Origin of the sequence: Ruminococcus sp. SR1/5 (assembly GCF_000209835.1) — a bacterium.
GTDB lineage: Bacteria > Bacillota > Clostridia > Lachnospirales > Lachnospiraceae > Blautia_A > Blautia_A fusiformis.
Genome location: NC_021014.1, coordinates 2649684 through 2704427, shown reverse-complemented (window position 1 = coordinate 2704427; position 54744 = coordinate 2649684). Strand labels below are relative to the sequence as shown.

The window sequence follows — 54744 nt, the reverse complement described above, 5'->3', positions numbered from 1 at the left end:
ATGTCAAGACTTGGTAAGGTTCTTCGCGTTGCTTCGAATTAAACCACATGCTCCACCGCTTGTGCGGGTCCCCGTCAATTCCTTTGAGTTTCATTCTTGCGAACGTACTCCCCAGGTGGAATGCTTAATGCGTTTGCGGCGGCACCGAAGAGCTTTGCTCCCCGACACCTAGCATTCATCGTTTACCGCGTGGACTACCAGGGTATCTAATCCTGTTTGCTCCCCACGCTTTCGAGCCTCAACGTCAGTTACCGTCCAGTAAGCCGCCTTCGCCACTGGTGTTCCTCCTAATATCTACGCATTTCACCGCTACACTAGGAATTCCGCTTACCTCTCCGGCACTCAAGACGGGCAGTTTCCAATGCAGTCCCGGGGTTGAGCCCCAGCCTTTCACATCAGACTTGTCCATCCGTCTACGCTCCCTTTACACCCAGTAAATCCGGATAACGCTTGCCCCCTACGTATTACCGCGGCTGCTGGCACGTAGTTAGCCGGGGCTTCTTAGTCAGGTACCGTCATTTTCTTCCCTGCTGATAGAAGTTTACATACCGAGATACTTCTTCCTTCACGCGGCGTCGCTGCATCAGGGTTTCCCCCATTGTGCAATATTCCCCACTGCTGCCTCCCGTAGGAGTCTGGGCCGTGTCTCAGTCCCAATGTGGCCGTTCACCCTCTCAGGCCGGCTATGGATCGTCGCCTTGGTGGGCCGTTACCTCACCAACTAGCTAATCCAACGCGGGTCCATCTTATACCACCGGAGTTTTTCACAAGACCAGAATCTATATATTTCTTCCTTTGCCTGCTCTCCCGAAACAGCCGCTCTTGACTTTAAATACACTTTGGATCATACACATGACTGCAGAGATCCGCACAATACAAATAAGGCATTTCATCTGATTCAGGCATTTTCCCCTGGTGAAGTTTCCTATGAAGAAGCCCATCAAATTGGCAAAGAACTTGCGGATCGCTTACTGGAGGGAAAATACTCCTATGTTCTGACAACACACACTGATAAAGGTCATGTACATAACCATTTAATTTTCTGTTCTGCAGATAACATCACTTTTTCTCATTACCATGACTGTAAAAAGAATTACTGGAAAATACGAAATCTCAGCGACACTTTATGCCAGGAACATAACCTGTCCACAATTATGCCAGATGGTAAAAAAGGAATGAAATACAATGAATGGGCTGCAAATAAATCTGAATCCAGTAAAAAAGCGCAGCTGCGAAAAGATATCAACCAGACAATCCGAATTGTTTCCACTTACTCAGAATTTCTTGCATTTATGGAAGCTAAAGGATATGAAATAAAAAACGCAGAATTTGGCGAAAGCAGCAGAAAATACATTACCTTTCGTTCTCCCGATATGTCCCGTCCAGTGCGTGGAAGTGCTAAATCTTTAGGAAAAATTTTACTAAAGAACGTATCAAAGAACGCATTGAAAATAAACGTCAGAAAGCTATTTTTCCTTCTGTTCATAACAAATTAATAGATACCAATGCTCCCAATATAGCAGGAAACATTGGACTTCCTTAAAATGGCCCAGTGGCTCAGTTGGTTAGAGCGCCGCCCTGTCACGGCGGAGGTCGAGAGTTCGAGTCTCTTCTGGGTCGTTACAGCTTAGCTGTAATGAATTAAATATGGGATCTTAGCTCAGCTGGGAGAGCATCTGCCTTACAAGCAGAGGGTCATAGGTTCGAGCCCTATAGGTCCCATAGATTATGGATGGATTCCCGAGTGGCCAAAGGGGGCAGACTGTAAATCTGTTGGCACCGCCTTCGAAGGTTCGAATCCTTCTCCATCCACTTAAATGCCGATGTGGCTCAATTGGCAGAGCAGCTGATTTGTAATCAGCAGGTTATCGGTTCGAGTCCGATCATCGGCTTTTAACATTTAATAACGCGGGGTGGAGCAGTCTGGAAGCTCGTCGGGCTCATAACCCGAAGGTCATAGGTTCAAATCCTGTCCCCGCTACTTATGCCCAGATAGCTCAGTTGGTAGAGCAGAGGACTGAAAATCCTCGTGTCGCTGGTTCGATTCCGGCTCTGGGCATGTTTTAATGTAAAACATACAAACGGCTGGTTAGAAAAAGCCTGAGTATTAATTAATTTAATATGGGGTATTAGCTCAGTCGGTAGAGCACTTGACTTTTAATCAAGTTGTCCGGGGTTCGAATCCCCGATGCCTCACTTTTTAAATGGATCAGATAAATTCCCATTTATTGCTCAAGGCAGTAGGTGGGAATTTTGTTTTATATCTGTGCGAGTATAGTATAAAGGAAGACGGTTACGTTGTGATTCAGCGTAACCGTCTTTTTTATATCATAGAAAATTACGTACTGACGAACGAATCAGCAGAGCCATCGAGTAGGATTTCAATGGTAGGAGTATGTCAATGCGATAAAAAATTATTATGGACATTTTCGACAAAAAATGTTCACTTTGCGACAAATTTGACAAAGTTCAAGAGATAAAAATGTTATATAATTAGAGCATAGCTGTACAGTATTAAGACTTTATCATAAGAATGAGCAGGAAATCTGTTATGATCAGGATTACCAGGAAGACAATACAGATGGTCATAGAATAGATATTCTGGATCTGGTTTGGATTCTGCGGATCACATTTAATCTGAACATGCTTTCCGGGGGCTTTGCCGAGGCGTAAAAACTCGATTCGGTCAGCTGTGTAGTCTTGTTCCTTGTAGGTGTAAGAGTACTTCACATAGTTATGATAATTGGAACTATGAGGCTTGTTAGGATTATTTGAGCGGCTGACAGATGATATAACAGCATCTACAGGTACGTAATCATGATATTTTATGGCGGAACAGATAGTTATTGTCAGAAAAAAAACAGTTCCGATTACGCAGCAGCCCAGAATAACCGGTAAAATTTGGCGTGCTTTTGGATTTACGGTGACACTCATGATTTTTCTCCTTTCTTGGTTGATAGTCTGATAATTTACGGGGGATTAATTATAAATGATTTCGAATGATCTCGAAAATTTATAATTGGTGAACATTATAGCATAGTACAGCAGAAGGGAAAAGTGCTTATGAAGAGAAAAAGTGCATCAAAAAAATTGCTGCCGCTGATGCTGATCCTGATGTTGATCTTAGGAATCAGCATGCCAGCAAATGCAGCTGCAAATCCCAGACTGAACAGTACAAAAAAGGTTTTGTACGTGGGAAAAACATCTCAGTTAAAGGTTGTAAATTGGAAGAAAGCCGTGAAATGGTCTTCTTCCAATAATAAAGTTGTAAAGGTTTCGTCAAAGGGAAAGATAACGGCTGTGAAGACCGGAACCGCAACAGTAAAGGCCAGAATTGCCAAAAAGACATTAACCTGTAAGGTTACAGTAAAAAGCCCGGGAATGTCAGTGAAAAAAGCCGTATTGTATGTAAAGGGAAAAAGTCTGCAGTTAAAAGTAAACGGTGTTTCGGGAAAGACGGTATGGAGTTCTGCCAATAAAAAATCGTTAAAGTCAGCTCTAAGGGAAAAATAACAGCAGTAAAAACCGGAACAACCGTGGTTAAAGCTAAAATAGGAAAAAAGTATATACCTGTAAGGTTACTGTAAAAAATCCTTATCTGTCTGCAAAGAGCTTAAAATTTGTATGGGGAACAGCGAATACATCCAGGAAACTTTCGATAAAGGGTGATGTGATCAAAACTGCCTCAAGTTCAAATACAAAGGTTGCCAAGGTAAAAAAAGATGGTACGGTTTCTGTAACAGGAACAGGAACATGTACAGTAACCTTTAAAGATTCCAAGAAGAGAACATATCGATGTAAGATAACAGTTGTGAAACCAACACTGAAAAATCAAAAAGCTACTCTGGAAGAAGGGGAAAGTATCCAGCTTGGTTTTAAGGAAAAGGGTGTTAAAGTAAGCTGGTCATCTGCTGATCAGAAAATTGCAACAGTAACAAAAACAGGTGTTGTCCAGGCAGTCGGAGAGGGAAATACATCGATCGTTGCCAAAGTAAAAGGAATAAAAATCTTTGCAAGGATTTTTGTTACGAAAAAATACGTGCAGGATTCCGGACATGAATACACCAGAGGTGAATGGGTAAAACTTCTTCTGGATAAAGTTGGCTGTAAGTATGAAGAGCAGTTTGACAGCAAAAATTATTATTATGCTGATACCAGAGAAAATGAAAATGGAATCGCAGCAGAAATTGCAAAAACTATGGGAATCATTCCCGATGAAACCGATGAGCAGGATGTTCCATATTTTTATCCTGACGAATATGCAACAAGAGAGTTTGCCGCATATACAGCAGTAATGCTTATGGGATATGAAACTACGGATGAAGAACCGACATGTACAGATGCGGCTCAGATCAGGTATAAAAATGTTGTAGCTATTGCACTGAAAAAGAATATGCTGTCTCTGAATGGAGATACCTTTGAACCGGAGAAGGCAATTAACGGAAATGATGCAGCTCAGATCTTAAAAGCTATCGACCAGATCACTGAGGACTCAGTAATCGATGAGAATTATGACAGCAAGGTTACCTATGCAACAAATGTAGTTGAAGTCAAAGATACTTCCAAAAATATATACAATGTTGTCCAGAACAGTGACGGAACTTATACGATCACAGTAAAAGATGGAAATGCTTATAAAAATCTGGAAACCGGAAAGGTTGTACTGTTTTCTGCAAAGGAAATGGGAACAGATACAGATATTGCATTAAAAGTCCAGAATATCACAAAGGACGGACAGGGCCGTCTGATCATTAAGGCCGGCAAACCGGATGATATTTCAGAGGTTTACAAATCAATTGATTTTGAAGGTGCAGGAATTGCAGATCCGGAAAATATGCAGGTAACTGCAGAGGGCGTTCAATATGAGTATATTCCGGAAAATTCAAGTGAGGTGCCGGCAGGAGGACTTACTCTCGGCGGAAGTATTCCGGTTCCAGGTAAATTGAAATTTGATCTTAATCATAAATTTAATGATAAGGTGAAGCTGTCCGGTTCTGTTGCTGTTACGATTCCGGATGTAAGCTGTAAGCTGGATGCTGGATTCAGCTGGGGAAAGATAGAGGTAAAGCATTTTATTGCGTCAGTTACAGGAAAAGCTGATTTCGAAGGCGGACTTTATATAAGTGGCGTGAATTCAGAGCAGCAGATCAAACATGCAAGTGGAACTATGGAAACAGTCAGCGATGTACTTGAACTGGGACGAGTTCCTATAAAGCTTGGTACAACTGGTCTTTCTGCAGATCTGGTGGTTTCTCTGTTTTATGATGTGTCCGGGCAGTTTGTTGTGAAATATTCCGTTGAAGCAACCGGCGGATATGAATTCAAAGATGGAAATGGAAGATTTATCCATGATTTCAGTCAGACTTTGACACCGGTCACAATAGAAGGATCTGCGAAATGCGGTCTTCAGTTTGGATTAAATCTGACTGCATTGGAGACATGGGATCTGGCAGGAATTGATATTAAGGTAGGACCTGCGGCAAAGGCAAGCGTATCCTATACAGTTCGTGATGCCGGAAATGTGCTTTGTTCTGATGTAAGAACCTATATTTACGCAGCGGGTGAGTTGAATCCGGATACGGTGGTCGGAAAGTTCCTGAAAACGGTATGGCATTATACGTTGTCCAAGGATTTTCTGTCTGATGATGACGATAATCCACTAAAATTGAAGGTTCATTTTGAAAATGGAACACTGGTAGATAAATGTACAGTCGGAGCCGGAAGCATTGAGGGAAGCGTTTTGGATTCAAACAGTAAAGCTCCTGTAAAAAATGCCAGCGTGGAAGCATATTCCGGAACAGTCAAGGTTGAAAAAACTTTCACGAAAGAAGATGGAACTTATTCATTTAATGATCTTGATGAAGGAACCTACAAAATTGTTGTCACAGCAACCGGTTACCAGAAATATGAGAGCAGTTCCATGGAAGTATCAGCGAACCAGATCACATACGCAGAATCTTTCCTGATGGTATCCAGAGCAGAAGCCGGAGATGGTGAGCTGAGTGGAAGATTTATTCATTCCATGACCGGCGGAAATATAGAAAATGTAACTTATGAATTACGTAAGGGCTGGGATAATGTGATCGGAGAGACTGTGAAAGAAGGCGTATCAGCAGATGGAACCTATACGTTGACCGTGCCAGCCGGAAACTATACGCTGAATGCAAGCAATGAAGATTTTGTTTCTGCCCATATCAATGTTGTAGTTCAGGCAAATGCATGCAGTGAACGTGATGTAACAATGTCACCGACCAATATCAGTGCAGGAGATGAGGGACTTCTTCAGATCGTGCTTACATGGGGAGAAACTCCGCGAGATCTGGATTCTCATCTGCTGGGACCTGCTGATGAAAACGGAGATGACTACTTCCATGTATACTATAGGGATAAAAATGCATATTCAGAGGATGGAGATGTAATAGCAAATCTGGATCTGGATGATACAAGCAGCTATGGACCGGAAACAACAACCATATACAAAGGCTTCACCGGAAGAAAATATAGCTTTTATGTATACGATTATACAAACGGTGAAGATGATGCGAGTACAGAATTATCTGCTTCGTCAGCCAAAGTAACCGTTTACCGGGGTGGAAAACAGATCTACCAGGCAAATGTACCGGTTAACAGGGAAGGATACCTGTGGCATGTATTTGACTATGATGTGCAGTCAAACAAGCTTATGCCAGTCAATACCTTTGTATATGATTATGAAGTGCCGGAAGCAAATGCAATGGAAGATAATTCAGGTATTATTTCAGAAGCAGAAGCCCTTGAGATCATCCGAAACAGTGAAAAGAAAGCTGAAGAAGAGAGTAGCGAGGAACTCAATATGAGTTCTGAAGAAGGAAAGACGGACGATAATACTGAGGAAGAGATATTTGATGATTCCAGTGAAGAGACGGAGATATCAGAAAGTGGTGATACGGCTGAAGTAATTGAGTTTCCGAAGGACTCTGAAACGGAAGAAGAAAATGACGGAACAGAAATAACAGAAGAGGATAGTGAGAGTGCGGAGGAGCTGCCGGTGGAAGATATTTATGAGGGATCAGAGGAGTTAGGTCTGGCAGGATAAAAATGTACTGTGATCGAACAGATCTCGCTGTTTGTGGCAGTACGCATATTCGGGCCCCATATGCCGGCACCGGAGGTAACGATGTTGTGCATAGTCCCCTTTTTCAGGTAGCCGCAGGAATTTTCCCAGACCAGGCCGGTGATGATGTTCAGAGGGAACAGCTGGCCGTCATGAGTATGGCCGCAGAGATCAAGGTCTGCGCCTGCGGCTGCCACTTCATCCAGCTGACCGGGCTGATGATCCATAAAAATAATCGGGAGTGTTTTGTCAAGGTAGGCTGTAAGCTGGTCAGGATCCTTACGGGTGTCGGACATTTTTCGGCAGCGTGAAGGATCCTTACGGCCTGTCAGATAAAACCGTTTATCTATGAGGACGGTTTCGTCATCGAGAAGCCGGATGTTGGCAGATTCCAGAAAATTCCGCATTCTGGGATCATCATAATCTTTTTTTGCATTGCGGAAGGTAAAACCGGCCAGAATCGGTTCGCTGAGATCATGGTTGCCCCAACAGGCATAAACGCCGTATCTGGATTTCAGCGAACGGAGAATGGCCGCTGTTTTTTTCGGGTTTTTGATCCCTTCATATTCGTTATCAAAAATATCGCCGGCAATACAGATCAGATCCGGATCTTCGGCGTTGATCTTTTTTACAAGAAGCCCGGCATGTTTTTCTCCGATACTGTAACCGAAATGAATGTCTGCGAGCAGGACGATCTTCAGGGAGTCCATTCCCTTCACCTGCTTGTCTATTTTCACATCATAAGTTTTTGTCTTAATATTCCACTGATTAAAAATCCCATAGAGACTGACACCAATGATCAGAAGGGTGCAGACAGCGCCTGTGACTACGAAGGCTTTCCGGGAATACATCCAGGCCGGATGAAGCGTATGCTTCAGGATCAGTCTGCAGAGATCTGTAGTTACGATTACGATCAGGATGTAAAGAAATGTTCCCTGAAAATAATTTGCCGTATTTTTCAGGAAGCGATGGAGCGCAGGGGGCTTCCGGATGAGAAAACAGGTCAGAAGAGAAGTGGACAGAAAAATATAAACACCTGCAAAGCATGCCCGGAACGCAAAGGTCTGGAAAAAATGAGTGCAGGCACCCATCCACAAAATCATCCAACGGACGATATAAATATTAATGAGAATATATAATGGTGCGAGAAAGATGGCAAGCATGGTGTGTGATACCTCCATTCGTGGCAAGCAATAAGCGGTGAGCAGGACTGATCGCTGCAGATACTTTTTGGATTGATACATAGCATTTCCATAAATTACTGCAGCATGTTCGGAATAACTTTTTTTGATGCATTGATTCATAGAACTGCTATAGTATACAGCAAATAATAATTTTTGGCAAAAGAACATATATTAGGAAAAAGAACGCTTATGGTGCTTTTTATGAAAAAATATGCGCTTCTTCGATATTGTCTGGTGTTTTTAGCAATTGTTCTTCCTTATTTTTCGGCGGCAACCATTAATGGACCGGAGAGGGTTCTGGCAGAGAGGGTGCCGGATATGGAAGAATATCTCCCGGTCATTGTTTTTTCGCAGATTTCCCCGGATATGAAAAAAGAAACCATAAAAGCGCAGACTGTGATCGCACGGTCGAATATTCAAAGGTGGCTGGGCGAGGGGAAAAATCTGGCAGAGATCCTGAGGGAAAACGGAAGTACAGAGGAAGTCTGGAGATATTTTTTGCAGAAAAAAGGCAGATCTATGAGCAGGCAGTAAAAGAGACGGATGGACAGGTACTTACATATGAAGGAAAAGTGAGGCTGACTCCCTGGCATAAGAGAAGCGCAGGGAAAACCCGCAGCGGGGAAGAAGCTTTTCATGATGAGGCGTATACATATCTGAAATCGGCAGATAGCAGTGCGGACAAAAAATCTCCGGATCGTATAAAAATCGTGGAAATTCCTGCGGGGCAGCTTTCCGGGGAGCTGAAGATCAAAAAACGGGACAGTGCCGGTTATGTGACAGAGCTTACGATTGGGGAAACACTCCTGGAGGGAGAAAGCTTTGCAGCGGGAATGGGACTGGAATCCGCGAATTTCAGTTTGAAGAAAAAGGATGATATTTATTATCTGCGAGTGCGTGGCAGCGGTCATGGTGTGGGATTTTCCCAGTTTGGTGGAAATGAGATGGCAAAAAACGGAAGCAGTGCGGAGGAAATCCTGGAAAAATATTTTCCGGAGATGGAGCTGAAAGCTGAGGATTAAAGAAAGTCAGGCATCCGAAGCAACGTCTGATAAAAAAATATTCAAAAAATGAATAGACAGCCATATTCTGGACACTCTATAGATATAGAAATGGTGACCGAAACGGCAGCTTTACTGCTTTTTCTGTTACTGAAAATGAACATATCAGACAGAGGTGGAAAGAATATGAAAAGTAAAATTGTGAGAGGTATTATCAACGGAGGTGTTCTGGCAGCAGTGGCGGCACTTGGGATTACTGTTTATCAGCTTGGAACAAAGCCCATCGCAGAAAATCCCCAGGAGGAAAATTCTGTACAGGTAGAAGAGACCGGGCTGGAAGAGGAGCTTTCGGACGGGGAAAACGCAGAGGATGCGGCAGCTGCCGGAGATGGCTGGCAGGATGTAGCACAGGATGAGATCTCTGATGGAGAAACCGGAGATGAAGCAGGTCTGTCAGGAGCTTCAGAAGCCGGAGCAGATGGAGTGACAGGAAGCATCCGTGAGACTGCAGGAAGTGGTACAGCCGAAAATGCAGCGGCAGATGCAGATAATGGAAGTGGTACGGATGATAGGAGCGTGTCTGCGGCGGCAGGTGCAGACAGAAGCCGCACAGATGGCACTGGAAATACAGCAGATAATGCCGGAAATACATCGGCAGAGGGAGCGGTGAATAACGGAGCTGGAGCTTCCACAGATACCGCAGAGACCTCAGCTGTCGGAATTGCGGCACAGGCTTTGGATTTTACGGAGGATTCTATTATGGAATGGCCGGTCAGAGGAACGGTTCTTGTGGATTACAATATGGATGAAACCGTATATTATCCGACTTTGGATCAGTATCGTGTGAGCTCTGCCATTGCTTTGCAGGCAGTGGAGGATGCGCCGGTGTATGCGGCGGCAGATGGTCAGGTGCTTTCTGTTGTACAGGATGCCTGTACGGGAACGACTGTGACTATGGAGCTGGGAAATGGTTATCAGGCAGTATATGGGCAGCTGAAGGACCTTACTGTGGCAGAAGGTGACACAGTAAAGGAGGGCGAAGTGATCGGAAATATCAGCGCACCTACCAAATATTATTCTGTAGAAGGCCCGAATCTTTATTTTGCAATGAAAAAGGATGGCGTGCCGGTAGATCCGTTTGAATATCTGGAATGACAGGGAAAACCGAAAAACAGATATGCCGGGGAGATTTTTAGAAACAGAGTATGGAGGATACGGGATGGGAGATATATGCATCCCGTATCCTCTGCGTTGTGAAGCGTATTAGTGAGAACGGAGTGAGCAGTAATAAAAATTTCCATTTACATAGGAAAAGAATCTTTTTTACCGGAAAGAAACCGTGTATAATCTATATTATAAATATGCATACAAGGACAGATATAACAGGACAAAAGAAGAGGTACATAAGTTATGAACATTAATGAAATAGCCAGGCTTGCCGGAGTTTCCAGAGCTACGGTATCCAGATATCTGAATAATGGATATGTCAGCAGTGAAAAAAAGGAAGTCATCCGCAGGGTGATCCAGGAGACAGGATATCAGCCATCCTCCCAGGCACAGACACTGCGGACCAAAAAACCAGTCTCATCGGTGTCATCCTTCCAAAGATCAATTCAGATACCATAAGCCGTGAGGTGACAGGGATCAGTGATATTCTTACACGGAGAGGATATCAGCTTATTCTGGCCAATACCAATAATGATGTGGAAGAAGAGCTGAAATACCTTTCTCTGTTTAAAGAACGTCAGGTGGACGGAGTGGTTTTTATTGCTACCATGTTTACCAGAAAGCATAAACAGATGCTGAAGGATTATAAGGTACCGATCGTGATCCTGGGACAGCATCTGGACGGATATCCATGTATTTATCAGGATGATCATAAAGCAGCTTTTCAGGTCACGGAGAAGCTGGCGGAGAAGGGGAAAAAGTTTGCCTATATCGGCGTTACAGATAAGGACGAGGCAGTTGGTGCCTGCAGGAAAAAGGGTTTTATGGATGCTATCCATAAAGCTAAGCTGGAGGTCGTGCCGGAGAGGATGAAGATCGGAAGCTTTACCATGGATTCCGGGTATGAGATGGCGAAGGAGCTTTTTGAGGAGGAGCCTTCCATAGATTCTCTTGTGTGTGCTACGGATACTATGGCGGTGGGAGCCATGACTTATTTGAAGGAGATCGGGCTTCGCATTCCCGAGGATGTTCAGATCGCAGGGATTGGGGATGGAGTTCCGGGTAAGATCGTGGAACCGAAGCTGACAACGGTACATTTTTATTATAAGACCAGCGGAATGGAGGCAGCAGCCATGCTGGCTGATCTTATTGAGAACGATACCGGGATCAGCAAGGAAATAAAAATGGGATGTGAGCTTGTGGAACGGGAATCTCACAGGTAACAGAGAATATCCTCGCAGACAGAGGAAGAAATTATAAGTTATTGTGGAACAGGAGCAGATCTTTTGGGAGAAAAAGACCTGCTTCTTTTTTGTGTGGTGCTGTGTTATGGCTGAGCAAACACAGAAAAATGCCAGATTTTTTCTGCGATACCTTGACTGGTTTGTCTGTTTTGCATCTGTTCTTATGGAATATGTACAATTTTGACCGAAGAAATTTGTGCGATGTTGCGGATTTACAAATAATAATGCAGTAGTTATAATACAAGTAAGATATGAGAACGATTCCACATAAGAACACAAGCAACGACATAAAACAAACCATTGAAAAGTGCTAAAATCATCAAAAAACTTAAAAAATGGAAAGATTACCGTTCCTTGTATGAATGGATGTGTGAAATCAATCTCATAAATAAATGAAAAACAATGGATCAGAGATAATAAATCCCGGAAAGCTGAAGAAAGAACAGACAGATCTGATCCGAAGAAAGGGAAAGCAGAAAGAGATGACTGTCCGGGAACAGTAGCAGAAAAGGAGGAAGGACATGGATTACAGAAAGACAGCACAGGAAATCTATGATCATGTAGGAAAGAAAGAAAACATCATTTCCGCGGCGCACTGTGCAACAAGGCTTCGTCTGGTCATTGCGGATAATGACAAGGCGGATAAGGAATATGTAGAGAACATCGACGGTGTGAAGGGCGTGTTTTTCGCACAGGGACAGATGCAGATCATCCTGGGAACAGGAGTTGTAAACAAGGTTTATGATGAATTTATCCAGATCGCCGGAATATCAGAGAGTAGTAAGGATGAGCTTAAGAAGGTGGCAGCATCCAAGGCTAATCCAATACAGAGACTGATCAAGACACTGGGAGATATTTTTGTCCCGATCATCCCAGCTATCGTAGCCAGCGGATTTTTGATGGGAATCATGGAAGCCCTGAACTTCATGGTAAACAACGGCTTCCTGAATATTAACACCAATGGTTCCATTTATGTATTTGCACAGCTTTTCAGTAACACAGCGTATACATTTCTGCCGATCCTCATCGCTTACAGCGGTGCGAAAGTATTCGGCGCCAACCCCTACCTGGGCGCGGTTATCGGTATGATCATGATTCATCCGAATCTGCAGAACGCTTGGACCGTCGCAACAGAAGGCGTACAGGCAACACAGAAAGTATGGTTTGGACTTTACTCCATTGACATGGTCGGATATCAGGGACATGTAATCCCGGTTATCATTGCAGTATGGGTACTGGCACAGATCGAGAAGAGACTTCATAAAGTTGTACCGGCAATGTTCGACCTTTTTGTAACACCACTTGTCAGTGTTTTTGTAACTGGTTATCTTACACTTTCCATTATCGGACCGATCTTCGTAGCTGTTGAGAACGGACTTCTGGATGGAATCCAGTGGCTCATCGCTCTGCCGTTTGGAATCGGAAGCTTTATCATGGGTGCTTTTTATGCACCGACAGTTGTTGCAGGTGTTCATCACATGTACACCATCATTGACCTTGGACAGATCGCCAAATTCGGCGTTACTTACTGGCTGCCACTTGCATCCGCAGCCAACGTTGCACAGGGTGGTGCAGCTCTTGCTGTAGGCCTGAAATCCAGAAATCAGAAGATCAAATCCATGGCTGTTCCTTCTGCCTTAAGCGCATGCATGGGAATCACAGAGCCGGCAATCTTCGGTGTAAATCTTCGCTTTGGAAAGCCGTTTATCATGGGCTGCCTGGGTGGTGCATGCGGAGCACTTTTTGCCTCCATCACCAGTCTTGGTGCTACAGGAACAGGCGTTACCGGTATCTTCGGAATCCTGCTGTGCCTGAATAATCCAGTTGGTTATATCCTGATGTTTGCCATCGCATTTGGTGTGGCTTTTGTGCTTACCTGGATGTTCGGATATAAGGATGAGGTACAGGAAACAGCTGAAAAAAATATTGAAGCAGAGAAAAAATCAGATGCTCCGGCAGAAATTGCCCAGGAGAAAACTTCAGAGACAGGTGCACAGACCCTCTACAGCCCGCTTGAGGGAACTGCGATCCCGCTTTCAGAAGTAAAGGATGCAACCTTTGCATCTGAAGTCCTTGGAAGGGGCATGGCAGTGATTCCGTCCAAAGGTGAAGTAAAAGCACCCTGTGACGCTACGGTTTCTACAATTTTTGACACAAAGCATGCCATCGGGCTTGCAACAGAAAGTGGTCTGGAGCTGCTGATCCATATCGGCGTTGACACCGTTGAACTTGGCGGTAAATTCTACACCGCTCATGTAAAGGACGGTGACGTGGTCAAAAAAGGCCAGACACTGATCACCTTTGATATGGATGCTATTAAGGCAGCCGGCTATGATGTGACCACACCGCTGATCGTAACCAATACCGATGATTATGAAGAAGTAAAAATGCTTGCAGAAGGAATAGTAAATAATGGTTCTGAAGTACTGGAGGTAAAATAAAATGAGTTCTCTGACCAAGGTCCTTGCAGAGGAAGTGCGAAAAATCGAGGAAACGGTAGCAGTTGCCAGGACGATGCAGACAAACCGTCTGACCCATCATCTGATGCCGCCTGTGGGATGGCTCAATGACCCGAACGGATTATGCTGGTACAAGGGAAGATATCATGTGTTTTTCCAGTATTCTCCGTTTGAGGCCAACGGTGGACTGAAATTCTGGGGGCATTACTCCAGTGAAGATATGATCAGCTGGAGATATGAAGGGGTTCCGCTTCTGCCGGACAGCATTTATGACTGTCATGGTGTTTACTCAGGCTCTGCCATTGCGGAGAAAGATAAGCTTCATCTTTTCTACACAGGAAACATCAAGATGGATGGAGATTATGATTATATCAATAACGGAAGACAGTCCAGCACTCTTCATGTGGAGAGTGCGGACGGCCTTCATTTCGGAACAAAGGAGGTTGCAGTTTCCTGTGAGGATTATCCGGAGAATTACACCTGCCACATCCGTGACCCGAAGGTCTGGAAGGAGGGGGAAGAGTACCGGATGATCCTTGGCGGCCGTCAGAAAAGCGACCAGGGCGCCGTACTTTTTTACAGATCCGAAGATCTGAAGAACTGGAAATTTGACAGTGAGCTTACTACGGAGAAGACATTCGGATACATGTGGGAGTGCCCGGATTTTTTCACTCTTGAGGGACAGGAGGTGCTTTCTGTATCTCCCCAGGGACTGACCAGAGAAGAGTTCCGTTTTCAGAACATCTATCAGTCCGGATACTTTATCCTGAAGGATGGAAAGCCGGAGGAAAAAGCTTTCCGGGAATGGGACCACGGCTTTGATTTCTATGCACCCCAGACATTTCAGGATGGAAAGGGCAGACGGATCCTGATCGGCTGGATGGGAATGCCGGATGCAGATGAGGAGTATGTGAATCCTACAGCAGAGAGCGAAGGCTGGCAGCATTGCCTGACTGTTCCAAGGGAAGTTACGTATAAAAACGGAATGCTTTATCAGTATCCAGCGGAAGAACTGAACGGGCTGAGAAGGGCTGGCGTTTCTGTCAGCGGTTCCAGTGCGGAGATTCCGGTGAATGGACCGTTTGATCTGGATGTTCAGGTAAAAGGTGAGCAGGGTAAAGTGAGCCTTGGGGAAAATCTCTTCCTGGAATATCAGGACGGAGATATGATCTTAACTCTCTCCGAGAAGGCCGGTGCCGGACGTAAAGTACGTAAAGCGCATGTTCCGTCCGGTAGGATCGAAAGCATCAGAGTTCTTGCGGATACTACAGCTGTGGAAATCTATGTGAATGGCGGAGAGGTTGTTTTCTCTTCCAGATATTATCCGGAAACGCAGGAGCAGGCTGTGAAGGTGGAGGCTGTGGAGTGTGATGGGAAGATTTATGTGCTGAAGAATTATGTGATGGAGTAGGCAGAGCTTATTAATCGTGAAATACAGCAAGATCAGAATACAAATACCTATAGAGCAGCTATGCAGTGAATTTCATATTCACAGAAATAAGAAATGACCGTATAATAAAGCAGGTGGGAAAATCCGCAGCCGGAATCCCAGCCTGCTTTATCTTTGTTATAAGTGAAATACATGAATTGTGCCGGCTGCTTGAGTATAGAAGGATGGCTGCTGAAGAAATGCTGGTGGCTGTCTTTACATAGAAGGAAGGATATCAGCTGCCGGGATATCGGTCTTACAGGATGACAACGATCTGCGAGGATACTACCGGAAATATACTGGTGTACTGGCATTACATTGCCGAAATTTTTTACAGAAGAGGAAACGGACATGAACTATACATACATCGTACAGTGTGCGGATGGCACGCTCTACACCGGCTGGACAAACTGCCTTGTCAGGCGGATGAAAGCCCATAATGAAGGCAAAGCAGGCGCCAAATATACCCGGGCCAAAAGGCCGGTGAAGCTGGTGTATTACGAAGGCTTTGCCACAAAGGAGGAGGCCATGAGCCGGGAGTACCGGATCAAGCAGCTGACCAGGGAGAAGAAGCTGGAGCTGATGAAGTTTTGAAACTGTCGGAAATCTTTTCAATTCCGGATGCAGACTCGTCACTGGAGCTGAAGGCAGTCATGCTGAATATCAATAAGAGTAGTTCAATAAGAGCGAAAAGTTCTGCACGATACCAATACCAGAGCTTTTCGCTCTTTTTTGTATACACGGCAGGCGGACAGCTGCAACGGAGGCAGAAAAAGACGCTTTATGATAATAAAAATCAAGTATTTGGAATTGTGCGAATATTGTGAACATGGTAGAATAAACACAAAAATCAAAGAACTCAGTCAGCTGAGAAGAGGAAAGGAAAGAGGATGAAAAAGACAAAAGATTTTTGTCTCTGGCTTATGTGCTGTTTTCTGTTTCTGGGGTTATTTTGCGGAACAGAGGTTTTTGCAGCAGTTCAGGAGGGTAAGCCAGGAGAAACATTTTCCGGGGAATATGCAGTTATCATTAACACAGATACCACAAATCCCGGAAATACGGGAACCTTGCAGTTTGACGGGACATCGGCACAGGCGGCGGACTCTGAAGCAGAAGATTATGCAGTCGTGCAGGGTGGAAGCAATGCATCGGCGCAGGCGGCAACAGAGGGAACTGCGGGAGAGGCAGCAGATGTGGGGCAGGTACAGAGTTTGGAGGATGATCAGCTGCAGGCATACATGCAGGATGACCAACCGATGCTGACTGCTGTACAGGCTGCGGCGACCACCTATCAGGTAGGTGAAAAAAAGTACATCTATAGAACTAACGGCCATGATACATATGGAAAAACATATGTATGCATCGGAGTTGGGGAACACTGCTATGTGTGGATGGATGAGACCCTGAAGGCAGATTACGATACCGCAGGGAAAACATCTCTGATTGCTGCGGATATGGCAGCTGTCTACGATGGTCAGCCTTACCGTATCCTTAACCAGCTCTGTGCAGGTGATTTTCCGGCACAGGATGGCTCAGGCAAGCTGTCGATCCTGCTGGAGTCTTTAAGCAGCGCCAGCGGTATGTATATGTATGATGAGGGGATCACAGCGATCCATATCAACACACCGTCAGCATCCTCTTATGTTTCGGGGGAGATGTCAAAGCGAAATGGCCTTCTTGTTCATGAGGGACAGCATGCAATCCTCTGGCTGAAAACCGGATTTATGAGTACCGGCAGATATTCGTGGCTGAATGAGGGTCTTGCAGTGGCCGTCATGGACTATCTCTGGGGAGGAACGGACAGCAGCGGCTGGCTGAATGGTATTGGAAGTAATACGGCTATCCGTTCAGGAGCTTCGCTGATCTACGAGAATTACCGGGATGACAATGCACAGGACTATGGAATGCCGTATCTTTTTGTAAGATATGTTATCGACCGGATGGCAGGAAGCTATCAGCCTATGAAGGTGCTTCCAAAGTTTTATACGATCGATGCTTCTTCTCTCAGCTGTGAGCAATATCTGGAGAAAGTAACCGGAGTTTCTTTTAAGGAGCTTATGGCGGATTTTTATACGGCAGTTGCAGCCGGTGAGAGCTCCGGTAAATACAGCTTTTACGGGGATACCATTGCTGCGGCAAAGGCAGCGACATTTCCGGTTTATGCAGGGGACAGCAATGAAAACCATACATTGCCGGCAGCATCGGACGTTTCAGAGACACCGGATGATCCGGAAACACAAGATACATCAGAAATACCGGAAGAAACAGAGCTTCCAGAAAATGAAGAAGCGGACATTCCGCAGGAAATGCTCCCGGATGATCAGGAAGACCAGCCGGAAGCAGCATTTGAGGAGAACGCAGCATCGGAAGATATGGAAACAGAAACCGATCCGGCAGAAGAAAAGAGCGGTTTTTGTGGAGCGGAGGAGAATACTGTATCCTGGAGCCTTGATGAAAACGGAGTTCTCGAGATCGCAGGACAGGGAGCCATGAATGAATGGCAAAATGAGGAAGAAGTCCCCTGGAACGGATACCGTGACCAGATAACAGAGGTCCGGATCGAGGAAGGCGTTACCAGCATCGGAGCCTATGCATTTGCAGACTGCGAAAAGCTTGTAAAGCTTGATATTGCGGACAGTGTTCAGACTATAGGTGCATTTGCATATTTTAACTGCAGTGGTCTTTCCACACTGACCATCGGCTGAGATCATCGGGATCACAGGCTGGATCAGGCATAATAAGAAGCCCCGGAACACGAGGCAGCTTCAGAGAAGTTATAACTTCGACTTCCTGAGGTCTGTCCGTGTTCCGGGGCTTTAAGTTTTTAAGGTATCCGAAAGGTGAGATTGTTATCTAGCTGATCACAGAGTAACTCAGTGGATCGCCATACCGGCTACAAAGAAATACATTACAACAAAATGGCACACACTTCCCAGCATCACAAAGACATGAAATACTTCGTGGGAGCCGAAATTCTTATGCTTCGCATTGAAGATCGGAAGCTTCAGCGCATAGATCACACCGCCGATGGTATAGATGATACCGCCGGCAAGGAGCCATCCGAAGCCTGCACGGGGCAGATTGTGGAAGATCGGAACAAAAGCAAGTACACACAGCCAGCCCATTCCAATGTAGATCACAGAGGAAAGCCATTTCGGGCAGTTGATCCAGCAGCCCTTGAGGATCATTCCGATGATGGCAACGGTCCATACGAGAGCACAGAGGATATAGCCGGTGCGTCCGTGGAGAACGATCAGGCATACAGGAGTGTAGCTGCCGGCGATCATCACGAAGATCATCATGTGATCCATTTTTTTTAGACGGCGGTTTACCTTGGCTGTGGAGTTTACGGAATGGTAAAGTGTGCTTGCCAGGTAAAGAAGGATCATGGTAAGGATAAAAACACTTACTGCAAAAACATGGAGAACATCTGCGCTTCTGGCCGCTTTCACGATCAGCGGAGTGGCTCCGACCACGGCAAGAAGCATGCCGATTCCGTGGGTTATGGCGCTTCCCGGATCTTTTAATTTAAATTTCATATAAAAACACCTCCTGCAAAAAAAATCTGCTGTTTATATCATGTGGACAACTTCAAGATCGGTTCATCAATGACGGATCATTGCGACAGTTTACGATGTAGTAATGTAGAAACTGATAAAATAACATGTAGTATTTAAAACTACATATCAAGTATACGAATACTATACCACTATTATTCAAAAATGCAACCCCTATTTTCGAAAAAAATTTTATCAGGATTTAACAAAGCCTTGTTATGGAATAAACATTTGATCAGTATACTTGTATGCAAACCGCGAAGATAGGGCATTCATGAACATGCAGTCAGGCAAAATCTGAATGCTCGCTTGATACGATACGGATAATTACAGATAAAGTCGGCCGAAAAAGAAAAATATATGGCGACGCAGGAGGAAAAAATGGCAGATACAATATACATGAACAGGGAATTATCCTGGCTGAAGTTTAATGAAAGGGTACTTGAGGAGGCTGAGAATCCGGAAAATCCGCTGTGTGAACGTCTCACATTTGCTTCCATCTATCAGAGCAACCTGGATGAATTTTATATGGTACGTGTGGGATCTCTGGTGGATCAGATGCTTCTGGCAAAGGATATCCGTGAAAATAAAACCAATATGACGCCGGAGGAACAGCTGGATGCGATTCTTGCCAGAACAAAAAAACTGAACCGGAAAAGAGATGTGGTTTATGAAGAAATCATGGAAAATCTGGAACAATATGGCATACATATGCTGAATTTCCATAAGATCGAAAAAGAGGATCGCAATTATCTGGAACGCTATTTTGAAGCAGAGGTTGCTCCGGTTATTTCTCCGTCTATCGTCGGAAAAAGACAGCCGTTTCCATTTCTCCGGAATAAGGAGATCTATGCGGTAGTAGTTCTGGAAACAAAAAAAGGAAAAGAAAAGCTGGGTATCATTCCGTGCAGCAGTGCAGGTATCCAGCGTCTGATCCCGGTTCCGGGAAAAACCGGTACCTACATGCTGTCTGAAGAGCTGATCCTTCACTTTGTTTCAAAAATCTTCAAGGGCTATCACATCAAGGCAAAATCCCTGCTTCGTATCACCAGAAATGCGGATATTGACGCAGATGCTCTTTATGATGAAGATCTGGATTACCGTGAGTTTATGGTAGAGCTGATCAAGGCAAGAAAGAAACTGGCGCCGATCCGTCTGGAGCTGTCAAGAGAAATGGACGGAGATGTTGTTGAAACACTTTGCGAGTATCTGGAAGTGGACAAGAATTATGTGTTCCGGGGAGATATACCGCTGGATCTTTCTTTTGTATTCCAGATCCAGGACGGCCTGAGAAAAAGAACAGAGCTTTTTTATGAAAAAAGAATTCCTCAGAAATCGCCTCTGTTTAACAGTCACGAACCGATCCTTGACCAGATCGCGAAAAAGGACCGTTTTCTTTCCTATCCATATGAAAGCATCAAGCCGTTTCTTACAATGCTCCATGAGGCTGCCAATGATGAGGATGTAGTTTCCATTAAGATGACACTCTACCGTGTGGCAAAACAGAGTAAGGTTGTGGAGGCTCTGATCGAAGCAGCAGAAAACGGAAAGGAAGTTTTCGTTCTGGTGGAGCTGAAGGCGCGTTTTGATGAGGAAAACAATATTGGATGGTCCCGGCTCCTGGAGGATGCGGGCTGTCACGTGATCTACGGTCTGGATGGTTATAAGGTACATTCCAAGCTTTGCCAGATCATGAAGAAAAAAGATGGAAATGTGGAATATTATACACAGATCGGAACGGGAAACTACAATGAAAAAACAGCTCGTCTGTATACAGATCTTTCTCTGATGACTGCGGACCCGAAGATCGGTATGGAGGCGGCCAGAGTGTTCCAGGCACTGGCAATGGGAGAAACCGTTGAAGATATGGAGTATCTTCTTGTGGCACCAAGATGTCTTCAGAACAAAGTGCTTGCCATGATCGATGAGGAGATCGAGCATGCGAAGGCCGGAGAACCGGCATATATTGGCTTGAAAATGAATTCTCTGACAGATAAACGTATTATGAGCAAGCTTGTAGAAGCATCCTGTGCAGGAGTACACATTGATATGGTGATCCGTGGTATCTGCTGTCTGATCCCGGGAGTGAAGGGACAGACAGAAAATATCCACATTATCAGTATTGTAGGACGTTTTCTGGAACATTCCCGCATTTATATTTTCGGAACACAGGAGAGAGCAAGGATCTATATTTCCTCTGCGGACTTTATGACAAGAAATACTCTTCGTCGTGTAGAAGTTGCGGCACCTATCGAGGATCCGGATATCCGTATGCAGATCCAGGAAATGTTTGTGACAATGCTCAGTGATAATCGAAAAGCAAGGAGCATGAACAATAAGGGAATTTATAAGATCGAACCATCCGATAATGCTCCGCTTAATTCTCAGGAAGTATTTTTGCAGCAGGCATACGACAATGCGGCTCCTGCGACAGATAAATAAGAGATTTTTATGCATATTTCTCCCAGTTTTTCGCATAATAACCATATGAAAAACAAATAGTTAACATAACATTGACGTACAATGAATAGAAAATACAGGAGGAATTCAGGAAGATGAAAGCAACGGGAATTGTTCGCAGGATCGATGATCTGGGCAGGGTTGTGATTCCAAAAGAGATACGAAAGACACTGCGGATCAAGGAAGGAACGCCACTGGAGATTTTTACAGACAGGGAAGGACAGATCATTCTGAAAAAATATTCGCCCATTGGAGAGCTGAATACGTTTGCTGCGGAATATGCAGAAGCGCTGGTACAGACCACCGGACTGACTGCCTGTATTACAGATCGTGATCAGGTCGTGGCGGCATGCGGCAGCGGAAGCCGGGAACTGGAAGGAAAAGAGATCAGTTCTGATCTGGATGCAGTCATTGCCGGCAGGAAAGGCAGAATGGTCAGTCAGGACAGCAGGGAAAATATATCAGTCATTTCCGACGCTATGGATTCATTTTGCCAGAAAATGATACAGCCGATCCTGTGTGCGAGTGACGCCATTGGAGCAGTGATTCTTCTGACTAAAAGTGAAAAAACAGCACTGGGAGACACAGAACGTGCCCTTATCCGCACAGCAGCCGGTTTTCTTGGCAGACAGATGGAGCAGTAAAAGTGCATCAGATGTACAGAAAAATGTGTGCAGATCAAGATATAAACATCAGATGCAGATGCCAGGAGCAGCAGATCAGGGAGGGTGCGGACACCGGGAAGGAAAGCAGTGGTATTCTTCCAGAGTCAGATTTGTGATAGTGAGCCAGGAAGCCAGAGGTTTGGTCACATAGCGGATGTGCCATGGCTCGTAAGGGATGCCGGTGATCTCCTCTCTGTTTTTTGGGTACCGGAGGATAAAACCATAGAGCGGAGCGTTCTTTTTTAGCCAGCGGCCTTCTCCTGTTGCGGAAAACCTTTCGGAGAGCTCCATATGGATGGAAGGGCAGGATACATCCAGAGCAAGTCCGCTCTGGTGCTCACTTGTTCCTGGCTCTGCAACGAAAGGACTTCCTGTAAAAAGCTCCTTCTGTCGCTGGTAGGAACGATATCCGGAAACTGCCCATAGGTTCAGACCGCATCTGTGACAGGCATGGAAAAGCTGGGAAGCGGCTTTTGCAGCTTGATACTCCAGAAGCCGCTTCGGATCTCCCGGTGCTGCTTCAAATGGAAGTCCGATATCGATAAGATGTTCCGGCACAAAGGCTTCCGGCAGAGGATGCTCCCTACTGATCAGCCGGGTATAAAATTCTCTGTGCAATAAAAACCCTCCTTTCCTTATCCATAAGCTTATGATAAGAAAGGAGGGTTTATGAATGCTTATTTCTGTTTATCAGAGCTCTTTTTCACTCATTTCTTCCAGGAGAGCCTTCTTCATGTCATAGAGTGACTGGGAGAGATCTACATAAACCTTCTGCGGATTAACGAAACGTCTGGATTCATCCCACAGTGTGTTCTGCTCCTGTTTGCAGTAGTCGCGGAGTTCCATGACAGATGGAGACTTGTAAACGCTCTTACCATCTTTAATTACCGGAACAAGGAGCTCACGGAGTTCGTAGGTTCCGCCAAGAACCTTGGTCTTTTTCCAGGTGTCAACCGGGTCAAAGATCACCATAGTTTCTTCCGGATCGAATTTCTCATCTGCAAGGCAGATCAGATCGGCCTTGATCTTGCCGGTCTTCTTGCTGTAGATACGGTATACAGTCTTGTTGCCCGGGTTGGTAACCTTTTCTGTGTTTTCGGAAAGCTTGATCTTCGGCTGGAAGGCATCGCTGTCAGCGTCCTTTACAGCGGCAAGCTTGTATACGCCGCCGAATGCCGGATTGTTATCGGCTGTGATCAGCTTGGTTCCGACGCCCCAGGAATTGATCTTGGCATCCTGGGCCTTCAGGCTTTCGATAAGATATTCATCAAGATCGCTGGATGCGGAAATGGTAGCATCATCGAAACCGGCAGCAGCCAGCATCTTGTAAGCTTTTTTGGAAAGATATGCAAGATCACCGCTGTCGATACGGATTCCATAATTCTTCAGCTGGATACCTTCCTCACGCATCTCCTCAAATACACGGATCGCATTGGGAACACCGGATTTCAGGACATCGTAGGTGTCAACCAGAAGAGTACAGGAATTCGGGTAAAGTCTCGCATAGGTCTTAAAGGCTGTGTACTCATCCGGGAAACTCATGATCCAGGAATGAGCATGTGTTCCGAGAACCGGAACGTTAAACATCTGGCCGGTCAGTACGTTGGAAGTACCGGCACATCCGCCGATCACTGCAGCTCTGGCACCGAAGATCCCGGCGTCCGGACCCTGGGCACGGCGAAGACCGAATTCCATGATGGGATCGCCCTTAGCTGCGTGGCATACACGTGCTGCCTTAGTGGCAATAAGACTCTGATGGTTCATAATGTTCAGGATGGCCGTCTCTACAAGCTGAGCTTCCATGATCGGTGCGATAACCTTGACCATTGGCTCTCTCGGGAAGATCACGGTTCCCTCCGGAATTGCGTAGATATCACCGGTGAATCTGAAGTTGCTCAAATACTCAAGGAAATCATCCTCAAAGATGCCAAGACTTCTCAGATAGGTAATGTCTTCTTCTGAGAAACGGAGATTTTCGATGTATTCGATCATCTGCTCCAGTCCTGCACAGATGGCAAAACCGCCATCGCACGGATTGTTGCGGTAGAACATGTCAAAGACAACGGTCTGGTTGGTAGGGTTTTTGAAATATCCCTGCATCATGGTAAGCTCATAGAGGTCCGTGAGCAGAGTAAGGTTATTTGCTCGCATAGCGTTCTCCTTTGGATGCCTCCGGATATTGTGACCGGAGGGAAATACACGGTTGTTTCCGCTCTTTTTATTATACGGCTTATTATAACACAAAGGAGTGGATTGTAAAATTTTTTTACTGCGTAAACCCGCATATAATAAGGAGTTTTAACAGCAGTTTAAGAAATTTTGAAAAAAATAAAAAAATTAAAAAAGGGGTTGCAATTTCAAAAAAGCTGTTATATAATAACATCCGTCGCAAGCGATAAGGCAAGCGAAAAACAAAACACATAGGGCTATCGCCAAACGGTAAGGCAACGGACTCTGACTCCGTCAGTTCAAGGTTCGAATCCTTGTAGCCCTGCTTCTTAAGTACCTCAGTTGCGAGGTACTTTTTTGTACTCAAAAATAAGAAGATATTCGCAATCCGCTGCGCCCCAAAAAAACAAGTGCGTTTCTTCCTGCCAAGTGTTACAATAAAGTATAGACAGTATGACAGGAGGCATGAATGAGTTACAGTTTTGAGAGTCGAGTAAGATTCAGTGAGATCGGAGAAGATGGATGTCTGACGCTGCCGGGAGTTCTGGATTATTTTCAGGATTGCTGTACCTTTGAATCCGAGCAGACAGGAGTCGGCATGGAAGTATTAAAGGAACAGAAAAGAGCCTGGGTACTTTCTGCCTGGCAGGTGATCGTGAAGCGATATCCGAAGCTTGGTGAAAATATAAAAGTAACAACAATTCCTTATGGATTCCGTGGATTTATCGGAATGCGTAATTTTATTCTTGAGACAATGGATGGTGAGAAGCTGGCATGGGCCAATTCCTACTGGTCCTTTATCAATACAGAAACCGGTCTTCCGGAAAAGCTAACACCGGCAGATACAGATCCCTATGATCTGGGCGAAAAAATAGAGATGGATTATGCACCAAGAAAGATCGCGCTTCCGAAGGAACGGGAAGTGCAGAATGCTTTTTCCGTACAGAAGCATCATCTGGACACCAATCATCATGTGAACAACTGTCAGTATATCCGGATGGCAGCGGATCATCTGCCTGAGGATTTTAAAGTTGGTCAGCTTCGTGTTGAATATAAACGTCAGGCAGTACTGGATAATGTTATCATTCCGGAAGTATATATGACAGAAAATAAAGAAGCTGTAGTTCTCAACGCGGAGGATAAAGAACCTTACGCAGTAGTTGAGTTTACAAAATAAATACAGGCGGTAGAGATTAGTACATCGTTTTTGAAACAACTATACCGTAAAAGGAGGGCGCGCTATGCTTGAAAAATTAAAAGAAGAAGTTTACAGAGCAAATATGGATCTGCCCAAATATGGTCTTGTTACCTTTACATGGGGAAATGTCAGCGGGATCGACAGGGAGCAGGGACTTTTTGTGATTAAGCCAAGTGGTGTGGATTATGACAAGCTGACACCGGAAGACATGGTAGTGGTAGATCTTGATGGAAATAAAGTAGAAGGAAGATACAATCCATCCTCTGATACACCGACACATGCAGTTCTTTACAGAGCGTTTCCGAATATCGGCGGTATCGTACATACCCACTCATCCTGGGCAACAAGCTGGGCGCAGGCAGGCAGATCGATTCCGTGTTATGGAACCACACATGCAGATTACATTTACGGAGAAGTACCATGTGTGCGTAATCTGACCAAAAGAGAGATCGAAGAGGCATATGAGAAGAACACGGGAGTTCTTATTGCTGATTATTTCAAAAACAAAGATTATGAAGCAGTACCGGCTGTGCTGTGTAAGAACCACGGACCTTTTACCTGGGGTAAGGATGCTCATGAGGCAGTTCATAACGCAGTTGTTCTTGAGGAGGTTGCCAAGATGGCATCTCGCTGCGAGCTGATCAATCCGGATGTAAAACCGGCACCGCAGGAGCTTCAGGATAAGCATTACTACAGAAAACATGGTGCAAATGCATATTATGGTCAGGTAGGACAGGAAGACTGATCAGAAGAAAAAACAGTTTAACCCGATGGTGGATCGTCAATATCCGCCTGAGTGGAAATGCCGCGGAACAGTACCGCGGCATTTTTTGTCGAAAAATGCAGAAAATGTCAGATTTGCTGACCTTTAACACAGGTGCCGCCGAAATATATGCTAATGTCAAGAAAAATGCAGAACATTAACACATTTATTAAAATAGGTGGCAGGATGAAAATATACACTTATCAGGGAAAAAAGAACGTTTCCGGAGAAAAAATACGCCAGATGAGGAATATGAAACGGATGTCGCAATCTGCGCTGGCAGCAAAAATGCAGGTGGAAGGAGTGATGCTGGAGCGTGACAGTATCAGCCGGATCGAAGGAGGAGAACGTTTTGTGGCAGATTATGAACTGCGGGTGTTTGCAAAGGTGCTGGGAGTGGATGTGAAGTGGCTGCTGAATGAGCAGTAAATAAGGCAATATTGGATTACAGTTCGCTGGTAATATTCCGCGAAGCGTGTTACTGAAAACGGAGTGAAAAGTAACAATATTGGTCTGAATGGCAGGAATCTGTGTAAACTACTTGATATTTATGTCGGAAACTGCTACAGTATAAAGAAAAAAGATGGCCGGGAAGTCCTGCGGAGGGCAAACGGTCACGGATAAGAAGATAGAGGCGCGGATTTTATCAGTATTTATGGATGCAAGGCCCTGGCAGGCTGTTCATAAAGAAAGGAAAATCTGCCGAAGTGCTCTGGAAGGCCAGATGACAGGGTGCTGGGATAACGCAGAATATGCGTTGTACTGTCACGGATGTGGAGCGCTATCGGTAGCACTTCGGGAGATCTGCATTTAATATGCTGAATGGAGATTTTCTGACAGGCTATTAGTTAAATAAGGATTATTTAACCGGAGGTGTTCTTAAGAAGAGACAGCCTCCGTTTTTTTGTCCCCGAAAAGGGAGGAGAAAAATGAGTAAAAAAGCAGGAACAGCATTGTCTGTTATGGCAATGGTATTCATGGGCGCACTGGCAAGTCCCCTGACTGTGCTGGCTGCGGATGCGGAGGAGACTTACCAGCCTGCTCTGTATGCAACGATCTGGGCACTGCTTCCACCTCTTGTTGCGATCGTCCTTGCACTGATCACAAAAGAAGTATACAGTTCTCTGTTTGTGGGAATTGTAGTAGGAGCACTGATCTATTCCGGATTTAAATTTGAAGGAACGGTAACACAGATTTTTGAGGGAGGAATCATCAAGGTTCTTGCTGACAGCTATAACGTAGGTATCCTGATCTTCCTGGTTATCCTGGGATCTGTGGTATGTATGATGAACAAGGCCGGCGGCTCCGCCGCATTCGGACGATGGGCCAGCAAAAAGATCCACACGCGTGTGGGCGCGGAACTTGCAGCGATCATCCTTGGAATCCTGATCTTCATTGACGATTATTTTAACTGCCTGACAGTAGGAAGCGTTATGCGTCCGGTAACTGACAGACATCACGTATCCAGAGCGAAATTTGCATACCTGATCGATGCAACAGCTGCTCCGGTATGTATCATCGCACCGATCTCATCCTGGGCAGCAGCAGTCAGCGGATTCGTAGAGGGACAGGATGGACTTGCGATTTTTGTAAGAACCATCCCGTATAACTTTTACGCGATCCTTACGATTGTAATGATGGTTGGCATGGTACTGATGAAAACCGAGTTTGGTGCCATGAGAACACATGAGATCAATGCTCTGAACGGAGATCTTTATACAACATCTGCAAGACCGTATGAGAATGCAACGGATGATGAGACACCGAATCCGAGAGGAAAGGTGATCGATCTTGTGATTCCGATCGTTGTGCTTGTTATCTGCTGTGTCATCAGTATGATCTACACAGGAGGATTTTTCAGCGGAACAGATTTTGTTACCGCATTTTCACAGAGTGATGCCTCTACAGGCCTTGCAATGGGAAGTGCTTTTGGTCTGGTGTTTGCCATTATTTTCTATATGATCCGCCGTGTGGTCAATTTCAGAGACTGTATGGGATGCATCCCGGAAGGCTTCAAGGCTATGGTACCGGCGATCATGATCCTGACCTTTGCATGGACACTGAAGGCTATGACAGACTCACTTGGTGCAGCGGTATTCGTAGAAGAAGCAATGCGTTCTGTTGCCGGTGGTATTGAAGTTATCCTTCCGGCCATTATTTTCCTGGTTGGATGCGGACTTGCATTTGCTACAGGTACTTCCTGGGGAACCTTTGGTATCCTGATCCCGATCGTTGTTGCGGTATTTGAGAAATCCAGTCCTGAGATGATGATCATTTCCATGTCCGCCTGCATGGCAGGTGCAGTTTGCGGAGACCACTGCTCACCGATCTCCGATACAACGATCATGGCTTCCGCAGGAGCACAGTGTGATCATGTGACTCACGTTTCCACACAGCTTCCGTATGCGATCCTGGCTGCGGCAGTATCCTTTGTAACTTATATTGTTGCAGGCTTTGTAAAAACAGCATGGATCGCTCTTCCGGTGGGAATCGTGCTGATGCTGATCGTACTTTTTGTCATTAAAATGATGAACCCGATGCCGGTTGAGAAACCAACAGAATAACAGACTGACCCAATGTGGGGACAGATTCCCCCATGAATGTCAAATAAAAGGCAGTGACGGAAAGAAATTTCCGAAGCTGCCTTTTTTGTGCTTTCTATAATAATTCTCTTATGTTATAATGCAGGACAGACAGCAAATAGTAAATGATCATATATAGTTTTAAGGAACAGGAGTAAGAATGATAGAATTAGGTAAAAAACAGAAATTACTGGTTGTAAAAACCGTGGATTTCGGAATATATCTTGGAGAGGACCGAAACGCACCTCAGAATGAGCGAGTGCTTCTTCCGTCCAAACAGGTACCGGAAGGAACCAAAGCAGGTGATGAGATCGAAGTATTCATCTATAAGGATTCCCAGGACAGACTGATCGCAACTACCCGTGAGCCGATGCTTCAGGTAGGACAGACCGCAGTCCTTAAGGTAAAACAGGTCACCAGGATCGGTGCTTTTCTTGACTGGGGACTGGAGAAGGATCTTCTTCTTCCGTATCATGAGCAGACCAACCGGGTCCGTGAAGGGGAGGAGTGTCTGGTAGCTCTTTATGTAGATAAGAGCAGCAGACTCTGTGCAACCATGAAGGTGTATCATTATCTTTCCACCAGAACTCCTTATGTACCGGGAGATGCGGTAAAGGGGCGTGTCTATGAGATCAGTGGGAATTTCGGCGTTTTTGTTGCGGTAGATGATAAATATTCCGCTCTGATCCCGGCACGGGAGGCAACAGGCAAGTACAGACCGGGAGCCATTCTTGATCTTCGTGTCACAGAGGTGAAAGAGGATGGCAAGATGAACGTCAGTGACCGCCAGAAGGCTTACATCCAGATCAATGAGGATGCAGAGAGCGTATTCAGCGTGATCGAGGAATTTGCAGGGGTGCTGCCATTTGATGATCATGCCTCACCGGAAGTCATCAAGAGAGAGTTTGGCCTCAGTAAGAACGCATTCAAGCGTGCAGTCGGTCATCTGATGAAGGAAGGAAAAGTAGAGATCCGTGACAAAAGGATCTACATTAAAAAATAACAAGGTGTTGACCGGCTCCGGATCAGACACGCTCCGGCACGTTCAGAGAAAAGTGCAGAGCGGGGAGGATCTGGAGCCCTGTTTTTTACGATAAGGAGAATAAATTTGGAGTTTACACATTTACATGTCCATACAGAATACAGCCTTCTGGATGGCTCCAATAAGATCAAAGAATATGTAGCCAGAGTAAAAGAGCTGGGTATGGACAGTGCGGCGATCACCGATCATGGCGTTATGTATGGTGTGATCGATTTTTACAGAGCTGCAAGAGAAGCCGGGATCAATCCGATCCTCGGATGTGAGGTTTATGTGGCTCCGGGCTCCCGTTTTGACAGAGAAGTGGGAAGTGGGGATGACCGTTATTATCATCTGGTCCTGCTGGCTGAGAATAATCAGGGATACAGCAACCTGATGAAAATTGTATCCAAGGCATTCGTGGAAGGGTTTTATTACAAGCCACGTGTGGATCTGGAGCTTCTGGAAAAATATCACGAGGGTATCATTGCCTTAAGTGCCTGCCTGGCGGGAGAGGTCGCCAGATATCTTGCACGTGGAATGTATGAGGATGCCAAGATCGCGGCATTACGTTACCAGGATATTTTCGGAAAAGGAAATTTCTTTCTGGAGCTTCAGGACCATGGGATCCCGGAGCAGCAGACCGTAAACCAGCAGCTTCTCCGTATGCACAGAGAGACGGGGATCGATTTGGTTGCCACCAATGATGTGCATTACACTATGGCAGAGGATGCGGAACCACATGATGTTCTTCTTTGTCTGCAGACTCAGAAAAAGCTCAGCGATGAGAACAGAATGCGCTATGAGGGTGGCCAGTATTATGTGAAATCGCCGGAGGAGATGGCGAGGCTTTTTCCATATGCGCTGGAAGCGCTGGAAAATACGCACAGGATCGCGGAGAGATGTCATGTGGAGATTGAATTTGGTGTGACCAAGCTGCCGAAATATGATGTGCCGGACGGATTTACCTCCTGGGAATATCTGAACAAGCTTTGCCATGAGGGACTTGAGCAGCGTTATCATCCGGTAACAGAGGAGCTGAAAAAGCGCCTGGATTATGAGCTGTCTACGATCAAAAACATGGGATATGTAGATTACTTTCTCATTGTATGGGATTTTATCAAATATGCCAGGGACAACGATATCATGGTCGGTCCGGGACGAGGCTCTGCCGCAGGAAGCCTGGTTGCCTATACACTTGGGATCACCCAGCTGGACCCGATCCGGTATGATCTGCTCTTTGAACGTTTCCTGAATCCGGAGCGAGTATCCATGCCGGATATCGATGTGGATTTTTGCTTCGAACGGAGACAGGAGGTTATTGATTATGTAAGAAGAAAATATGGTGATGACTGCGTGGTTCAGATCGTTACCTTCGGTACACTGGCAGCCCGCGGTGTCATTCGTGATGTAGGCCGTGTTCTGGATATGCCTTATGCCCAGGTGGACACCATCGCCAAGATGATCCCACAGGAGCTGAATATCACCATTGACAAGGCACTGGGAATGAATCCGGAGTTTCGCAAGGCTTACGAAGAACAGGACGATATCCATCGTCTGATCGATCTGGCAAAACGTCTGGAGGGGCTTCCGAGGCATACCTCCATGCATGCGGCAGGTGTTGTGATCAGCCAGAAGGATGTATCGGAATACGTACCCCTTTCCAGAGCACAGGATGGTTCCATTGTCACGCAGTTTACCATGACAACACTGGAAGAGCTGGGACTTCTGAAAATGGATTTCCTGGGTCTCCGTACCCTGACGGTTATCCAGAATGCTGTGAAAATGGTGGAAAAAAGTACCGGTATGCTTCTGGATATGCAAAAGATCGACTACAACGACAAAAAGGTACTGGATTCTCTCGGAACAGGACGTACTGACGGTGTGTTCCAGCTGGAGAGTGCCGGAATGAAAAGCTTCATGAAGGAGCTGAAGCCTCAGAGCCTTGAGGACGTGATCGCGGGAATTTCGCTTTATCGTCCGGGTCCCATGGATTTCATTCCGCAGTACATCCGTGGAAAAAACCGTCCGGATACCATCCGTTATGACTGTCCGCAGATGGAGCCGATCCTGAAGCCAACCTATGGCTGTATCGTATACCAGGAGCAGGTTATGCAGATCGTCCGTGAGCTTGCAGGCTACACCCTTGGACGAAGTGACCTGGTGCGCCGTGCCATGTCCAAGAAAAAAGCTTCTGTTATGGCAAAAGAACGCCAGAATTTCGTTTACGGAAACGTGGAAGAGGGAGTACCGGGATGTATTGCCAACGGTATTTCCGAGGAGATCGCAAACAAGATCTACGATGAGATGACAGATTTTGCAAAGTATGCCTTCAATAAGTCTCACGCTGCCGCTTATGCAGTGGTTTCCTACCAGACGGCATATCTCAAATATTACTATCCGGTAGAATTTATGGCTGCACTGATGACATCCGTTGTGGAAATGCCGAACAAGGTTGCCGAGTATATTTCTGTATGCCGTCAGATGGGGATCCGGATCCTTCCGCCGGATATCAATCATGGTGTTTATGGCTTTTCTGTTGACAATGGTTCCATTCGTTATGCACTTTCTGCCATCAAGAGTATCGGCCGTCCGGTAATCGAGGGGATTGTGCGGGAGCGTGAGGAGCACGGAGAATATACCTCCCTGAAAACATTTATTGAGCGAAATATCGACCAGATCAACAAGAGAGTTGTGGAAAATCTGATCAAGGCCGGAGCGCTGGATTGCCTGGAGGGAAACCGGAATCAGAAAATGACGGTTTATACGCAGATCATAGACAGTATCAACCAGGATAAGAAGCATACCATGGCGGGACAGCTGAGTCTTTTTGATATTGCGCCTGAAGAAGATAAAAAGGAATTTGAGATCCGTATGCCGCAGGCAGCAGAATATCCGAAGGAGACGATACTGACCTTTGAGAAGGAAGTTCTCGGCATCTATCTCAGCGGTCATCCGCTGGAGCGTTACCGGAATATGATGGAAAAAATGATCTCTGCAAAAACTTCTGATTTTCAGCCGGATGATGAAACAGGGATACCGGAGGTTTACGATAACCAGAAAGTGATCGTGGGTGGAATGATCACGGATAAAACCATAAAATATACAAAGAATAATAAGGTAATGGCGTTCCTTACAGTGGAAGATCTGGTAGGCACCGTGGAGGTTGTGGTATTTCCACGTGATTACGAAAAATGCCAGATGTTCCTGAATGAAGATGCCCGGCTCTTTATTCAGGGAAGAGTATCCGCAGAAGACGACAAAGCCAGCAAGCTGATCCTGGAAAAGGTCCGTCTTTTTGATGATATGCCAAGAGAACTGTGGCTCCAGTTTGAAAGCCGGGAAGAGTACGCAAAAGCCGAGACCGGTCTGGTAGACGATCTGATGGAATCCAGAGGAAACAGCACGGTGGTTATTTATCTCAAAGATGTCAAGGCAATGAAGAAACTTCCCCCTGCTTATCAGGTCCATATCGAGGATTCCTGGTTGGAGCGCATGTGTAAAAAATATGGAAGTTCCAATGTTAAAATTGTGGAGAGAGTATTGAAAAACTTATAAAAATGCTATAAACTATACCCGAATATGTGTATTACAATAGGTTGTTTCATAAGATGGAGGATAACAATATGGCAGAGAACAAAATCAAAACGATCGGCGTTTTGACCAGTGGCGGTGACGCACCTGGAATGAATGCTGCAATCCGTGCTGTTGTCAGAAGAGGATTAAGCAGCGGACTGAACGTAAAGGGAATCTATAAAGGATACAGCGGTCTCTTAAATGAAGAGATCAGAGATATGACAGCAAGGGACGTTTCCGATACGATTGAACGAGGCGGAACAATTCTTTATACTGCCAGATGTGCAGAGATGAGAACAGAGGAAGGACAGCAGCAGGCTGCAGAGATCTGCAGAAAGCATGGAATCGACGGCCTTGTTGTTATCGGTGGAGACGGATCCTTCGCAGGTGCTCAGAAGCTTGCGAACCTTGGAATCAATACCATTGGCCTGCCGGGAACCATTGACCTTGATATCGCATGTACCGAGTACACCATCGGTTTCGATACTGCTGTAAATACAGCTATGGAAGCTATTGACAAGGTACGTGATACATCCACATCCCATGAGAGATGCAGTATCATCGAGGTTATGGGACGTAACGCCGGATACCTTGCAGTATGGTGCGGTATCGCAAACGGTGCTGAGGATATCCTGATCCCGGAGAAATATGATTACGATGAGCAGAAGCTTATTGACAATATCGTAGAGAGCCGTAAGAAAGGCAAGAAACACCATATCATCGTAAATGCTGAGGGTATCGGCCATTCAGAGGCTATGGCAAAGCGTATCGAGGCTGCAACAGGTATCGAGACACGTGCAACGATCCTTGGTCACATGCAGCGTGGTGGAAGCCCTACATGTAAGGACCGTGTATATGCGTCCATGATGGGTGCTCTTGCAGTAGATCTTCTTGTTGCCGGAAAACGCAGCCGTGTGGTTGGATACCGTCATGGTGAGTTTGTTGATTTCGACATCAATGAGGCTCTTGCAATGCAGAAGAATGTAGATTCCTACATGTGGGAGGTCTGCAATTCTCTTTCTCATAATTACAGAAAATAAAGATATTTATGAACTTAAAAAAAGTTTCAGACGGATTGCATAAACTGAATACGTCACAAATAATTGCCCTCGGCTTTGCGGGGGTGATTTTTGTAGGTGGACTTATTTTGTGGATGCCGTTCTGCAGTGCACCCGGGCAGGCTGTTACCTTCCCGGATGCTGTTTTTACAGCGGCGACCAGCGTATGTGTGACAGGACTTTCCACAGTTGTTATGGCAGTTCAGTGGAGCCCCATTGGAAAAGCGGTTATCCTGTGCTTGATACAGATCGGCGGAATCGGACTGATCGCACTGGCGAATATGATATTCATCAGCCTCCGGCGGAAAATTTCCCTGAAAAACCGGCGGATCATCAAGGAATCCTATAACCTGGATGAAATGGGTGGAGTCGTGGCTGTAGTCCGCAGTGTGGTGAAATGCGTGTTTCTTGCAGAAGGAATCGGTGCGGTCCTGTATGCGTTTTGCTTTGTACCGGAATTTGGAATAAAAAAAGGTCTGGTGCATGCCATATTTCTGGCGGTATCTGCATTCTGCAACGCAGGGATCGATCTTTTCGGGGAAACAAGCCTTTCGGTATATGTGAGCAATCCGCTGGTCAATATCACTACGATTGGCCTGATCATTGTGTCAGGTCTTGGATTTATCGTCTGGTGGGATCTGTGGGATAAATTCCGCAAGGTTCTGAGAAAAGAGCTCTCCCCATCCAGAGTTTTTCGTGTATTGCGGCTTCAGAGCAAGCTGGTCCTTACGATGACCGGGATCCTGGTATTTTCAGGAGCATTTCTGGTATTTATTTTTGAATCCGGAAACCCTTCCACGCTGAAGGGGGCACCACTGGGAACAAAGCTCATGGCATCCTTTTTCCAGTCAGTGACAACACGTACGGCGGGATTTTATACCATGGATCAGTCGCTTTTGTCCACACCTACCGTGATCATTTCCCTGCTGTGGATGTTTATCGGAGGATCACCCATGGGCACTGCCGGTGGTGTGAAGACTACTACCATTGCGGTTCTGATCCTTTCTATTGCAGCATATCTTCAGGGAAAAAAGGATGTAGAGGTATACGGCCGCAGGATTCGTGAGAGCTATCTCCGTTCTGCCATGGTTGTTGCAGGAACCAGTGTGCTGATCCTTTTTACCATGACGGTGCTTTTGTCCGCAGTAATGCCGGGAGTGGATCTGGCAGATGTTTTATATGAGATCACTTCTGCGGGGGCTACAGTAGGACTTTCCAGAGGACTGACACCTCAGCTGAATGTGGCAGGCAAGTGGATCGTGATCCTTACCATGTATCTGGGACGTATCGGACCGCTGACACTTGGAACAGCAGTTGTGATGCGTGTACGCAACAGGCCGGGAAGCACAACGCATCTCGGTGAAGAAGATATCATGATCGGTTAAACAGGAGAATAGAATGAAAAATAAATCTTTTGCCGTGATCGGGCTTGGACAGTTTGGAATGACTCTGGCGGTGACGCTGGCAGAGTCAGACTGCGATGTCCTTGCCATTGATGACAAAGAAGAAAATATCGAAGAGATTTCCGAAAAAGTAACCTATGCGGTAAAAGCAGATGTCCGTGAACCGGGAATCCTGAAGGCTCTGGGAGTTCAGAATGTGGATGTAGCCATTATCGCGGTTGCCGAAAATCTGGAAGCCAGTATTTCCGCGACCATGCAGGCCAAGGATCTGGGAGTGCCCTTTGTAGTTGCAAAAAGTATGAATTCTCTTCATGGACGTATACTTGACAAAATTGGTGCAGATAAGATCATTTATCCGGAACAGTCCATGGGACTGCGAGTTGCCAGAAATCTTATGTCCGGCGGGTATTTGGATGTGTTTGAGCTTTCAGCGGAGTTCAGTATGGCGGAGTTTTCCATGCCGGTATCCTGGAGTGGAAAAAATCTGGTAGATCTGAATGTACGGGAGCGTTTTCACATTAATATCATTGGCATCAAGCAGGGTGAAAATGTCACGGTAGATCTGGATCCTTCCGAACCGCTTCCGGACAACTGTTCCATAATCGCCATCGGAAAAAACAAGGATCTGAATGCAAGTCGTGAGGAATTACGTTAACCGAATACGGATTGCCGGAAGGAGAGAAATAAAAGTATGATAACCAGTGTATCAAATGCAAAAATAAAAAATGTCATGCAGCTGAACCAGAAGGCAAAAGCCAGAAGAGAGCAGGGACTTTTTGTGGCAGAGGGCCGGAAAATGTTTCTGGAAGCACCGGAAAGCTGGGTTTCCCAGGTGTTTGTCTCCGAGACCGTTTCCCGGGATGGAGAGCTGATGTCTCAGGCAGAAAAATATCCCTGTGAGATCGTGAAGGATTCCGTATTTCGTCAGATGTGTGATACCAAGACTCCCCAGGGGATCCTGACAGTTCTGAAGCTGCCTTCCTGGAGCGAGGAAGAGGTACTGGCGGGAAAAAATCCTCTGGTCATGGTTCTGGAGGATCTTCAGGATCCGGGAAATGCGGGAACCATTCTCAGGACCGGTGAGGGCGCCGGCGTAAGCGGAGTTTTCCTCACAAAAACCTGCGTGGATATCACAAATCCCAAGGTGATCCGTTCTACTATGGGCTCCATTTACAGAATGCCTTTTCTATATGTGGAAGATGTGGTATCATTAGAAAAGAAGCTGAAAGAAAAGGGAATCCGCAGTTTTGCAGCTCATCTGAAGGGTGAGAATTCCTATGATCAGGAATCCTATAAGGGCGGCACCGCTTTTTTCATCGGAAACGAGGGAAAGGGCCTGACCGATCAGGCAGCGGAGGCAGCAGACTGTCTGATCCGCATTCCCATGTGCGGAAAAGTAGAATCACTGAATGCTGCCATGGCATCAGGAATCCTGATGTACGAAGCTGCAAGACAGAGAAGAGAATAAGAGAGGAGGGGTTTTATGACACCTTTGGCCTGGCTTGGAATACTGGCAATTTTACTGGTAATTGAAGCAATCACGGTAGGACTTACCACTGTCTGGTTTGCAGGCGGTGCTCTTGTGGCGTGCATTACCTCGTGGCTTGGTGGGGGAATTGTTGTACAGCTCCTTTTATTTTTCGGAGTTTCCGTGGTGCTTCTGATCTTTACCAGACCTCTGGCGGTCCGCTACATGAACAAGGGCGTGGAAAAGACCAATGCAGAGAGCCTTCTGGGAAAAAGAGCCGTAGTGATACAGCCGGTCAACAACCTGGCCCAGACCGGGCAGGTGAGGATCAATGACATCGAGTGGACTGCACGGACCGCAGATGACGGGGAAGAAATTCCAACAGGTGCAGTGGTTGAGATCGAAGAGATCCGCGGAGTGAAGCTGATCGTAAAAGAAATTAGCAAGGAGGGCTAAATTATGGGTGGAGTTGTTGTTTTGCTTGTAGTCATCGTTCTTGTGCTGTGGGTACTTGCATCCTGTATCCGCATTGTACCGCAGGCCTATGCAGTGGTACTGGAACGTCTTGGCGCTTACAAGGCTACCTGGAGTACAGGAATCCATTTCAAGGTTCCGTTCATTGAGCGTGTTGCAAGAAGAGTAAACCTGAAAGAACAGGTTGTGGATTTTCCACCGCAGCCGGTAATTACCAAAGATAATGTAACCATGCAGATCGATACGGTTGTATTTTTCCAGATCACAGATCCGAAGCTTTACGCATATGGCGTTGAGAATCCGATCATGGCGATCGAGAATCTTTCTGCTACAACACTTCGTAACATCATCGGTGATATGGAGCTGGATGAGACACTGACATCCCGAGAGGTTATCAATACCAAGATGCGTGCTTCCCTTGATGTGGCTACAGATCCATGGGGAATCAAGGTTAACCGTGTGGAGCTTAAGAACATCATTCCTCCGGCAGCCATCCAGGATGCCATGGAGAAACAGATGAAGGCTGAGCGTGAGAGACGAGAAGCCATTCTGAAAGCAGAAGGAGAGAAACGTTCCACCATCCTTGTTGCTGAGGGTAAAAAACAGTCCGCTATCCTGGATGCTGAGGCTGAGAAGCAGGCGGCGATCCTTCATGCGGAGGCTCAGAAGGAGCGTATGATCAAAGAGGCTGAAGGACAGGCACAGGCAGTCCTTAAAGTACAGCAGGCAACTGCAGAAGGACTTCGTATGATCAAGGAAGCAGGAGCAGATGAATCTGTTCTTACTCTGAAGAGCCTGGAGGCTCTTACAAAGGTTGCTGACGGTAAGGCAACGAAGATCATCATTCCGTCCGAGATACAGGGCATCGCAGGGCTGGCAACATCCCTGAAGGAAATCATGACAGATAAACCGGCAGAGCAGAAATAAATCTGTAGCCATGAGGAGGACATATTATGAATCTTAAAGGAAGAAATTTCCTGACACTGAAAGACTTTACACCGGAAGAGATCACTTACATGATCGACCTTGCAGCAGATCTGAAGGCAAAGAAAAAAGCAGGAGAGCTTCATGAGTATTACAGAGGTAAGAATATTGCCCTGATCTTTGAAAAAACAAGCACAAGAACACGCTGTTCCTTCGAGGTGGCAGCTCATGATCTGGGAATGGGTTCTACCTATCTGGATCCCACAGGCTCCCAGATCGGAAAGAAGGAGAGCATCGCAGATACTGCAAGAGTTCTTGGAAGAATGTATGAGGGAATCGAGTACCGTGGCTTCGGTCAGGATATTGTTGAGGAGCTTGCGAAGCATGCAGGTGTACCGGTATGGAATGGTCTGACAAACGAGTATCATCCGACACAGATGCTTGCAGATATGCTGACAGTACGTGAACATTTCGGCAAACTGAAAGGCCTGAAGCTTGTATACATGGGCGATGCCCGTTACAACATGGGTAATTCCCTGATGGTTGTATGCTCCAAGCTTGGTCTTGATTTCGTAGCCTGCACCAATAAGAAATATTTCCCGAATGATGAGCTTGTAGCACAGTGTCAGCAGTGGGCAGAAGAGGCAGGTTCCACCATCACTCTCACAGAGGATGTGGAGGCAGGAACAAAAGATGCGGACATCATCTACACAGATGTATGGGTATCCATGGGCGAGCCTGACGAAGTATGGACAGAGCGTATCCACGACCTGACACCATACAAGGTTACCAGACATGTAATGGAGAATGCCGGTGAAAAGGCGATCTTCCTTCACTGTCTGCCGGCATTCCATGATCTTAAGACAAAGATCGGAAAAGAGATGGGCGAGCGTTTCAACCTTACAGATATGGAGGTTACAGACGAGGTATTCGAGTCTCCGCAGTCCAAGGTATTCGACGAAGCTGAGAACCGTATGCACACCATTAAGGCTGTGATCGTTGCAACATTAGGAGAGCCGGAGAAATAATGTCAGATTTATTTAATGAAGAAATAATTTCACAGGCAACACATACAAAATGGGCGGGCAAAACCGTCCATTTTGCAAGAGAAACAGATTCCACCAACCTCTGGGGAAAACGTGCCTGGAGGGAAGAAGGCGCAGGACACGGAGAGCTGTTTGTGGCAGAATATCAGTCCGCAGGACGCGGACGTTTTACAAGACGATGGAGTGCGCCGCCGGACAGTGCCATTACTATGAGTATCCTTATCTGCCCGGAATTTTCTCCGCAGAAGGCGCCGATGCTGACACTTGTTATGGGACTTTCGGTTGCACAGGCAGTGGCAGAGCTCGGACTTGATGTATGGATCAAATGGCCTAACGATGTAGTTGTTTCCCGCAAAAAGATCTGCGGTATTTTAACCGAAATGACCATGAAGCAGGATAAGATCGGCTGTGCAGTTATCGGAGTCGGGATTAACGTAAATATGGAAAGCTTCCCAGAAGAAATGGCAGATAAGGCTACCTCTCTGTATCTGGAAAGCGGACATCCCTTTGACCGGGCACAGGTAGTCGGACTTGTGATGAAGCATTTTGAGGAAAATTATGAGAGATTTGTACAGACAGAGGATCTCAGCGGCCTGAAACCGGATTATGAGAAAATGCTGGCCAATCTGAACCAGCCGGTACGTGTACTGGATCAGAATGATCCATATGAGGGGATCGCAAGAGGGATCAATGCCGGCGGAGAGCTTCTGGTAGAGCGTGCAGACGGTACAGTCGAGGAAGTAAATTCCGGAGAGGTTTCTGTACGTGGTTTATACAGCTATGTGTAAAACATGCAGCACAGATCGGATAAAATTTCCGGCAGCGATTTTCCGTTGATGTTTTATTGCAGTAGTGGAAAAAACAAGAATCTCCCTGCTTTAGCTGCAGGGAGTGTCAAGTTATAAATAAAGGAGATTTTATGTATCAGGATAACATTGTGCTCTGCGGAGCAAGCTCTTATGAGCAGAAATATTATTTTAACCAGGATTTTGCGTCTCTTCCTGAGACGGTAAAGCAGGAGCTGCAGATCATGTGTGTGCTTTTCACAGAGGATGTAGGCGGGATCCTGACACTGGAATTTGATGAGGACGGCAGTCTGCAGTTTAAGACTGAGGCCCTGGAGGCAGATGCCCGTTTTGACGAGATCGGAAGTGCACTGAAGATCAAGGAGCTCCAGCGGGACAAAAGAGAGCTTCTGGAATCTCTGGAAATGTATTACAAGGTATTTTTCCTGGGAGATATCCCGGATGAGGAACTGCAGAAAAAAGCAGATGCCGTTGAGGAATGATCCATGAAGATGCAGTGGAAGATCGGAAATGTGGAGATACCGAACCCCTTTGTGCTTGCACCGATGGCAGGGGTTACGGATCTGGCATTTCGAAGACTTTGCAAGGAGCAGGGTGCAGGCCTGATCTGTATGGAGATGGTCAGTGCCAAGGCGATCTCTTTTCATAATAAGAATACAGAGGCGCTGATGGAGATCGATCCCGGGGAGCATCCGGTATCCATGCAGCTTTTCGGCAGCGAGCCGGACCTTATGGCAGAGGTGGCAAAAAGCATTGAGGAGCGTCCCTTTGACATTCTCGATATCAATATGGGATGTCCGGTTCCCAAGGTGGTAAATAATGGCGAGGGCTCAGCTCTTCTGAAGGATCCTCAGCTGATCGAAGAGATCGTCCGCAGTGTTTCCGGAGCAGTTTCCAAGCCGGTAACGGTGAAGGTCCGCATTGGCTTTGATGAAAATACGCCGGTGGATGTGGTGGAGATCGCAAAACGGGTGGAGGATGCCGGTGCAGCAGCCATCGCAGTTCATGGAAGGACCAGACAGCAGTATTATTCCGGTCAGGCGGACTGGGATGCTATCCGCAGGGTGAAGGAAGCGGTGACTATTCCGGTGATAGGAAACGGAGATATCGTTTCACCGGAAACTGCAGAAGCCATGTTTAAAGAAACTGGCTGCGATGCAGTGATGATCGGTCGTGCAGTACGTGGGAACCCGTGGATCTTCCGGGAGCTGAACCACTATTTCCGCACCGGGGAAAAGCTTCCCAGGCCAACCGCAGAGGAAGTCTGCGAGATGATCCTGCGCCATGCCGAAGATCAGATCGCGATCAAGGGTGAGTATATCGGGATCCGCGAAATGCGGAAGCATGTAGCCTGGTATACAGCCGGTATGCGGCACAGTGCGGGAATCCGGAGAGAATCTAATAATATTTCAAGCTATGAAGAGCTGAAAAAGCTTACAGATATGGTACTGGAGCGATAAAAGAGAAAAGTATGCCGGAGAAAACGAAACGTTCTATTGACAAGGAACGGGGCGCGTGCTACAGTCAGTTAGCGGGAATCCGCAGAAAGTTTTTTGTTTTACAGGAGAAAGATAATGGCAGATAAAATAGCAGTTTTAATTCCTTGCTACAACGAAAGCAAGACGGTAGCAAAGGTTATCCGCGATATGAAAAAAGCACTTCCGGAGGCTGTGATCTACGTATATGATAATAACTCTACAGATGGAACAGACGAGATCGCCAGAAAAGAAGGGGCAGTTGTCCGTTATGAGTATCAGCAGGGAAAAGGAAACGTGATCCGCAGTATGTTTCGGGATATCGATGCGCAGTGTTATCTTATGGTAGATGGCGACGATACTTATCCGGCAGAGTTTGCAGCTGAAATGTGCAGCAAGGTTCTGGAGAAAGGCACAGACATGGTAGTTGGTGACCGCCTTTCTTCTACATATTTTACAGAGAACAAGAGACCTTTCCACAACTTTGGAAACAGCATCGTAAGAGGTTCCATTAACCGTCTTTTCAAAAGCAACATCAAGGATATCATGACAGGTTACCGTGCCATGAGTTACCGCTTTGTAAAAACATTCCCGGTACTTTCCAGGAATTTTGAGATCGAGACAGAGATGACGATCCACGCCATCGATAAGAACATGCAGGTTGAGAATGTAGTCATTGAATATCGTGACAGGCCGGAGGGAAGTGAGTCCAAGCTGAATACTTATGCAGATGGATTTAAGGTCCTGAAGACTATTGTGAAAATGTTCAAGAATTACAAGCCGCTGGAGTTCTTCTCCCTTATCGCAGCAGTGCTGTTTGTGGTGGGAATGGTATTCTTTATTCCGGTGCTGGTACATTTTCTGGAGGTTGGGACAGTGGAAAAGATCCCGACACTGATCGTCAGCGGGTTTGTGATCCTGACAGCTATCATCTGCTGGTTTTCCGGGATCATCCTTTCTACACTGGTCAATCAGCATAAACAGGATTTTGAGTATCAGACACAGATGGTGACTAATCGTTATAAAGATCTTTTTCCAGAGAAGAAATAAGGAATCAGACCGGGCAGGATAATATAGAAAAGCCGTGTTGAAATCTGAGATTTCGCGCGGCTTTTTTTGCATATTTCAGGGACCCTTTTTCGACGTGGAATGCTTGACAATACTGGGGCTTTTCGGTATAATACAGGAATTGTGAATATCCTGAGATTTTTACGCCCTTTTTTAGAAAAAAGAGCTCTTGGGAATGGTAGCAACAGAAATATCCGAAGCTGTATTTTTTTCAGAAAAAACAGCACGGTTTTGAAAGGAAGTAAGGCAAAATGGAAGAAGCAAAGAAGAACTTACTCACATACGCAGGACTTAGAAAACTGGAAGACGAGCTGCACGATCTGAAAGTTGTTAAGAGAAAAGAAGTAGCAGGAAAGATCAAAGAGGCCAGAGAGCAGGGAGACCTTTCTGAGAACGCAGAGTACGATGCAGCAAAGGATGAGCAGAGAGATATCGAGGCACGTATCGAGGAGATCGAGAAGATCCTCAAGAACGCTGAGGTTGTAGTAGAGGACGAAGTCGATCTTGACAGAATCAGCGTAGGCTGCAAGGTTAAGGTTCATGATTATGAATTTGAGGAAGATATGGAGCTGAAGATCGTAGGTTCCACAGAGGCTAACAGCCTTGAGGGAAAGATCTCCAATGAGTCTCCGGTAGGTAAAGCACTGATCGGTGCACACACCAACGATATCGTTGAGGTTGAGATGCCGTCCGGAATCATGAAATACAAGGTTCTTGAGATCCAGAGAAACGTATAAAGCAGACAACGGAGCGGATCGTACAGATCCGCTTGAAAGACAGATAGATTAAGGAGGCCAACAAGTGGCAGAGCAGAAGAAGCAGGATGTAAACCAGCTGCTTAAGGTACGTCGTGACAAACTGGCAGACCTTCAGGCAAATGGCAGGGACCCGTTTCAGATCACAAAATTTGATCAGACACATCATTCCCTTGAGGTAAAGAATCTCTATGAAGCACATGAGGCAGAGCTTCTCAAAGATCGCAAGGAACTTGATGTAACAGGTCTTGATGAAGAGCAGGCAAAAGAGGCTCAGAAGAAGGATTATGAAGAAAGAAGAAGCATCATGGACGCAAGCCCGATCCATGTATCAATCGCAGGACGTATGATGTTCAAGCGTGTAATGGGAAAAGCTTCTTTCTGCAATATCCAGGATTTACAGGGTAACATTCAGGTTTATGTGGCAAGAGATGCCATTGGAACCGATTCCTATGCAGATTTCAAGAAATCTGATATCGGCGATATTTTTGGTCTGGAGGGATTTGCTTTTAGAACAAGAACAGGTGAGATCTCCATTCATGCAGAGAAGATGACTCTTCTTTCCAAGAGCTTACAGATCCTTCCTGAGAAATTCCACGGACTGACAGATACAGATACCCGTTATCGTCAGAGATATGTGGATCTTATCATGAACCAGGACAGCAAGAATGTATTCATCAAACGTTCCCAGATCCTTAAGGAGATCCGTAACTTCCTTGCAGGACGTGACTTCATGGAAGTTGAGACACCAATGCTGGTTTCCAACGCAGGCGGTGCAGCTGCAAGACCATTTGAGACACATTATAACGCACTGAACGAAGACGTTAAGCTTCGTATTTCCCTGGAGCTTTATCTTAAGAGACTGATCGTAGGCGGACTTGAGAGAGTTTACGAGATCGGCCGTGTATTCCGTAACGAGGGTGTTGATACCCGTCACAATCCGGAGTTCACTCTGATGGAGCTTTATCAGGCATATACTGATTATGAGGGAATGATGGAGCTGACAGAGTCCATGTTCCGTTACCTTGCAGAGAAGGTCTGCGGTTCCACAAAGATTTCCTACAATGGTATCGAGATCGATCTTGGAAAGCCTTTCGCACGTCTGACCATGAACGATGCCATCAAGAAATATGCAGGAATCGACTTTGATGAAGTAGCAGATGATGAGGCAGCCAAGAAGCTTGCTGACGAGCATCATATCGAGTATGAGGATCGCCATAAGAAGGGTGATATCATCAACCTCTTCTTCGAGGAGTACTGTGAGAAAGAGCTGATCCAGCCGACATTTATCATGGATCATCCGATCGAGATCTCTCCGCTGACCAAGAAGAAACCTTCCGATCCGAACAAGGTAGAGCGTTTCGAGCTCTTTATCAATACATGGGAAATGTGTAACGCATATTCCGAGCTCAACGACCCGATCGATCAGAGAGAGCGTTTCAAAGCACAGGATGCTCTTGCAGACGCAGGTGATGAGGAAGCCAACCACACAGATGAAGACTTCCTGAATGCACTGGAGATCGGTATGCCGCCAACAGGTGGTATCGGATACGGAATCGACCGTCTCGTTATGCTCCTGACAGACAGCCAGGCAATTCGTGACGTACTTCTGTTCCCGACAATGAAGTCACTGGACGCTGATAAGAAAGTTTCCAAGACAACAAACAGCACTTCTGAAGCTGCACCGGAGAAAGAAGAAGTGATCGATTTCTCTAAGGTAAAAGTGGAGCCGTTATTCGAAGAATTTGTAGATTTCGATACTTTTAGCAAGTCTGATTTCAGAGCTGTAAAGGTAAAAGCATGTGAAGCTGTTAAGAAATCCAAGAAGCTTCTGCAGTTCACTCTGGATGACGGAACAGGCACAGATCGTACGATTTTAAGCGGTATTCACGCTTATTACGAGCCAGAAGAACTGGTAGGCAAGACACTGATCGCTATCACAAATCTGCCTCCAAGAGCTATGATGGGAATTGAATCCTGTGGTATGTTGCTTAGTGCAATCCACGAAGAAGAAGGAGAAGAAAAACTTCATCTTCTGATGGTTGATAACCACATTCCGGCTGGTGCAAAGCTGTACTAAAATTAAATATAAAATGTCTAAAACCATGATGTCAGACCGCATTTGACAACAATTTGACAACAAAATTTGGGATAATAATGAATCGTTATGAAGCATGACGAATTTCAGGTGGAAAGACACGGGTTTGGCAATGAAGCAAGAGCACTTCTTAGAGTTGATCTAAGAGGTGCTTTTTTCGTGGAAAAGTTATATTCCGGCAGTCAACTTCTGTAAAACAGTAAATCTAATTTTGGAGGAAAGCATTATGAATGAAAAGTACAAACCGATTACAAGTATGAAGGAAGTTCCGGAACATTTAAGAAAATTACGCCGACAGTATCTGCGATATCAACAGGCAGAGATTATTTACAGTATCTCTCATAAGAAACTCTTAGAGCTTGCCAGTGATGCAGGAGCTATTTACAGAATTGATGGAACGGTACTGATTCGTCGTGATATTTTTGATGATTACCTGGAACGTTTCCATGAACCGGCAACAGGAAAAGATAAGGAGAAGAAGACAGATGAGCGGTAATGTATGGATGTTTTCAGATGAGATTGACGATGAAGATCTGGAATTTATGAGCCATGACTATGTGACCTACAATATGGCGTGTGAGTATTACCGGTTGGGAATGAAACCTGTTATTCGCATGGCACATGAAGCTGGAGCAGTCTATAAGATTGGAAAGAAAGTTTTGATTCGAAGAAGTATATTTGAAGCATATTTACGTGAGCAAAGGAAAATCTGAGGGAGGCAAGCACATGAGCGAATTAAGAAAAAAGATACATGATGATAATAATGGATTGGATTATGTACTGGTAGGAGATTATTATCTGCCAGTGTTATCCTTACCGGAAGAAACCAGACCGATTGGCTGCTGGGGGATGCTACGGAAGGAATATCTGAAAGAACATAAATCAGGAATGTATAGCTGTCTTCTTCTGACCGCCAGGCTGGACAGTCATCTGGCAGATGTGAATGAACAGGCACAGGAACGCTTTGAGCTGATTGAAGCACAGATGAGAAGTGCTGAGGGCGTAACAGAGGACTTGAAAGCACAGAATCCTATGGAATGGGTTCGCAGGGCAAATAATATCAGGAATCGTGCACAGGAAATTGTATTGAACGAATTGGTGTATGTATAGGAGGGCAAATGAGATACAGGATTGAGAAAGAGCAGGTGGGAATCTATGAAAATGACAAAAGAAATTGAAGAATTTTTAAATCTGGCAATAACAGAACACATGGGAAAGGCATATACGGACTGGAAATTAAAACAGCAAACAGATACAGAACCAGATAAAGTCGAGGAAGAATATGAAAAAGTAATAGTTTCACTTTCGCCGGAGCAGGAAGAAGCGATTACGAAATATTGTGATGCTATATTCAACAGTGGAGCAGATACAGAGGAATTCTTTTATCGACTGGGATTAAAAGATGGGATGAAGTTGAAAAAGTGCATGAAACAGATCCTTAAAGCATTGTCCTGAATAAGAGAGTAGTTTAGAGTGAAAAAGTTCAGAGAAGACATGGGGAGCTGTCTTTCTTTTGGGGAAGACAGCTTTTCACCTATCAGAGACTATGCAGGAGGAAACAAGGATGGGAAATATATTTGGATATATACGTGTCAGTAGTCGGGATCAGAACGAAGATCGGCAATTGATTGCATTGAAGGAGTTGGCTATCCCAGAAAAGAATATTTTTATTGATAAACAGTCTGGAAAAGACTTCAAGCGCCCACAATACAGAAAAATGATTCGACGTGTCCGGAAAGATGATCTTCTTTATATAAAAAGTATTGATCGCTTAGGACGTAACTATGCGGAAATACTGGAACAGTGGAGAATTCTCACAAAAGATAAAGGAATTGATATTGTGGTTCTTGATATGCCTTTACTTGACACTCGCCGGGGAAAAGATTTGATGGGAACGTTTCTGTCAGATATTGTATTGCAGGTACTGTCATTTGTAGCAGAAAACGAAAGAACAAATATTCGGCAAAGGCAGGCAGAAGGTATTGCAGCGGCAAAAGCCAGAGGTGTGCGGTTCGGTAGACCACCAAGCAGATTGCCAGATAATTTTCACGATGTGTATCAGCGGTGGAAAAACGGGAAAATAACTGGAACGTCTGCTGCGAAAGAATGTAATATGCCCTTATCAACTTTTCGGTATCGTGCAGAAATTTACGAAAAAGCCAAATTATTGTAAGGTGGGTGTTTTACATGAAAGTGTACTTTTTGACAAGTGCTTTGGAGGTATCGTCAACGAACTTCTATCGTTGGAAGATAGGCTGTTTTATGATATTATGGAGTAGTAGAGAAAAAATGAGCATTTTACAGGAAAGTACACATTTTTGCAGATGAATGATGATATACAGATACATGATAAGTATCGGTACTTTACCTGTCTGAGTTAATAGATTATGAATATGAGAGCTTACGGATACGCAGGAGGAAAAAAACGATGACCGATGCAGAACAGAGGGAAGCTGCCCGCCAATTTGCAAATAAATGGAAGGGGAGAGGAAGAGAAGATGAGGATGGAAGATCATATTGGATTGATTTTCTGTCAAACGTTCTTGGAATGGAGAATGTGACAGATCGTGTGGAATTTGAGAAAAAAGTTGTGGTAGATGGAAATACAAAAAGAATTGATGTGTATATTCCAGAAACGCATGTATTGATTGAACAAAAGAGTCTTGGTAAAGCACTGGACCATAAGATTATGAATTCTGGTTCAATAGAACTGACGCCGTATGATCAAGCAAAACGATATAATGATAATCTCCCATATGATGAAAAGGCACGTTGGATCATTACCAGCAATTTCTCTGATATATGGATTTATGATATGAATGCCAGAGTACCGGAGGCAGTAAAAATATCATTGGATGAAATACCGAGTAAGTATCCGTTGCTTGATATTTTAATAAAGAAAGATGTGCAGAAAATCTCTCACGAGATGGAAGTATCGATTAAAGCAGGAGATATTGTTGGACTGCTTTATGAAGCATTCCTTACACAGTATAAGATTCCAGAAGTAAAAGCGAAAGAGGAAACCATTGAACAAAAAGAGAAAAGAGAGCATAAACTGAAAAGTCTGAATGCTTTATGTGTTCGAATTGTGTTCTGTCTTTATGCCGAGGATGCTGGGATTTTTGGAAAACGGAATATTTTCCATGATTATCTGAAAGCATATGAAGTGAAAGACTGTAGGCGTGCATTACTGGAACTGTTTAAAGTCTTGGATACACCTGTCTCTGAGAGAGACGAATATTTAGAAGAAGATTTAGCACAGTTTCCGTATGTGAATGGTGGATTGTTTTCAGATGAAACTATTGAGATTCCGCCGTTGACAGAAGAAATCAAAGAATTACTTTTGACCAAAGCTTCTGAAGATTTTGACTGGAGTGATATATCCCCTACAATTTTTGGGGCAGTGTTTGAGTCAACGTTAAATCCAGAAACGAGAAGATCCGGTGGAATGCACTATACAAGTATTTCCAATATACATAAAGTGATTGATCCGTTGTTTCTCGATAAATTGCAGACGGAATTTCATGAGATTTTGAAAATACAGGTGCAGAGGACAAAAGTAAAACGTCTGGATGAATTTCAGAATAAACTGGCTTTACTGACATTTTTAGATCCGGCTTGTGGTTCGGGAAATTTTCTGACGGAAACATATTTATCACTTCGACGGTTAGAAAATGAAGTCATTCGTGAAAAAGTTGGTGGTCAGATGACGTTGGGAGATGTTCATAATCCAATCAGAGTATCCATTCAACAATTTTATGGAATTGAGATCAATGACTTTGCCGTGACAGTAGCAAAGACAGCTTTGTGGATTGCAGAATCACAGATGATGGAGGAAACAAAAAATATTGTATATGGGTTCAATGATGATTTCCTTCCGTTGAAGACGTATGTAAATATTGCAGAAGGTAATGCACTGAAGATAGATTGGAACAGCGTTGTTTTGGCTAAGTCATTATCTTATATAATGGGGAATCCACCTTTCGTTGGTGCAAGGTGGATGGGAGAAAAACAAAAAGAAGATGTTGCTGATATATTTGCTGGATGGAAAAGTGTAGGTAATCTCGATTATGTAAGTTGCTGGTATAAAAAGGCATCTGATTACATGAAGGAAAATATAAATATCAGAGCAGCTCTTGTATCGACTAATTCAATTACTCAGGGAGAGAGCGTTTCCATTTTGTGGAAACCACTGTTTGAAGATGGAATACAAATTGATTATGCATATAGAACATTTATATGGGATAGTGAGGCTTCAATCAAAGCACATGTACATTGTGTCATTATAGGATTTAGTAGAAAAAATGGTGCAGAGTATCAGAAGAAGATATATTCCAAGGACGATATAATAGTAGCAAAAAATATTAATGGTTATCTGCTGGATGCAGATAATATTTCAATTGAAAAAAGAATGAAACCTTTATCAGATGTTCCACCTATTTCATTAGGAGGACAGGCAATAGATGGCGGATATTTGATACTTACGGAAGAAGAAAAAGAAGAATTGATATCTAAAGAGCCACAGGCAATATCTTTCATCAGACATTATATGATGGGAAAAGATTTTATTGATAGAAAACCAAGATATTGTATATGGCTGGTTGGGGCAGATCCATCATTATTGAAACGGTGTCCGCTTGTCAGAGAAAGAATTGATAAAGTTCGTGAATTTAGAATGGCAAGCACGAGAAATAATACAAGAAAAGCTGCAGATACTCCAGGATTATTTGCATCAATACTTGAATATGATTCTCCGTATATAGCGATACCGAAGGTGTCATCACAAAACAGAAGATATATTCCAATGGATTATCTGGATGGTGAAATTATTCCGGGTGATAAACTTTTTACAATGCCATCTGCAACAAGCTATGAGTTTGGTATATTGATGTCGAATGTTCATATGGCATGGACAAGAGTTGTATGTGGCAGATTAAAGAGTGATTATAGTTATTCTAATACGATTGTTTACAATAATTTCCCATGGCCGTCACCTACGGATGAACAAAAAGAAAAGATAAAGAAAACTGCACAGGCAATCTTAAATGCCAGAGCACTTTATCCAAATAGCAGTCTTGCAGATCTTTATGACCCGTTGACTATGCCGCCGGAATTACTTAAAGCACATAACGCAAACAACAGAGCTGTGATGGAGGCTTATGGATTCAGCACTAAAATGTCGGAAGCCGATTGTGTGGCAGAATTGATGAAAATGTATCAGAAGCTGACAGAAGAAAAATAGAAAATAATGATTAACCGAAAAGGCATTACCCGCAAATGCTTAGTGCCTTTTGTTTTGACTACTATAAAAATTGTATCTGTTTTCAGTTAAATTCTTTTAAATAAAAAGTATTCGCATGAGTTTTAATACAAATGTACAAAATGACAAGTGAATAAATAATAAAATAATAGAAGAACAAAAGATGAATAAAAAACAAATAAAAGACGAAAAGAAAACAAGAAAATAAATAGGATTGAACAGAATGGATGAATATGTTATAATCATATAGAAAACAGAAAGGAGGCGAGCAGAGTGATTGATTTATCAAATTTTAAGACGTTTGACTTTAGCGAGGGTGTACCATATATTTCGATTACAAGTAATGGTATTACATTCAACAAATCTGTAATCATGAAGATGAAATACCCAACATATGTAAAGCTTCTGATAAACGAATCTGATAAACAGATTGCGGTTCAAGCATGTGATGAACATGATGATAAGTCAGTACAGTTTTATAAGGAAAAATCAAATGGTGTTTTGTCGGTTCGATGGAATGCAAAAGATTTGATTAACACGATTGCAAGAATTTGTGATTGGGATTTGAGTCAGTTGTCGTATCGAGTAAATGGCGTATTAGTTCCAGAAATGAATTTAATGCTGTTTGATTTGAATGAAGCAGTCACTATGATATAAGGCTTGCAACTTTTCTGATTCCAAAAAAAGAGTTCATTTGAGATTAGGGCCTCAAACGAACTCTGGCGGAAATAGCAGAGACAAAAGATCATCTACTAAAACCATATCTTTCAAATATATTTTAGTATTTGTTTCTGCCAATTTCCATACTTTTTCGGATTCGTCTGAGAAAAATCTTTTGGAAAGGAGGCAGATTGCATGGTAAAATGTGACCAGACTGACATGGTTTTTACAGCATATATTACATTAAGAAATGGAAATCGTTTATATGCTAAGCAGGTTGGCAAAAAGGTATTTTGCTTTCCACGTAAAGAAGCCAAAGAAAAGAACGATAAATAAATTATAAGTAACAATATGTTCGAGAATGTTTGATGATCACATTCTCTCTTAAAAAGAAAGAGAGACAAAACATGAATAAAAAATCAAGTGGACAGAAATTATCAACACAGGCTTCAAAAATTATGAGATCGAATAATAGTTCTCAAATTCAGAAGTCATTAGCTGCAAGTGTATTGTCACAGAGAAACACCGGAAAAATTACTGGTAAAGCTATGGAAACAAAGGCATCTATGGTAATGAACAGTAATAAGTATTCTGGAACAACAAAGAGTTTAGCTGCAAGTGTACTTTCGCAATCAGATAAAAACAGATAAATAATGATTATCCCAAAGGGCATTAACCGTAAATGGTTAGTGCCTATTTTTTTGCTTTTTTTCAAAATCATCTGACATTATATCCTTTGCCACGTGTGATTAGTGGAAAAATGATTTTTCTAAGAAAATATCTGCCCTCACGTTCTATGTGACAGGTAATTAGTGAAGAAATATTTCATTTATGTATAACAAACTTGCAAAAGAGGGTTGGTAAATACCGTTTTTAAAGCTTTATAGGTAGAGGAACAATTATTTTTCAAAATCATGTCCGTTTTTATACGCCTCAGTACAGAGTATATGAAGGAACTAACGAAAACAAAAGGTAAGGTAATAAAAACGCAAAAAATATCACGAATTTTTTGCATCGTGCCAGGTCATTTGACTTTAGTAATTAGAGGACGTTTTGAAAATGTTCCTTTGTTGAACCTTGACAACTGATAAGTGCACCCTGGAAGTCTACCAGGAGTCTTGCCATGACCTTTCTTTTCTGAAAGTGAGCGAGATCATAATGACACTCCCGATGATGGGCGGCTGACCGGAGCCTTATGGTCAGTGACCTGTATATGCAGGCAGAGGCAGTCTGAGATGGCTGCAGGTGACAGGGAAACGCACGGAAACCGCTGGCGAAAAAGTAACTGATAATAATATTCACAGGGCGAAATGCCTGGAAAGGATGATAATGACTATGAATAAGGTTATTTTAATGGGAAGATTGACAAAAAATCCGGAAATTAAATATGCCGGGAAAGATAATGATATGGCAGTAGCAAGATACATGCTGGCAGTAAACAGAAGATATAAACGTGATGGGGAACAGGAAGCAGATTTTATTTCCTGTGTAACATTTGGAAAGAGTGCAGAGTTTGCACAGAAATATCTTCATAAAGGAATGCGGATTGTGATCGGTGGTCGTATCAGTACTGGTAATTATAAGGACAAGGATGGAAAGATGATTTATACCACGGATGTAATTGTGGAAGAGCATGAATTTGCTCAGAACAAGGACAACAGCGGTGGTGAAAACTCAACTGGTACACCGAAAACAGATAAGGACGGATTTATGGAAGCAGCAGAAGGTGAGATCCCATTTGACTAATCTGGAATAAGTGGTTGGAGGTGTGGATTATGGGTGTGAGTTATAACAGATTATGGAAAATGCTCATTGATAAAAATATGAAGCGAGTAGAGATGCAATACCTCGCCGGAATCAGCGGAAATATTCTTGCCCGGATGGGAAAAAACAAGTATGTGTCCATGGAGACAGTTGAGAAGATCTGTAAAAAAATGGACTGTACCATTGATGAGATGATGGAATTTACGGATGATGAAAATAGCACGCCGGATACGGCATAATTCTCTTAGCAAGCTAAGAGCGCACTTCTATACAGGCAATTACATCTGCCTGTATCGTGCGACCTGCGGTGCTGTTCCCGGATTTGAGAAATCTTAATCCGGGAATGTAGCGAAATCATAGATTTCGGACAAGGGGATAGCTCCCCTTGCGGCACAGGTGCCTATCTCATTTATATCAGGGAATCAGCATTTATGAGAGAAAGCTGGTTCTTTTTGTTTGTGAAAATAAGGAGAGACAGACAATGACCAGAGAGAAGAACCCCAAATATGAATCCATGTCACTGGAAGAATTGAAAGCCAACATGGAAAAAAGTAAAAAGGAACTTGAACAGGCAATGCACAATAAGAATATTCTGGAACAGAGAAAAAAGCTGATCGAGAGGAAAGAACGATCACACCGATTGGTGGTTAAAGGTGCTGAGTTTGAAAAAGCGTTTCCTATGTCCAAAGATCTTGAGCAGGAGGATTTCCAGAAAGTAATGAATGAAATGAAAGTTCTTAAATACAACAGAGATACAGTCCGGGATAGATATCTGGAGGCAGGAAGAAAGGAACGACAGCAGATTGCTGAAGAAGTAGAGAAAACCACGAAGGGAGATGATAGCTGATGGCACTTTATCATTTTTCTGTAAAGCAGGTATCCAGAGGAAAAGGGCAGACAGTGGTGAATTCGGCTGCGTA

Annotated in this window: 52 protein-coding genes, 8 tRNA genes, 1 riboswitch and 1 other annotated feature (1 of these 62 cut by a window edge); of the genes, 55 read left to right on the top strand and 5 right to left on the bottom strand. The window is 44.6% G+C overall.

The window, feature by feature from the left end:
• Nucleotides 1-114: 114 nt before the first annotated feature.
• Nucleotides 115-884: a sequence feature (16S ribosomal RNA rRNA prediction is too short), on the bottom strand.
• A gap of 291 nt (nt 885-1175) precedes the next feature.
• The 8 genes from CK1_RS13505 (at nt 1176) to CK1_RS13470 (ending at nt 2196) form a co-directional block, all read left to right on the top strand.
• Nucleotides 1176-1496, top strand: a complete 321-nt coding sequence (locus tag CK1_RS13505; protein ID WP_306288928.1) for a hypothetical protein — start codon at nt 1176-1178, stop codon at nt 1494-1496.
• Nucleotides 1497-1546: 50 nt separating this feature from the next.
• Nucleotides 1547-1620: transfer RNA gene (locus CK1_RS13500), tRNA-Asp, on the top strand.
• Nucleotides 1621-1649: 29 nt separating this feature from the next.
• Nucleotides 1650-1722 (top strand) — tRNA-Val (locus tag CK1_RS13495).
• An 8-nt stretch (nt 1723-1730) separates the two neighbouring features.
• A tRNA-Tyr gene (locus CK1_RS13490) sits at nt 1731-1812 on the top strand.
• Between the two features lie 7 nt (nt 1813-1819).
• Nucleotides 1820-1892 (top strand) — tRNA-Thr (locus CK1_RS13485).
• 15 nt (nt 1893-1907) lie between these two features.
• A tRNA-Met gene (locus tag CK1_RS13480) sits at nt 1908-1981 on the top strand.
• A 5-nt stretch (nt 1982-1986) separates the two neighbouring features.
• Nucleotides 1987-2059: transfer RNA gene (locus CK1_RS13475), tRNA-Phe, on the top strand.
• Nucleotides 2060-2123: 64 nt separating this feature from the next.
• A tRNA-Lys gene (locus CK1_RS13470) sits at nt 2124-2196 on the top strand.
• 318 nt (nt 2197-2514) lie between these two features.
• On the opposite strand, the gene CK1_RS18920 is transcribed toward CK1_RS13470, so the two are convergent.
• Nucleotides 2515-2934 (bottom strand): DUF3592 domain-containing protein, encoded by a 420-nt coding sequence (locus CK1_RS18920; protein ID WP_147603702.1) that lies wholly within the window; start codon nt 2932-2934, stop codon nt 2515-2517.
• A 129-nt stretch (nt 2935-3063) separates the two neighbouring features.
• Here CK1_RS18920 and CK1_RS13465 point away from each other — a divergent pair, with 129 nt between their 5' ends.
• From CK1_RS13465 to CK1_RS13460, 3 genes are all read left to right on the top strand, one after another.
• On the top strand, nt 3064-3513 hold the full coding sequence (locus CK1_RS13465; RefSeq protein WP_015526753.1) for an Ig-like domain-containing protein: 450 nt from the start codon (nt 3064-3066) through the stop codon (nt 3511-3513).
• A complete protein-coding gene (locus tag CK1_RS18915; protein ID WP_502685137.1) occupies nt 3483-3587 on the top strand; it encodes a hypothetical protein in 105 nt (34 codons plus the stop codon). The genes CK1_RS13465 and CK1_RS18915 overlap by 31 nt, the downstream gene beginning before the upstream one ends.
• An 83-nt stretch (nt 3588-3670) precedes the next feature.
• Nucleotides 3671-7075, top strand: coding sequence for a carboxypeptidase regulatory-like domain-containing protein (locus CK1_RS13460; protein WP_306288927.1), 3405 nt, complete (start codon nt 3671-3673; stop codon nt 7073-7075).
• Here CK1_RS13460 and CK1_RS13455 read toward each other — a convergent pair.
• Nucleotides 7039-8184, bottom strand: a complete 1146-nt coding sequence (locus CK1_RS13455) for a metallophosphoesterase (RefSeq protein ID WP_330383073.1) — start codon at nt 8182-8184, stop codon at nt 7039-7041. The two genes, CK1_RS13460 and CK1_RS13455, sit on opposite strands and share 37 nt — an antisense overlap.
• 246 nt (nt 8185-8430) lie before the next feature.
• Between CK1_RS13455 and CK1_RS13450 the strand changes: the two genes are divergently transcribed.
• The 9 genes from CK1_RS13450 to CK1_RS13415 all read left to right on the top strand — a co-directional run bounded on the left by CK1_RS13450 (nt 8431) and on the right by CK1_RS13415 (nt 18282).
• Nucleotides 8431-8811: a SpoIID/LytB domain-containing protein gene (locus CK1_RS13450; protein ID WP_306288926.1), complete on the top strand. Its 381-nt coding sequence runs from the start codon at nt 8431-8433 to the stop codon at nt 8809-8811.
• Complete coding sequence (locus tag CK1_RS13445) at nt 8700-9299, top strand: hypothetical protein (RefSeq protein WP_306288925.1); 600 nt, start codon at nt 8700-8702, stop codon at nt 9297-9299. The genes CK1_RS13450 and CK1_RS13445 overlap by 112 nt, the downstream gene beginning before the upstream one ends.
• A gap of 165 nt (nt 9300-9464) precedes the next feature.
• Nucleotides 9465-10433 (top strand): M23 family metallopeptidase, encoded by a 969-nt coding sequence (locus tag CK1_RS13440; protein ID WP_084449199.1) that lies wholly within the window; start codon nt 9465-9467, stop codon nt 10431-10433.
• Nucleotides 10434-10688: 255 nt separating this feature from the next.
• Nucleotides 10689-10904 carry a LacI family DNA-binding transcriptional regulator gene (locus tag CK1_RS18445; protein WP_015526749.1) on the top strand — a complete coding sequence of 72 codons (216 nt, stop codon included), beginning with the start codon at nt 10689-10691 and terminating at the stop codon, nt 10902-10904.
• A gap of 8 nt (nt 10905-10912) precedes the next feature.
• Entirely contained in the window at nt 10913-11668 is a 756-nt protein-coding gene (locus CK1_RS13435; protein WP_353611172.1) for a trehalose repressor, read from the top strand.
• Between the two features lie 542 nt (nt 11669-12210).
• Entirely contained in the window at nt 12211-14130 is a 1920-nt protein-coding gene (locus CK1_RS13430; protein WP_015526747.1) for a PTS sucrose transporter subunit IIABC, read from the top strand.
• Between the two features lies 1 nt (nt 14131).
• Nucleotides 14132-15559, top strand: coding sequence for a glycoside hydrolase family 32 protein (locus tag CK1_RS13425; protein ID WP_015526746.1), 1428 nt, complete (start codon nt 14132-14134; stop codon nt 15557-15559).
• A gap of 369 nt (nt 15560-15928) precedes the next feature.
• A complete protein-coding gene (locus tag CK1_RS13420; RefSeq protein ID WP_015526744.1) occupies nt 15929-16171 on the top strand; it encodes a GIY-YIG nuclease family protein in 243 nt (80 codons plus the stop codon).
• Between the two features lie 296 nt (nt 16172-16467).
• On the top strand, nt 16468-18282 hold the full coding sequence (locus tag CK1_RS13415) for a leucine-rich repeat domain-containing protein (protein WP_015526743.1): 1815 nt from the start codon (nt 16468-16470) through the stop codon (nt 18280-18282).
• 168 nt (nt 18283-18450) lie between these two features.
• Here CK1_RS13415 and trhA read toward each other — a convergent pair whose 3' ends face one another.
• The gene (trhA, locus tag CK1_RS13410; RefSeq protein ID WP_015526742.1) at nt 18451-19116 is read right to left on the bottom strand and encodes a PAQR family membrane homeostasis protein TrhA; all 666 of its coding nucleotides are present in this window, start codon (nt 19114-19116) and stop codon (nt 18451-18453) included.
• Between the two features lie 351 nt (nt 19117-19467).
• On the opposite strand from trhA, the gene ppk1 reads away from it, so the two are divergent.
• Entirely contained in the window at nt 19468-21576 is a 2109-nt protein-coding gene (gene ppk1, locus CK1_RS13405) for a polyphosphate kinase 1 (protein WP_278655240.1), read from the top strand.
• Nucleotides 21577-21689: 113 nt separating this feature from the next.
• Nucleotides 21690-22238: a stage V sporulation T C-terminal domain-containing protein gene (locus tag CK1_RS13400; RefSeq protein ID WP_015526740.1), complete on the top strand. Its 549-nt coding sequence runs from the start codon at nt 21690-21692 to the stop codon at nt 22236-22238.
• A gap of 75 nt (nt 22239-22313) precedes the next feature.
• Here CK1_RS13400 and CK1_RS13395 read toward each other — a convergent pair whose 3' ends face one another.
• Together CK1_RS13395 and CK1_RS13390 are read right to left on the bottom strand one after the other, a co-directional pair.
• The gene (locus tag CK1_RS13395; RefSeq protein WP_114002753.1) at nt 22314-22877 is read right to left on the bottom strand and encodes a M15 family metallopeptidase; all 564 of its coding nucleotides are present in this window, start codon (nt 22875-22877) and stop codon (nt 22314-22316) included.
• 72 nt (nt 22878-22949) lie between these two features.
• Nucleotides 22950-24410 carry a nicotinate phosphoribosyltransferase gene (locus CK1_RS13390; protein WP_015526739.1) on the bottom strand — a complete coding sequence of 487 codons (1461 nt, stop codon included), beginning with the start codon at nt 24408-24410 and terminating at the stop codon, nt 22950-22952.
• A 271-nt stretch (nt 24411-24681) separates the two neighbouring features.
• Here CK1_RS13390 and CK1_RS13385 point away from each other — a divergent pair.
• From CK1_RS13385 to mobQ, 33 genes are all read left to right on the top strand, one after another.
• Nucleotides 24682-24753: transfer RNA gene (locus CK1_RS13385), tRNA-Gln, on the top strand.
• Between the two features lie 144 nt (nt 24754-24897).
• Nucleotides 24898-25605 carry an acyl-[acyl-carrier-protein] thioesterase gene (locus CK1_RS13380; RefSeq protein WP_015526738.1) on the top strand — a complete coding sequence of 236 codons (708 nt, stop codon included), beginning with the start codon at nt 24898-24900 and terminating at the stop codon, nt 25603-25605.
• Nucleotides 25606-25669: 64 nt separating this feature from the next.
• Nucleotides 25670-26371: an L-ribulose-5-phosphate 4-epimerase gene (gene araD, locus CK1_RS13375; RefSeq protein ID WP_015526737.1), complete on the top strand. Its 702-nt coding sequence runs from the start codon at nt 25670-25672 to the stop codon at nt 26369-26371.
• A gap of 204 nt (nt 26372-26575) precedes the next feature.
• Nucleotides 26576-26818, top strand: coding sequence for a helix-turn-helix domain-containing protein (locus CK1_RS13370; protein ID WP_015526736.1), 243 nt, complete (start codon nt 26576-26578; stop codon nt 26816-26818).
• Between the two features lie 192 nt (nt 26819-27010).
• Nucleotides 27011-27181: riboswitch (Lysine riboswitch) on the top strand.
• A 137-nt stretch (nt 27182-27318) separates the two neighbouring features.
• Nucleotides 27319-28953: a Na+/H+ antiporter NhaC family protein gene (locus CK1_RS13365; RefSeq protein ID WP_015526734.1), complete on the top strand. Its 1635-nt coding sequence runs from the start codon at nt 27319-27321 to the stop codon at nt 28951-28953.
• Nucleotides 28954-29131: 178 nt separating this feature from the next.
• Complete coding sequence (locus CK1_RS13360; protein ID WP_015526733.1) at nt 29132-29974, top strand: CvfB family protein; 843 nt, start codon at nt 29132-29134, stop codon at nt 29972-29974.
• 105 nt (nt 29975-30079) lie between these two features.
• Entirely contained in the window at nt 30080-33547 is a 3468-nt protein-coding gene (locus tag CK1_RS13355) for a DNA polymerase III subunit alpha (RefSeq protein WP_022426228.1), read from the top strand.
• Nucleotides 33548-33615: 68 nt separating this feature from the next.
• A complete protein-coding gene (pfkA, locus tag CK1_RS13350) occupies nt 33616-34605 on the top strand; it encodes a 6-phosphofructokinase (protein ID WP_015526732.1) in 990 nt (329 codons plus the stop codon).
• Between the two features lie 8 nt (nt 34606-34613).
• The gene (locus tag CK1_RS13345) at nt 34614-36008 is read left to right on the top strand and encodes a TrkH family potassium uptake protein (RefSeq protein WP_021652589.1); all 1395 of its coding nucleotides are present in this window, start codon (nt 34614-34616) and stop codon (nt 36006-36008) included.
• Between the two features lie 13 nt (nt 36009-36021).
• Entirely contained in the window at nt 36022-36681 is a 660-nt protein-coding gene (locus CK1_RS13340) for a potassium channel family protein (RefSeq protein ID WP_015526730.1), read from the top strand.
• Between the two features lie 36 nt (nt 36682-36717).
• Nucleotides 36718-37494 (top strand): TrmH family RNA methyltransferase, encoded by a 777-nt coding sequence (locus CK1_RS13335; RefSeq protein WP_015526729.1) that lies wholly within the window; start codon nt 36718-36720, stop codon nt 37492-37494.
• Nucleotides 37495-37509: 15 nt separating this feature from the next.
• Nucleotides 37510-37950 carry an NfeD family protein gene (locus tag CK1_RS13330; RefSeq protein WP_015526728.1) on the top strand — a complete coding sequence of 147 codons (441 nt, stop codon included), beginning with the start codon at nt 37510-37512 and terminating at the stop codon, nt 37948-37950.
• 3 nt (nt 37951-37953) lie between these two features.
• Entirely contained in the window at nt 37954-38895 is a 942-nt protein-coding gene (locus CK1_RS13325) for an SPFH domain-containing protein (RefSeq protein ID WP_015526727.1), read from the top strand.
• A 26-nt stretch (nt 38896-38921) separates the two neighbouring features.
• Nucleotides 38922-39920 (top strand): ornithine carbamoyltransferase, encoded by a 999-nt coding sequence (gene argF / locus CK1_RS13320; RefSeq protein WP_015526726.1) that lies wholly within the window; start codon nt 38922-38924, stop codon nt 39918-39920.
• The gene (locus tag CK1_RS13315; RefSeq protein WP_015526725.1) at nt 39920-40726 is read left to right on the top strand and encodes a biotin--[acetyl-CoA-carboxylase] ligase; all 807 of its coding nucleotides are present in this window, start codon (nt 39920-39922) and stop codon (nt 40724-40726) included. Before argF ends, CK1_RS13315 begins: the two co-directional genes overlap by 1 nt.
• Nucleotides 40727-40857: 131 nt before the next feature.
• Entirely contained in the window at nt 40858-41226 is a 369-nt protein-coding gene (locus CK1_RS13310; protein WP_015526724.1) for a DUF6145 family protein, read from the top strand.
• Between the two features lie 3 nt (nt 41227-41229).
• On the top strand, nt 41230-42204 hold the full coding sequence (dusB, locus tag CK1_RS13305; protein WP_015526723.1) for a tRNA dihydrouridine synthase DusB: 975 nt from the start codon (nt 41230-41232) through the stop codon (nt 42202-42204).
• 114 nt (nt 42205-42318) lie between these two features.
• Nucleotides 42319-43269 (top strand): glycosyltransferase family 2 protein, encoded by a 951-nt coding sequence (locus CK1_RS13300; protein ID WP_015526721.1) that lies wholly within the window; start codon nt 42319-42321, stop codon nt 43267-43269.
• A gap of 269 nt (nt 43270-43538) precedes the next feature.
• Nucleotides 43539-44024 (top strand): transcription elongation factor GreA, encoded by a 486-nt coding sequence (greA, locus tag CK1_RS13295; protein WP_015526720.1) that lies wholly within the window; start codon nt 43539-43541, stop codon nt 44022-44024.
• A gap of 64 nt (nt 44025-44088) precedes the next feature.
• Nucleotides 44089-46122: a lysine--tRNA ligase gene (gene lysS, locus CK1_RS13290; protein WP_021652594.1), complete on the top strand. Its 2034-nt coding sequence runs from the start codon at nt 44089-44091 to the stop codon at nt 46120-46122.
• A gap of 244 nt (nt 46123-46366) precedes the next feature.
• A complete protein-coding gene (locus CK1_RS13285) occupies nt 46367-46636 on the top strand; it encodes a DUF6462 family protein (RefSeq protein WP_015526719.1) in 270 nt (89 codons plus the stop codon).
• On the top strand, nt 46626-46853 hold the full coding sequence (locus tag CK1_RS13280; RefSeq protein ID WP_015526718.1) for a DUF6462 family protein: 228 nt from the start codon (nt 46626-46628) through the stop codon (nt 46851-46853). Before CK1_RS13285 ends, CK1_RS13280 begins: the two co-directional genes overlap by 11 nt.
• A 13-nt stretch (nt 46854-46866) precedes the next feature.
• Nucleotides 46867-47250, top strand: a complete 384-nt coding sequence (locus CK1_RS13275) for a TnpV protein (RefSeq protein ID WP_015526717.1) — start codon at nt 46867-46869, stop codon at nt 47248-47250.
• Nucleotides 47251-47295: 45 nt separating this feature from the next.
• Complete coding sequence (locus CK1_RS13270; protein WP_021651153.1) at nt 47296-47595, top strand: hypothetical protein; 300 nt, start codon at nt 47296-47298, stop codon at nt 47593-47595.
• A 109-nt stretch (nt 47596-47704) separates the two neighbouring features.
• Nucleotides 47705-48313 carry a recombinase family protein gene (locus CK1_RS13265; RefSeq protein WP_015526714.1) on the top strand — a complete coding sequence of 203 codons (609 nt, stop codon included), beginning with the start codon at nt 47705-47707 and terminating at the stop codon, nt 48311-48313.
• A 255-nt stretch (nt 48314-48568) separates the two neighbouring features.
• Nucleotides 48569-51382 (top strand): DNA methyltransferase, encoded by a 2814-nt coding sequence (locus tag CK1_RS13260; protein WP_015526713.1) that lies wholly within the window; start codon nt 48569-48571, stop codon nt 51380-51382.
• Nucleotides 51383-51673: 291 nt separating this feature from the next.
• Nucleotides 51674-52057 carry a hypothetical protein gene (locus CK1_RS13255; RefSeq protein WP_180214226.1) on the top strand — a complete coding sequence of 128 codons (384 nt, stop codon included), beginning with the start codon at nt 51674-51676 and terminating at the stop codon, nt 52055-52057.
• Nucleotides 52058-52255: 198 nt separating this feature from the next.
• Nucleotides 52256-52396: a hypothetical protein gene (locus CK1_RS13250; protein WP_015526712.1), complete on the top strand. Its 141-nt coding sequence runs from the start codon at nt 52256-52258 to the stop codon at nt 52394-52396.
• A 71-nt stretch (nt 52397-52467) separates the two neighbouring features.
• The gene (locus CK1_RS13245; protein WP_044961316.1) at nt 52468-52710 is read left to right on the top strand and encodes a hypothetical protein; all 243 of its coding nucleotides are present in this window, start codon (nt 52468-52470) and stop codon (nt 52708-52710) included.
• 685 nt (nt 52711-53395) lie between these two features.
• Nucleotides 53396-53806 (top strand): single-stranded DNA-binding protein, encoded by a 411-nt coding sequence (locus tag CK1_RS13240; RefSeq protein WP_015526710.1) that lies wholly within the window; start codon nt 53396-53398, stop codon nt 53804-53806.
• A gap of 29 nt (nt 53807-53835) precedes the next feature.
• The gene (locus tag CK1_RS13235; RefSeq protein ID WP_015526709.1) at nt 53836-54063 is read left to right on the top strand and encodes a helix-turn-helix domain-containing protein; all 228 of its coding nucleotides are present in this window, start codon (nt 53836-53838) and stop codon (nt 54061-54063) included.
• 242 nt (nt 54064-54305) lie between these two features.
• Nucleotides 54306-54671 (top strand): DUF3847 domain-containing protein, encoded by a 366-nt coding sequence (locus CK1_RS13230; RefSeq protein ID WP_015526708.1) that lies wholly within the window; start codon nt 54306-54308, stop codon nt 54669-54671.
• Nucleotides 54671-54744 carry the 5' end (the start) of a MobQ family relaxase gene (gene mobQ, locus CK1_RS13225; RefSeq protein ID WP_015526707.1) on the top strand. 1291 nt of this gene lie beyond the right edge of the window, so 74 of the gene's 1365 nt are visible here — the first part of the coding sequence; the start codon lies at nt 54671-54673; the stop codon falls past the right edge of the window. Before CK1_RS13230 ends, mobQ begins: the two co-directional genes overlap by 1 nt.

Coding starts and splice junctions, on each gene's coding strand:
- pfkA (WP_015526732.1), top strand. CDS start 33,616: ATGGCAGAGAACAAAATCAAAACGATCGGCGTTTTGACCAGTGGCGGT.
- CK1_RS13455 (WP_330383073.1), bottom strand. CDS start 8,184: ATGGGTGCCTGCACTCATTTTTTCCAGACCTTTGCGTTCCGGGCATGC.
- CK1_RS13310 (WP_015526724.1), top strand. CDS start 40,858: ATGTATCAGGATAACATTGTGCTCTGCGGAGCAAGCTCTTATGAGCAG.
- argF (WP_015526726.1), top strand. CDS start 38,922: ATGAATCTTAAAGGAAGAAATTTCCTGACACTGAAAGACTTTACACCG.
- CK1_RS13335 (WP_015526729.1), top strand. CDS start 36,718: ATGATAACCAGTGTATCAAATGCAAAAATAAAAAATGTCATGCAGCTG.
- CK1_RS18920 (WP_147603702.1), bottom strand. CDS start 2,934: ATGAGTGTCACCGTAAATCCAAAAGCACGCCAAATTTTACCGGTTATT.
- CK1_RS13345 (WP_021652589.1), top strand. CDS start 34,614: ATGAACTTAAAAAAAGTTTCAGACGGATTGCATAAACTGAATACGTCA.
- CK1_RS13270 (WP_021651153.1), top strand. CDS start 47,296: ATGAAAATGACAAAAGAAATTGAAGAATTTTTAAATCTGGCAATAACA.
- CK1_RS13235 (WP_015526709.1), top strand. CDS start 53,836: ATGGGTGTGAGTTATAACAGATTATGGAAAATGCTCATTGATAAAAAT.
- CK1_RS13245 (WP_044961316.1), top strand. CDS start 52,468: ATGAATAAAAAATCAAGTGGACAGAAATTATCAACACAGGCTTCAAAA.
- CK1_RS13260 (WP_015526713.1), top strand. CDS start 48,569: ATGACCGATGCAGAACAGAGGGAAGCTGCCCGCCAATTTGCAAATAAA.
- CK1_RS13415 (WP_015526743.1), top strand. CDS start 16,468: ATGAAAAAGACAAAAGATTTTTGTCTCTGGCTTATGTGCTGTTTTCTG.
- dusB (WP_015526723.1), top strand. CDS start 41,230: ATGAAGATGCAGTGGAAGATCGGAAATGTGGAGATACCGAACCCCTTT.
- CK1_RS13230 (WP_015526708.1), top strand. CDS start 54,306: ATGACCAGAGAGAAGAACCCCAAATATGAATCCATGTCACTGGAAGAA.
- CK1_RS13505 (WP_306288928.1), top strand. CDS start 1,176: ATGAAATACAATGAATGGGCTGCAAATAAATCTGAATCCAGTAAAAAA.
- greA (WP_015526720.1), top strand. CDS start 43,539: ATGGAAGAAGCAAAGAAGAACTTACTCACATACGCAGGACTTAGAAAA.
- trhA (WP_015526742.1), bottom strand. CDS start 19,116: ATGAAATTTAAATTAAAAGATCCGGGAAGCGCCATAACCCACGGAATC.
- CK1_RS13280 (WP_015526718.1), top strand. CDS start 46,626: ATGAGCGGTAATGTATGGATGTTTTCAGATGAGATTGACGATGAAGAT.
- CK1_RS13285 (WP_015526719.1), top strand. CDS start 46,367: ATGAATGAAAAGTACAAACCGATTACAAGTATGAAGGAAGTTCCGGAA.
- CK1_RS13400 (WP_015526740.1), top strand. CDS start 21,690: ATGAAAGCAACGGGAATTGTTCGCAGGATCGATGATCTGGGCAGGGTT.
- CK1_RS13315 (WP_015526725.1), top strand. CDS start 39,920: ATGTCAGATTTATTTAATGAAGAAATAATTTCACAGGCAACACATACA.
- CK1_RS13380 (WP_015526738.1), top strand. CDS start 24,898: ATGAGTTACAGTTTTGAGAGTCGAGTAAGATTCAGTGAGATCGGAGAA.
- CK1_RS13275 (WP_015526717.1), top strand. CDS start 46,867: ATGAGCGAATTAAGAAAAAAGATACATGATGATAATAATGGATTGGAT.
- CK1_RS18445 (WP_015526749.1), top strand. CDS start 10,689: ATGAACATTAATGAAATAGCCAGGCTTGCCGGAGTTTCCAGAGCTACG.
- CK1_RS13465 (WP_015526753.1), top strand. CDS start 3,064: ATGAAGAGAAAAAGTGCATCAAAAAAATTGCTGCCGCTGATGCTGATC.
- CK1_RS13390 (WP_015526739.1), bottom strand. CDS start 24,410: ATGCGAGCAAATAACCTTACTCTGCTCACGGACCTCTATGAGCTTACC.
- CK1_RS13430 (WP_015526747.1), top strand. CDS start 12,211: ATGGATTACAGAAAGACAGCACAGGAAATCTATGATCATGTAGGAAAG.
- CK1_RS13425 (WP_015526746.1), top strand. CDS start 14,132: ATGAGTTCTCTGACCAAGGTCCTTGCAGAGGAAGTGCGAAAAATCGAG.
- CK1_RS13250 (WP_015526712.1), top strand. CDS start 52,256: ATGGTAAAATGTGACCAGACTGACATGGTTTTTACAGCATATATTACA.
- CK1_RS13240 (WP_015526710.1), top strand. CDS start 53,396: ATGAATAAGGTTATTTTAATGGGAAGATTGACAAAAAATCCGGAAATT.
- CK1_RS13325 (WP_015526727.1), top strand. CDS start 37,954: ATGGGTGGAGTTGTTGTTTTGCTTGTAGTCATCGTTCTTGTGCTGTGG.
- CK1_RS13360 (WP_015526733.1), top strand. CDS start 29,132: ATGATAGAATTAGGTAAAAAACAGAAATTACTGGTTGTAAAAACCGTG.
- CK1_RS13365 (WP_015526734.1), top strand. CDS start 27,319: ATGAGTAAAAAAGCAGGAACAGCATTGTCTGTTATGGCAATGGTATTC.
- CK1_RS13330 (WP_015526728.1), top strand. CDS start 37,510: ATGACACCTTTGGCCTGGCTTGGAATACTGGCAATTTTACTGGTAATT.
- CK1_RS13440 (WP_084449199.1), top strand. CDS start 9,465: ATGAAAAGTAAAATTGTGAGAGGTATTATCAACGGAGGTGTTCTGGCA.
- CK1_RS13420 (WP_015526744.1), top strand. CDS start 15,929: ATGAACTATACATACATCGTACAGTGTGCGGATGGCACGCTCTACACC.
- araD (WP_015526737.1), top strand. CDS start 25,670: ATGCTTGAAAAATTAAAAGAAGAAGTTTACAGAGCAAATATGGATCTG.
- CK1_RS13300 (WP_015526721.1), top strand. CDS start 42,319: ATGGCAGATAAAATAGCAGTTTTAATTCCTTGCTACAACGAAAGCAAG.
- CK1_RS13340 (WP_015526730.1), top strand. CDS start 36,022: ATGAAAAATAAATCTTTTGCCGTGATCGGGCTTGGACAGTTTGGAATG.
- CK1_RS13370 (WP_015526736.1), top strand. CDS start 26,576: ATGAAAATATACACTTATCAGGGAAAAAAGAACGTTTCCGGAGAAAAA.
- CK1_RS13265 (WP_015526714.1), top strand. CDS start 47,705: ATGGGAAATATATTTGGATATATACGTGTCAGTAGTCGGGATCAGAAC.